The 57671-nt window shown below is 46.2% G+C and carries 50 protein-coding genes (1 of these 50 running past the window's edge); 31 read left to right on the forward strand and 19 right to left on the reverse strand.

Annotation, left to right across the window (positions count from 1 at the left end; translation table 11 throughout):
• Window positions 1–253 precede the first annotated feature (253 nt).
• The 6 genes from OB236_RS20215 (at window position 254) to OB236_RS20240 (ending at window position 7794) form a co-directional block, all read left to right on the forward strand.
• The gene (locus OB236_RS20215) at window positions 254–982 is read left to right on the forward strand and encodes a cache domain-containing protein (RefSeq protein WP_262685620.1); all 729 of its coding nucleotides are present in this window, start codon (window positions 254–256) and stop codon (window positions 980–982) included.
• A 240-nt stretch (window positions 983–1222) separates the two neighbouring features.
• Window positions 1223–2182: an ABC transporter permease gene (locus OB236_RS20220; protein ID WP_408638497.1), complete on the forward strand. Its 960-nt coding sequence runs from the start codon at window positions 1223–1225 to the stop codon at window positions 2180–2182.
• A gap of 192 nt (window positions 2183–2374) precedes the next feature.
• Entirely contained in the window at window positions 2375–3241 is an 867-nt protein-coding gene (locus OB236_RS20225; protein WP_262685621.1) for a carbohydrate ABC transporter permease, read from the forward strand.
• A 135-nt stretch (window positions 3242–3376) separates the two neighbouring features.
• Entirely contained in the window at window positions 3377–4936 is a 1560-nt protein-coding gene (locus tag OB236_RS20230; protein ID WP_076228939.1) for a type 2 periplasmic-binding domain-containing protein, read from the forward strand.
• 42 nt (window positions 4937–4978) lie between these two features.
• The gene (locus OB236_RS20235; RefSeq protein WP_262685622.1) at window positions 4979–5992 is read left to right on the forward strand and encodes a response regulator transcription factor; all 1014 of its coding nucleotides are present in this window, start codon (window positions 4979–4981) and stop codon (window positions 5990–5992) included.
• Window positions 5992–7794 (forward strand): cache domain-containing sensor histidine kinase, encoded by a 1803-nt coding sequence (locus tag OB236_RS20240; RefSeq protein WP_262685623.1) that lies wholly within the window; start codon window positions 5992–5994, stop codon window positions 7792–7794. Before OB236_RS20235 ends, OB236_RS20240 begins: the two co-directional genes overlap by 1 nt.
• 608 nt (window positions 7795–8402) lie before the next feature.
• On the opposite strand, the gene OB236_RS20245 is transcribed toward OB236_RS20240, so the two are convergent.
• The 3 genes from OB236_RS20245 to OB236_RS20255 form a co-directional block, all read right to left on the reverse strand.
• Window positions 8403–10646 carry a M56 family metallopeptidase gene (locus OB236_RS20245; RefSeq protein WP_262685624.1) on the reverse strand — a complete coding sequence of 748 codons (2244 nt, stop codon included), beginning with the start codon at window positions 10644–10646 and terminating at the stop codon, window positions 8403–8405.
• A 35-nt stretch (window positions 10647–10681) separates the two neighbouring features.
• On the reverse strand, window positions 10682–11080 hold the full coding sequence (locus tag OB236_RS20250) for a BlaI/MecI/CopY family transcriptional regulator (protein WP_076228944.1): 399 nt from the start codon (window positions 11078–11080) through the stop codon (window positions 10682–10684).
• A 162-nt stretch (window positions 11081–11242) separates the two neighbouring features.
• Complete coding sequence (locus OB236_RS20255) at window positions 11243–12346, reverse strand: NAD(P)H-binding protein (RefSeq protein WP_262685625.1); 1104 nt, start codon at window positions 12344–12346, stop codon at window positions 11243–11245.
• Window positions 12347–12500: 154 nt separating this feature from the next.
• On the opposite strand from OB236_RS20255, the gene OB236_RS20260 reads away from it, so the two are divergent.
• Entirely contained in the window at window positions 12501–16436 is a 3936-nt protein-coding gene (locus tag OB236_RS20260) for a chondroitinase-B domain-containing protein (protein WP_262685626.1), read from the forward strand.
• 42 nt (window positions 16437–16478) lie between these two features.
• Here OB236_RS20260 and OB236_RS20265 read toward each other — a convergent pair whose 3' ends face one another.
• The 8 genes from OB236_RS20265 to OB236_RS20300 all read right to left on the reverse strand — a co-directional run bounded on the left by OB236_RS20265 (window position 16479) and on the right by OB236_RS20300 (window position 23422).
• On the reverse strand, window positions 16479–17363 hold the full coding sequence (locus OB236_RS20265; protein WP_262685627.1) for an AraC family transcriptional regulator: 885 nt from the start codon (window positions 17361–17363) through the stop codon (window positions 16479–16481).
• Between the two features lie 381 nt (window positions 17364–17744).
• A complete protein-coding gene (locus OB236_RS20270) occupies window positions 17745–18641 on the reverse strand; it encodes a DMT family transporter (protein ID WP_262685628.1) in 897 nt (298 codons plus the stop codon).
• 4 nt (window positions 18642–18645) lie between these two features.
• Window positions 18646–20157: a monooxygenase gene (locus OB236_RS20275; RefSeq protein WP_262685629.1), complete on the reverse strand. Its 1512-nt coding sequence runs from the start codon at window positions 20155–20157 to the stop codon at window positions 18646–18648.
• Window positions 20158–20193: 36 nt separating this feature from the next.
• The gene (locus OB236_RS20280) at window positions 20194–20592 is read right to left on the reverse strand and encodes a RidA family protein (protein ID WP_262685630.1); all 399 of its coding nucleotides are present in this window, start codon (window positions 20590–20592) and stop codon (window positions 20194–20196) included.
• Window positions 20593–20768: 176 nt separating this feature from the next.
• On the reverse strand, window positions 20769–21131 hold the full coding sequence (locus OB236_RS20285; RefSeq protein ID WP_262685631.1) for a hypothetical protein: 363 nt from the start codon (window positions 21129–21131) through the stop codon (window positions 20769–20771).
• On the reverse strand, window positions 21118–21462 hold the full coding sequence (locus OB236_RS20290) for a hypothetical protein (RefSeq protein ID WP_262685632.1): 345 nt from the start codon (window positions 21460–21462) through the stop codon (window positions 21118–21120). The genes OB236_RS20285 and OB236_RS20290 overlap by 14 nt, the downstream gene beginning before the upstream one ends.
• 26 nt (window positions 21463–21488) lie before the next feature.
• The gene (locus OB236_RS20295) at window positions 21489–22478 is read right to left on the reverse strand and encodes a carbon-nitrogen hydrolase family protein (RefSeq protein WP_262685633.1); all 990 of its coding nucleotides are present in this window, start codon (window positions 22476–22478) and stop codon (window positions 21489–21491) included.
• 164 nt (window positions 22479–22642) lie between these two features.
• On the reverse strand, window positions 22643–23422 hold the full coding sequence (locus OB236_RS20300) for an IclR family transcriptional regulator (RefSeq protein WP_262685634.1): 780 nt from the start codon (window positions 23420–23422) through the stop codon (window positions 22643–22645).
• 295 nt (window positions 23423–23717) lie between these two features.
• On the opposite strand from OB236_RS20300, the gene OB236_RS20305 reads away from it, so the two are divergent.
• Window positions 23718–24449 (forward strand): alpha/beta hydrolase, encoded by a 732-nt coding sequence (locus tag OB236_RS20305; RefSeq protein WP_262685635.1) that lies wholly within the window; start codon window positions 23718–23720, stop codon window positions 24447–24449.
• Between the two features lie 486 nt (window positions 24450–24935).
• On the opposite strand, the gene OB236_RS20310 is transcribed toward OB236_RS20305, so the two are convergent.
• The 3 genes from OB236_RS20310 to OB236_RS20320 are packed head-to-tail and all read right to left on the reverse strand — an operon-like array spanning window position 24936 to window position 27844.
• Window positions 24936–25772, reverse strand: a complete 837-nt coding sequence (locus OB236_RS20310; protein ID WP_262685636.1) for a sulfurtransferase — start codon at window positions 25770–25772, stop codon at window positions 24936–24938.
• 5 nt (window positions 25773–25777) lie between these two features.
• Window positions 25778–27145 (reverse strand): LLM class flavin-dependent oxidoreductase, encoded by a 1368-nt coding sequence (locus OB236_RS20315; protein WP_262685637.1) that lies wholly within the window; start codon window positions 27143–27145, stop codon window positions 25778–25780.
• A 15-nt stretch (window positions 27146–27160) separates the two neighbouring features.
• On the reverse strand, window positions 27161–27844 hold the full coding sequence (locus tag OB236_RS20320) for a carboxymuconolactone decarboxylase family protein (RefSeq protein WP_262685638.1): 684 nt from the start codon (window positions 27842–27844) through the stop codon (window positions 27161–27163).
• A gap of 156 nt (window positions 27845–28000) precedes the next feature.
• Between OB236_RS20320 and OB236_RS20325 the strand changes: the two genes are divergently transcribed.
• Window positions 28001–28900, forward strand: coding sequence for a LysR family transcriptional regulator (locus OB236_RS20325; protein WP_262685639.1), 900 nt, complete (start codon window positions 28001–28003; stop codon window positions 28898–28900).
• On the opposite strand, the gene OB236_RS20330 is transcribed toward OB236_RS20325, so the two are convergent.
• The 3 genes from OB236_RS20330 to OB236_RS20340 all read right to left on the reverse strand — a co-directional run bounded on the left by OB236_RS20330 (window position 28897) and on the right by OB236_RS20340 (window position 32003).
• Entirely contained in the window at window positions 28897–30384 is a 1488-nt protein-coding gene (locus OB236_RS20330; RefSeq protein WP_262685640.1) for a tripartite tricarboxylate transporter permease, read from the reverse strand. The two genes, OB236_RS20325 and OB236_RS20330, sit on opposite strands and share 4 nt — an antisense overlap.
• 9 nt (window positions 30385–30393) lie before the next feature.
• Complete coding sequence (locus OB236_RS20335) at window positions 30394–30858, reverse strand: tripartite tricarboxylate transporter TctB family protein (RefSeq protein ID WP_262685641.1); 465 nt, start codon at window positions 30856–30858, stop codon at window positions 30394–30396.
• Between the two features lie 107 nt (window positions 30859–30965).
• On the reverse strand, window positions 30966–32003 hold the full coding sequence (locus tag OB236_RS20340; RefSeq protein ID WP_262685642.1) for a tripartite tricarboxylate transporter substrate binding protein: 1038 nt from the start codon (window positions 32001–32003) through the stop codon (window positions 30966–30968).
• Window positions 32004–32281: 278 nt separating this feature from the next.
• Between OB236_RS20340 and OB236_RS20345 the strand changes: the two genes are divergently transcribed.
• From OB236_RS20345 to OB236_RS20365, 5 genes are all read left to right on the forward strand, one after another.
• Window positions 32282–33205: an N-acetylneuraminate lyase gene (locus OB236_RS20345; protein WP_262685643.1), complete on the forward strand. Its 924-nt coding sequence runs from the start codon at window positions 32282–32284 to the stop codon at window positions 33203–33205.
• A gap of 111 nt (window positions 33206–33316) precedes the next feature.
• Window positions 33317–33703, forward strand: a complete 387-nt coding sequence (locus OB236_RS20350) for a VOC family protein (RefSeq protein ID WP_262685644.1) — start codon at window positions 33317–33319, stop codon at window positions 33701–33703.
• A 513-nt stretch (window positions 33704–34216) separates the two neighbouring features.
• Window positions 34217–35371: a mannitol-1-phosphate 5-dehydrogenase gene (locus tag OB236_RS20355; RefSeq protein WP_262685645.1), complete on the forward strand. Its 1155-nt coding sequence runs from the start codon at window positions 34217–34219 to the stop codon at window positions 35369–35371.
• Window positions 35372–35592: 221 nt separating this feature from the next.
• Window positions 35593–36549 carry a sugar-binding transcriptional regulator gene (locus tag OB236_RS20360; protein WP_262685921.1) on the forward strand — a complete coding sequence of 319 codons (957 nt, stop codon included), beginning with the start codon at window positions 35593–35595 and terminating at the stop codon, window positions 36547–36549.
• A gap of 33 nt (window positions 36550–36582) precedes the next feature.
• Window positions 36583–37311: a glycerophosphodiester phosphodiesterase gene (locus tag OB236_RS20365; RefSeq protein ID WP_262685646.1), complete on the forward strand. Its 729-nt coding sequence runs from the start codon at window positions 36583–36585 to the stop codon at window positions 37309–37311.
• Between the two features lie 104 nt (window positions 37312–37415).
• Here the strand turns inward: OB236_RS20365 and OB236_RS20370 are convergent, their stop codons facing one another.
• Window positions 37416–39434: a phage baseplate protein gene (locus OB236_RS20370; protein WP_262685647.1), complete on the reverse strand. Its 2019-nt coding sequence runs from the start codon at window positions 39432–39434 to the stop codon at window positions 37416–37418.
• 275 nt (window positions 39435–39709) lie between these two features.
• On the opposite strand from OB236_RS20370, the gene OB236_RS20375 reads away from it, so the two are divergent.
• The 11 genes from OB236_RS20375 (at window position 39710) to OB236_RS20425 (ending at window position 50351) form a co-directional block, all read left to right on the forward strand.
• Window positions 39710–40504, forward strand: a complete 795-nt coding sequence (locus tag OB236_RS20375) for a DeoR/GlpR family DNA-binding transcription regulator (protein ID WP_262685648.1) — start codon at window positions 39710–39712, stop codon at window positions 40502–40504.
• Between the two features lie 188 nt (window positions 40505–40692).
• Window positions 40693–41355 (forward strand): ribulose-phosphate 3-epimerase, encoded by a 663-nt coding sequence (gene rpe / locus OB236_RS20380; protein ID WP_076228957.1) that lies wholly within the window; start codon window positions 40693–40695, stop codon window positions 41353–41355.
• 32 nt (window positions 41356–41387) lie between these two features.
• Window positions 41388–42341, forward strand: coding sequence for a ribokinase (gene rbsK / locus OB236_RS20385; protein WP_262685649.1), 954 nt, complete (start codon window positions 41388–41390; stop codon window positions 42339–42341).
• A 4-nt stretch (window positions 42342–42345) separates the two neighbouring features.
• The gene (locus tag OB236_RS20390) at window positions 42346–43413 is read left to right on the forward strand and encodes an NAD(P)-dependent alcohol dehydrogenase (RefSeq protein ID WP_262685650.1); all 1068 of its coding nucleotides are present in this window, start codon (window positions 42346–42348) and stop codon (window positions 43411–43413) included.
• A gap of 39 nt (window positions 43414–43452) precedes the next feature.
• Window positions 43453–44493 carry an ABC transporter ATP-binding protein gene (locus OB236_RS20395; RefSeq protein WP_262685651.1) on the forward strand — a complete coding sequence of 347 codons (1041 nt, stop codon included), beginning with the start codon at window positions 43453–43455 and terminating at the stop codon, window positions 44491–44493.
• A 4-nt stretch (window positions 44494–44497) separates the two neighbouring features.
• Window positions 44498–45376 (forward strand): carbohydrate ABC transporter permease, encoded by an 879-nt coding sequence (locus OB236_RS20400; RefSeq protein ID WP_076228959.1) that lies wholly within the window; start codon window positions 44498–44500, stop codon window positions 45374–45376.
• Window positions 45377–45400: 24 nt separating this feature from the next.
• A complete protein-coding gene (locus tag OB236_RS20405) occupies window positions 45401–46231 on the forward strand; it encodes a carbohydrate ABC transporter permease (RefSeq protein ID WP_076228960.1) in 831 nt (276 codons plus the stop codon).
• Window positions 46232–46280: 49 nt separating this feature from the next.
• A complete protein-coding gene (locus OB236_RS20410) occupies window positions 46281–47585 on the forward strand; it encodes an ABC transporter substrate-binding protein (RefSeq protein ID WP_262685652.1) in 1305 nt (434 codons plus the stop codon).
• 128 nt (window positions 47586–47713) lie between these two features.
• Window positions 47714–48481 (forward strand): glycerophosphodiester phosphodiesterase family protein, encoded by a 768-nt coding sequence (locus OB236_RS20415; RefSeq protein WP_262685653.1) that lies wholly within the window; start codon window positions 47714–47716, stop codon window positions 48479–48481.
• A 23-nt stretch (window positions 48482–48504) separates the two neighbouring features.
• Window positions 48505–49548, forward strand: a complete 1044-nt coding sequence (locus OB236_RS20420) for a galactitol-1-phosphate 5-dehydrogenase (RefSeq protein WP_262685654.1) — start codon at window positions 48505–48507, stop codon at window positions 49546–49548.
• Window positions 49549–49646: 98 nt separating this feature from the next.
• On the forward strand, window positions 49647–50351 hold the full coding sequence (locus OB236_RS20425; RefSeq protein ID WP_262685922.1) for an MgtC/SapB family protein: 705 nt from the start codon (window positions 49647–49649) through the stop codon (window positions 50349–50351).
• Here OB236_RS20425 and OB236_RS20430 read toward each other — a convergent pair.
• Entirely contained in the window at window positions 50348–51160 is an 813-nt protein-coding gene (locus OB236_RS20430) for a helix-turn-helix domain-containing protein (RefSeq protein ID WP_262685655.1), read from the reverse strand. The two genes, OB236_RS20425 and OB236_RS20430, sit on opposite strands and share 4 nt — an antisense overlap.
• Before the next feature lie 220 nt (window positions 51161–51380).
• Here OB236_RS20430 and OB236_RS20435 point away from each other — a divergent pair, with 220 nt between their 5' ends.
• The 6 genes from OB236_RS20435 to OB236_RS20460 all read left to right on the forward strand — a co-directional run.
• Window positions 51381–52190, forward strand: a complete 810-nt coding sequence (locus OB236_RS20435) for a phytanoyl-CoA dioxygenase family protein (RefSeq protein ID WP_262685656.1) — start codon at window positions 51381–51383, stop codon at window positions 52188–52190.
• A gap of 135 nt (window positions 52191–52325) precedes the next feature.
• Window positions 52326–53021: an SDR family oxidoreductase gene (locus OB236_RS20440; RefSeq protein WP_262685657.1), complete on the forward strand. Its 696-nt coding sequence runs from the start codon at window positions 52326–52328 to the stop codon at window positions 53019–53021.
• Window positions 53022–53245: 224 nt separating this feature from the next.
• Window positions 53246–54208: a thioredoxin-disulfide reductase gene (gene trxB, locus OB236_RS20445; protein ID WP_262685658.1), complete on the forward strand. Its 963-nt coding sequence runs from the start codon at window positions 53246–53248 to the stop codon at window positions 54206–54208.
• Between the two features lie 173 nt (window positions 54209–54381).
• Window positions 54382–55182, forward strand: a complete 801-nt coding sequence (locus tag OB236_RS20450; protein WP_408638505.1) for a polysaccharide deacetylase family protein — start codon at window positions 54382–54384, stop codon at window positions 55180–55182.
• 51 nt (window positions 55183–55233) lie between these two features.
• Window positions 55234–56442, forward strand: coding sequence for a multidrug effflux MFS transporter (locus OB236_RS20455; protein WP_262685660.1), 1209 nt, complete (start codon window positions 55234–55236; stop codon window positions 56440–56442).
• A 358-nt stretch (window positions 56443–56800) separates the two neighbouring features.
• Window positions 56801–57671 carry the 5' portion of a peptidylprolyl isomerase gene (locus OB236_RS20460; RefSeq protein WP_262685661.1) on the forward strand. The gene runs 23 nt beyond the window's last position, so the window shows 871 of its 894 coding nt (coding positions 1–871); its start codon is at window positions 56801–56803; its stop codon lies beyond the right edge, outside the window.

The raw sequence follows: 57671 nt of genomic DNA on the forward strand, positions 1-57671 counted from the left end.
TAGAAATCGTCGTACTTCACATCCAATGATGACCAGCATCGTTTGATCGTACAAGAATCAAGCTTCGTTTTGATAACGCTTTCAAAAAAGGGGATCGTAAATAGATATGCGCATGGCCAGCATGTTGTCAAACAAACCAATATTGAAGCTGATGCTGTTAATAGGAGGATTAGGTCTAATATTACTTATCGTTAGTGGGGCGGTTCACTTCGTTTCCTCTCAGATGATGCAATATGAAAAAAAAGAGAAAACGATGAGAGTGCTAATGCAAGTGAAGCAGACCATGGACAATGAAATCAAGCAGATGAATCGAGTATACTTGCGAGTTGCTTCTGACCCGAATGTTCGGGATTATCTGTATGCTCAGGATCCTTCACCAGTCAGCCAGAAGCCCGCCGCCGAGCTTGTGATGAAAAGCTTGAACAGGTATAAAGCTGCCAACCCCTCCATACTGGATGTGTACATGTACGCCAAAAGCAATCATGCAATCGTGAGTACACAAGCTGTGGACACGCCTGAACAGTTCTTTTCCACCCGGTTGTACACCTCCATGAAGTATTCAACCTGGCATCAGCTTATCAAATCGTACCAGAACAAGAACTACCTTCATATCGGACAGACCTCCAAGGATAGCTTTAAGGGAACTGGGCTGGCTCTTTTTCAATCGCTGCCGTTGACGGACCCAACCGGACCGGATGCAACGATAGTTATTGTCTTCAAGGCGGCCCCTTTACAATCCATATTGGATACTGTCGATCCGGGGCTCCAGGGCACTGTCATGATTACGGATAAATACGATGAGGTTTTGCTATCCTCCCAAGCAAGAAAAGCCCCTGCTCCAGAAGTGCTGGATGGAATGACCAACGATAACGGCGTTCTATACATGGATGAGAATGGTACGAAGGTTGCTCTGTTTTATATGAAATCGTCTGATCCGGAGCTGACGTATATGGCTTTTATTCCCGAGGATTTGCTGAGTTGAAGTATGTTATTCGTTCGGGGGTACCCCTGTACAATTGGGCATTGAACGTCCAGTTTACCAGTGGAGATGCCCCTGAATTTCGTCTGCGATTCATTCACTCATTTTACCGTATGCAATCTCCCCCCCTAATTTCTTAACACCCATCTTAAAAAAAGATAAGTATGTTTAAATTACGGACTCCCTCTATTCAGACCCCTGCTGTAAGATTCACATATAACAACAACGATGGGATGTGTGAATGTGAGCTATACGGAGGCGGAGACCGAGTCCGTGAGGGAAACTCGAAAATTGAAGCAAAACGGTTTGTTAACCTACTACAATCGGTATAAAATTCTTTATCTGCTATCGCTTCCGGGAATTATTTATTTTGTGGTTTTTAAGTATATTCCACTGGCAGGCTCGATGATGGCGTTTCAGAACTACAGCATTTTTGAGGGTATTTGGAAAAGTGAATGGGTAGGCATGGCTAATTTCCAGCGTATGTTTGAGTTCGCAGACTTTTGGAGAATTTTGAAAAATACATTGGCTATCGGTTTTTACACGCTGGTCTTTGGGTTTCCGATTCCGATTATTTTAGCTTTAATGATGAATGAGCTGCGTAATCAGCTCTATAAGCGATTTGTCCAGACAGCAGTGTATTTGCCGCATTTTTTATCATGGGTCGTTGTTGGTGGGATTGTGATAGAAATCTTGTCACCGACCAGTGGTGTGGTGAACCACGTCCTTACCTGGTTTGGACAGGAGCCGATCTACTTTATGGGTGAGGACTCCCATATTCGTACCATTATCGTAAGCTCGGGAATCTGGCGTGATGCGGGCTGGAGCACGATCATTTATTTGGCCGCCATGAGCGGTATCAACCCCGATCTGTACGAGGCTGCGCAAATGGATGGAGCGACTCGGTGGAGACAGACGATCTCCATCACGATTCCTTCGATTATGACGACAATTACAATTTTGTTTTTGCTGCAGATCGGGAATTTTCTGGATCTCGGCTTTGAGCGGGTATTTGTGTTTTTGAATCCGCTGACGAATTCAAATGGGGATATTCTCGATACGTACATTTACAGGGTGGGACTCATTCAACGGGAGTACAGCTATACGACGGCGATTGGGTTGTTTAAATCGGTGATTGGGTTTGTTCTGATTGTTACGGCGAATACGTTTAGTAAGCGAGCAACGGGTGAGGGATTGTATTAAAGGTTCGATGTGGAGAGTGTGGTGAGGAGCGTATGGTGAGGGGGGCGCTGCGCGGCCGAGCCTATAAGGCAGAGTAGAGATTAGGAAAAAAGGAGATTGTCCAAGGTGTCCTTTGGACAATTAACTACAATATAAAACTCAGTGCATAAATATGAAGTCAGTTTGCTAAGCAAACTTTTGGGAGGCTAACCCGTGTCACCATCCAACAAAACAAGTCGATTGGCGCTGCTCAATCCATTGATTTTATTACTGATTAGTTTGACGATGCTGCTGCCGATTCTGAATATTATCGCGCAATCACTGAGTGGTTCGGTTGCGCTTAGCACAGGCAAAGTGATTTTATGGCCAGTGGAGTTTACCATGGCGAACTACGCAACCGTTTTGCATCAGGCTGCGATCTGGAGAGCTTTTGGGATCAGTGTAATTATTACCGTTTGTGGGACTTTGATCAATCTGATTATGACTGCGAGCTTGGCCTATCCTCTTTCAAGACATGAGTATAGGGAACGGAAATTTATTTTGCTGCTGGTTTTGATTACGATGATATTTCATGCGCCGTTAATTCCGAATTATTTGCTCGTTAGGTCTTTAGGCTTGCTGGACACCCTATGGGCATTGATGCTGCCCGGAGCGATCAGTGCATTCAATTTGTTCGTGATGCGCTCGTTTTTCCTTTCCATCCCAAATGAATTGATTGAATCGGCGAGAATCGACGGAGCAGGGGAGCTGCGTACCGTATGGAGCATTATTTTGCCTCTATCCAAGCCGGCGATGGCAACGATGAGCATTATTTATTCGGTTGCCTTGTGGAACAATTACTCCAATGCGATGTATTATATCAATAATCGGGCCTTGTTTCCTTTGCAGGTCAAGCTGAGAGAGTTCGTTATTACCGACTCATCGGATTTGGCGAATACGGCCAATGATGTCGCCAACCTGTCACCGGAAGGGCTGAAGATGGCGGTCATCGTAATCGCAACGATTCCGATCATGCTCGTATATCCTTTTCTGCAAAAGCATTTTATTAAAGGGATGCTGATCGGATCGATTAAATCTTAACCGTGCAGGATGGATGATTCCGTGCACTACTATAATAAAGATCAACAGAGCTTAAAAAAACCGATGTTCCAGTTACAGCATTCGCGTTAAGATCATGTCGAAGCCACTCATTAACTCGTAGGGGGAACATATACAATGAAACGTTGGAAAAAAGCAGGTATGCTCGCATCGCTGACATGTGTTACAATAGTAGGCTGCTCCAGCCCGGCTGCACCCAAAGCAGCAGACAACAAACCGCAGGGACCAGTCAAAATTTCGATTTCGATGAGCGATTCCTTAAACAAGTATGCACTCGCTAGTACGGACATCAACAAGGACAAATGGGTCAAGAAGCTGGGAGAGCTAACGAATACCGAATTGGATATCCGATTGGTTCCACATGCGGAGTTCAAGCCCAAGACAGCCCTGATGTTCGCCAGCAACGACATTCCGGACGTAATGAACACCATTCAAGGCATGTTTCCGGAAGGACCCGATATGAGCGGAGCGATTAAAGGCGGATTGTTTATGCCGCTGGATGATCTGCTGAAGGAGTATGGACAGGATTTATTGAAAGCGATTCCGAAGGAAGCCTGGAACGAGGTCAAGTACAACGGTAAAATCTATGCGATCCCGGAATACTTATCGTCTTCCACCCGACGTGCAACGTTTATCCGTAAGGATCTACTCGATCAGACGGGGCTGCCAGCGCCAAAAACTGTCGATGATCTTCTGAATGTACTGCGCGCAATGAAAAAGAACGGGGTTGCTGAACCATTTGCCTTCCGCAAAGATTTTGTATATTCCGATGTGATTTTCGGTGCCTATGATGTGATGCCTTACAGCACGATGTTTGAAAAAATCGGCGATCAGGTTGTTCCTAAGTTTTTCAAGGTCGAAGCCATGCAAAAGGCGTTGCAGGTGTACAAGACGATGTATGACGAAGGCTTAATGGCGAAGGATTTTGCCAGTCTGGACGGTAACAAATGGACAAATAATATCAATGCCGGTAAATCGGGAGTCTGGAATCATAATGCCAATCTGCTGTTGAACTGGATTAACACCACAAAGCCTGCGAATGCCAAATCCGAGGTCATCATCATACCTTCACCTGTAGGGGATGACGGCAAAGGCGGCATGATGAAATACAGCTACACGGGCGGACTTTCTTATATTAACAGCAAGGTCAGCAAAGAAAAGGCGGCAGCCATCGTTAAATTTCACAATTATATGATTACCGAAGCGGGCGACAGATTCTTCAACTTTGGTATTGAGGGCGACACGTATACGATGAAGGATGGCAAGGTAGCCTACAAGCAGCCGACGACACCGGAAGGTACCTTGGAGGAGCAATTCCGTTCCGTTATGCTGAGGTTGGTTGAAGATACGGCCTTGAATCGGACCTTGCTCAATACGACAGAGGATGGTAAAAAGCTGGTTCAGCAGTTCGATACCATTGTAACGAAGGAAGGTCGTAACGGAATTGCGTTCCAGCCTGAGCTCGCAGCCAGCGCCAAGTATACGGATGCCGGTATCAAGTTCTCGGATATGCCGCCGGTTATTCTGGATCATATGCTGAAAATGGTATACGGCAAGGAACCGATTTCCGATTGGCCGAAGGTGCTGGAGGAATGGAAATCCAAGGGCGGGAATGATATCATAAAAGAAGCAACTGACCGTTATAATCAGAAATCCGGCGTCATCATGGGAGACTAATACATCCATACGTTGATCCCTGCACAAAATGGAGGACGGCACATGAAGCATATTCTGGTTGTAGATGATGAGCCGCTTATACTCAAAGGTCTTGTTGTCATGCTGAAGCAGCATTCGCATACCTTTGATTCCATTCGAACAGCCAGTAACGGCTTGAAAGCGCTCCAAATGATTGAGGAATCGATGCCTCAGCTGCTGTTTACGGATATCCGGATGCCTAAGCTGGATGGTCTTGAGCTATGCAAGCAGGTTCATGAGAAATACCCTTTGATTCAAAAGGTGATCATATCCGGATACAGTGATTTTGAATATGCGCAAGCCTGCATCTCCTATGGGGTTAAGGAGTATGTGCTGAAGCCGTTTATCCCCTCCAAAATTCATAGCCTGCTGGATAAGCTTGTGTACGAAAGCCATCATGCTGTATTTTCCATATCTCGATATGAGGAATGGATCGACAAAATTGTCGAAGCGATCTGGGCCTTGCGGATTGAGGAGGTTGAGCTGCATTTGGAGCAGTTAAGGTCGTATTGCAGTACGGCCTCGACCTCCGATTCGGATTTCATTCAGCTGTTGAAGGACTGCCTGACGATGCTCAAGAAACGTTTATCCGTCAAAGGCTTTCACCCGCAGGGTGAGGAAATCTCGGACGCTGCCGATAAATTGCAATATTTTGCACAGCTTCAAATACAGATCCTGAAAATGATTGATGAGCTGACCCTACAGCGGGGTGGACAGGATTTGATGCAGAAGGCCAAGTACTATATGGATGCTCATATTACGAAAGACTTGTCGCTTGAGGATGTGGCCGAATATCTCGGGATTACGCCGCCTTATCTAAGCCTGCTGTTCAAAAAGGTGCACAAGGAAAACTTCGTTCAATACCGGATTATGAAACGAATCGAGCTGGCCAAAAAGCTGCTGGAAATTCCGCACTATCGGACTAACGATATTGCTTACGAGGTAGGCTATGAGAATTATCCGCATTTTTCACGCATGTTTAAGAAGGTCACCGGATTGTCGCCCTTGGAATACCGACATATGATGGGAATCAAATAATGAAGCCAACGCTCGCCAGAAGTATTTTTGCCTATATTGCATCTGTTGTCATCATCACCGCGGCTTCGATCGGATTTTTCTCCTATCATATTTCGTCCAAGAAGCTTAGTGAGCAGAATGAGCAGCATCTTAAGGAAATCGTCTCGAATGCGGTCAATCATACCGATTTGTATTTGAAATTGTATGAGCGGGCCCATCTATCTCTGTTCACCAATACGGACGTTAAAAAATTTCTCGATGCGCCTCCACAGGGAGATTACGAGTATTATGAGTTTACGAATAAGCTGAAGGTTAATGTGATTGATCCGCTGTTCATCAAATCTCCTGAGATCATGACGGTATATTTGATCGATTACAACCATAACTGGGTGTATTATGAGAATCCGGCGCTGAAGCCGATTGCCGATCCGCTGCCTGAGGTTACACTGGAGGAGCTGGATAAAGAAGCCGATGCGCAGGGGAATCTGACGATTATTAACAATAGCGTGTTTGCCGGGAGCAGCAATCAGTTTATTACGTTGGCACGAAAAATCCACGGTGAGGTGTTTAACGAATTCAAAGGGATATTGGCGATTGAGATCAAATCGAATGAATTTTCAACGCTATGGCGAGGGATCAACCTTGGACCCAACGGGTTCTTTTCCATTGTCGATAATGAGGGACGGATCGTTTATCATCCGGATAAGAAGCAGATCGGCAGCTTTGTTGACAAGCAGCTTTTGAGTAAGCTGGAGTCGAACCCATTGGAATCGTTCATCGATGCATCCGGTGGTGAGGAGCGAATGGTGGTCAGTCTGAAGTCTGCATACTCCGGCTGGAATTTGATGGTGTCGATGCCGACTGCAGATATTAATGAGCCGCTTTCGAGTATTCGGATGTCTTCCATCTGGGTGGGAGGCATTACACTGCTGATCGCTTTGCTGCTATCGTACCGATTTGGCCGCAACATTACCAAGCCGATTCAGATATTGAAAAAGGGCATGCGCCAAACCGAGCAGGGCAATTGGGTCAAAATCCCGCAGCTTCGAACTCGTAATGAGCTGGATGAGCTGATTGAACGATATAATTTGATGGTTGTGAGCTTATCCGAGCTGATGGATACGTTATACCGCACTGAATTAAGTAAAAAGGACGCCGAGCTGGAGCATCAAAAGGCGCAATTGCAATCCCTGCAGCTGCAAATCAATCCTCATTTTCTGTACAATACTTTTGAAAATATTATTTGCTACGCTGTAATCCAGCAATCCGAAGAAATCACCGAAATTGTTGATGCCATCGCCTCCATGTTTCGTTATTCCGTACAAACCGATATTGAAGAGACGGCTATCGTGAATGAGCTAAAGCATGTGCTCAATTATATGACGATCATGAAGCATCGCATCGGTCGGGAGTTTGAGCTGGATGTGCGGATACCTCCACAGTTCTTTTTGAAGAAAACAGTCAGGCTGACGCTGCAGCCTTTAATTGAAAATATTTTTCAACATGCCTTTGCGGATGGTTTGGAGGAGCATCATTTTATTCGGCTGGATGCCTGGATTGAGGACGATGATTTGGTGATGGTGGTTGAGGATAACGGAGTGGGCATAGCTCCTGATCGTCTTGCTGTTCTGCAGAGTCAGCTGGATACGAACCAACTGGCTGAATCCAATCTGTCTGGTGGCAAGGGGCATGGCGGGATTGGCATGATGAATGTGCACCGCAGAATTCAGCTGGTATTCGGAGAGAAATACGGCTTATGTATGGAGAGTGAGCAGGGTAAGGGTACCCGCTTGTTCATTCGTTTTCCTGATCTGGCAACGTGAAACGTCCAATGCTCTTGTGTAGAGCACTGGACGTTTTTGCTTAATTATACGAGCTCCTCATCTCGGGGATGGGAATCTAATAAACGAAGCGTGGTTAGAAATACTGTAAACCACGCCCCCATAACAAAAATAGCAAAGAACGAATTTAGGACTAGGTACTCGCATAATATGGAACGAAGTAATTATGAAACATTATGGAGGTCATGTTAATGAGTTTTCAATATCCAGCAACACATCATCAGGTTTTATATCAGGCAGACCCGGGTGTAGTACACACATTAAGAACAATTCGTAATCGTATACATCATATCTGCAGTTCTCATGTTAATCGTTCAGTTCGTATTCAGACAATAGACGGTCATGTTTACGAAGGTGTAATTGTAAATTGTGATTCAGCCCATATTTATTTAAGAGTTTCTAATCCCGGAGTACATCGCGCATTTTTTGGGCCTAGTGACGCTGCAATCCTTACTTTAGTTCTATTCGAGTTGCTTGTCATAGTTTTGTTGTCATAAAAGGTGCAACACACCTTCATTGGTAATCATAGAGATTCTCTTCTCTCCACGCTGCTTAGTTTTATATAGGCTACTCAATGAGGCCTTATATGTCTACTTCAAATTGTTAAGGTCTGCGGCCTTTGCGTTTATCAAGTAAGCTACAATCTCATTGTGTTGTGATTCATTTTCCTTAAACATCACTTGAAAGCACACATCATTTTCTATCCAGAAATAGCTTACCAAATCCGTCTCATACGCATTACTTAATGGACCGTCGATTTTGTACTTCTCTGTTTGGAGCACTTCCATTCCTGCTACCTCTATGGGGCTTACCTTGACTTCATGCTTCTGCCCGTCTATACGATAGAAGTCAACATATCCGTTGTTTTTGATATCTTGATACGTATGACCGTTTTTGATTTGCTTGAGATTAAAACTGTTTACATTACGATTGTTATTGTCAGTCTTTTGGTATCTAATACTGAGAAGTCTTGTATTCTTATCCTCATCGTCTATTGGAAAGCTGAAGTTGACCTTTTTGGTGACAAAAGCATTCATTGCTTGAAATTGTCCGAATAGCTGCAGCGGAAATTTAGGTGTAAATCCGATTAATTCCGGAGCCTGCTGTAAATCATCCGTATCATAGATTTGAATGTTCAACATATAGTCGCTTGTATAACGTTCATTCATCTGTTCATCAGGATATTTCATGGATTCTATCATCATAAGGAGCTCTTGATTTGAAACGCTCCCATGAAGTTGGTACTGGATATCCTGGTCCTGCCATATATAGTACAGCTTTTCTCGCTTTTCTGAACCTACTGTCACTTTTAAAGCGTCCATTTGATCAATGATCATGGGGTCTTTCTTTATTTCAAATTCAAATTCACTTATTTTAAGCTGTTGTTCGGATTGCTCAATTTTCGCATAAGCGGCTTCCAGTCCGTTTCCACCATACACCGCGTTTAATTCAAAATTTCCATAATGTTTGTTTCCTTTACGAGCTTCGTAATAAAATGATGCCTGGGTTAACTTGCTTTCTTCAGGTTGTTTCGCTTTCAAGTGTACGCTCTCAAATTTGTAGTCCTCAGGCACAAAGTCAGGGACTTTAAACTTAAAATCGGCAACTCGAGCAGCCTTGTCCAATCGATTATAATCACGGAATGGGGAATCAAACAGAATTCGATCTTTCATAGCCGTTTCGGCTGCTGCAAGTGTGTTATCCGTACTGATCGCCAGGAGCGGATTGTGAGAATTCGTTAACGTCACAGCAGCCAGGATCGCCATGACTATGATCGCAATCGCTGATATTTTATAAGAGCCTTTTTTAAAAGACTTGATCATTGTCATCCTCCTAACGATTTGGTTATGGTTGTTCGATTCATGAAAATACAGCAGGTTCGGCTGATTTCGTTTGGCAGAAAATCGCTTGAGAAATTCAATAATCGTCAACCCATACGGAACAGCCTCTGCTTCTCCCAGAACCTCCAATACGTAAGCATCACAAGCGAGTTCTCTGTCAGCTTTCATCATCCTGATACAAATCCAGACCAAAGGATTCATCCAGTGGATCGCAAGAATAAAGCTTCCGATTGTATTCCAAATCATATCTTTTCTTCGATAATGGGCTAATTCATGAGACAAGACATGCGAAATCTGCGAGGGGCTCAATTCCTTGCCGATTGCTTCCGGTAAATAGATCCAAGGATGAATCACCCCTGAGATATAGGGACTTATCGCATAATTGCCTGTGTATACTGGGATCGGTAACGAAATGCCGAATTTCGCTCTGCAATCATCCATAACCTGCATGATCGAAGAATCGGTTACCAATCGGAGGGTACGGAATTTTTGTCGCATCCTCATTATGCAATAGACCAGGTAGGTAAGGATGGTAACTACGCCTATAAGCCATACAGACGCAATGATTTTTAAACCGAGAGCATGTGATTGTACAGTAGCAGGTTCAGGATCTTTCATCCTTTGTGCAGATAGAGTTGGCTCCATGTTAGAGTAATCCTGACTTAACCTGCTGTTATCATTGGGAAGTAATTCATCTTGTTGGTTGGTTCTTGTTCCATTGTTAGATAGATCGATTTGCACAAAAGAAACGATACCGGCAGCAGCCTTACTCAATTCGGTTACGAACGGCACCATATTAAAAATACTGACGTCGCTGTTTGGAAAAACAGGCAGCAGCAATCGGATCAACACAATCAACCATAACGCATGTCGAATGCGGGCATTCATATAACGGTGAAATAACTTCTGAATCGATATCACCAACAAGGCAACAATACTTGCCGCAAAGGTCGCATACACAAACCAGACAAAAATGTTACATACAATATCCATAGGTTTACCTCTTTACATGTACTTGGGCAGCTTCATTATGCCTGTGGTTTGTTATCGGCTTTATCCTGCTTGTCCGTTAAAATCTTCTGCAGCTGCTCGATCTCCTTATCGGACAAATGCGCCTCCTCCAAAAAATTGGTAACCATACTGCCTGCGACACCACCAAAAACTCTTTTTATAAAAGACTGACTTTCCGCCTTAACGCATTCTTTTTCTGAAAATAGGGGGTGATATTTGTAACCTCTTCCTGATTTCTCAAAGCCGATTACTTTCTTTTTCAATAGCCTGTTCACAAAGGTACGAACAGTTTGCTCGCTCCATTGGATCTCATCGGGCAGCTGAAGCAGGATTTGCTCTGAGGTGATCGGGCTGCTTTTCCAAATGACTTTCATAATTTCCCACTCGGATTCCGATATTTTGGGAATCGTGCTCATAATGGAATCATCCTTTCTCATGATCATTCATTTACGAATGTAAATATAACCTGTTGAATTTGATATTACAAGTGTAAATGAAAAATGTCAACTGCTGAAATGTGAAAGAAATGTCTGGATACGACGAAAAAAGAGCCGCAGCAGATGCGACTCTTGGGAGTGTCAAAGGTTAGGTTGGCGGATGAGACGAAGCAGATTTTTCCTGAAGGCGTACATCACCCAGATATGTACCGTGGCCTGTGTGAATCTGTATAGGAACCAGGGCAAGGAGGGCATATAATCGTGAATCGCAACGATACATTCCTGTGTGCCTGGAATTTGCATAAACTCTAGCCTTCCGTGGTGCGACTCTTTGGTATTTGCGAACGTGCCGCCGGTAATCTGGTATACAGCACACGCCGACGTGCTTCTTGGTGAGGAATAAGTCAGCTCCAGCAGCGGCCTTCGGTCGAATACAATATAAACACGGCATACCCCGGAGTCATCGATTACGGTCCTCAGCAAGGGCTTGGCGAAACTCGACAGCCAGGACAAATAATAGGCGGCAGCCCAGGTGGCGTTCCTACCTTCCGGCACAAGGATACGCTGAACAGAACGTACATCGGATTTTATCGTCTGCTTCCGCTTTATGCGTTTCACCTCGGCTGTTTGCTTGAGCATTTCCTCATAGGTCGTGACATCGAGCCCTCCGATATCCATCGTTCTTCCGAACAGCTCTTCGTTGCCAATACTGTGCTTTAACGCGTTCAGCACTTCGGAGAGCGATGAGTTCTCAGGCTCATCAATCAGACTTGTACGAATCGTCGTCACTGGAATTCCAAAGGATTCAAGGATCTGCTGCACCTCAAGCCGACTACGCATGTGGCGGGAAAGTGCGCTCTTCTTCGTATCAGGTGGAACAAGGCCGCTCCAATACACGATCTGCTTCACGCCATTCTTTTGAGCCGCGCGTCCAAAATGCTCAGCAAGAATGACGTTTATATCCTCAAATTTGGCCTGTGTCAGCATGGCGGTGGACAGCATGGAAGGAGTCAAATATACGGCGTAATCCGCACCCTCAAGACCTTTCTCCGCGTCATCCATAGAGAAAAAGTCGCAGGACCGCCACTCCACGTGTTCCCTATCCTCTCGTTGGTCGGCATGTCTGGATAATGCGATAAATTTGGTTTGTCCTGACAATTGCTTGAGCAGGTTATATCCTATATATTCGTCCGCTCCCGTTAAAGCGATCGTTGGACGTTGATGATTCTCGTTATTTTTCTCCATGCATGATGCCCCCTTGTTGATGCTTAGTGTAACAGATCTAGGTCATGATGATGAAGCGATTAATAAATCACAAGTCAGTGTAAAATAGATCATTTGCGGATACAAGTCCTACAGCTATACTCACTATATTCTCGTAAAAGGATGGTGATTGTAGTTGAACAGTAGGCGATTGTTAAAAGGAGGGAAGCTGATATGCGTTTCACTTTGTTTGGCGCTGCTGCTTTCGGTATCGACACCTTGGATTCAACCCGATTTGGCAGAAGCGGCGCTGCCGTATCCCCTACAGGAAGGCTTTGAAGGCTACGGAACGACAGCTTCGGGGTACACATCTCCGATTGCACCGACTGCCAGCGCGAGCCAGCCGTGGGTAAACGCTGTTGGAGGCAGCACGAACTGGTCGGTGGGAGAGATTGCTTCCGGTACACCTGGCAATCATGTGTTCAATCAGACGGATACGACAACGACTTCAGCCTATGTGGTGACCAACAATTATTGGGGCAGCAATAACCCGGAGCTTACGACCGATAGCATGGAGCTGTCTGCCAAAGCAAAGATTACCGGTGCCAACAGCACGTATGCGGGGTTGGTAGCCAAATATTCCGTATCCGGAAGTACACCTAATTATTACCGATTTACGTGGAAGAAAAATTCGTCCAGCTATCAGTTTTATTTGGAAAAGGTTACGGGTACCTCCAAAATCAGCGTTCCGCAGACCTCCGGTACACCTAATGCCAGCGGGGTTTCGGTAACCAACACGCTTTTGAACCCGTCCTTTGACAGCTTCGGCTATTTGCCTCTCAAGCTCAAGGTCATTGAAAATACCGATTCCAGCTTAACGCTTGAAGGCTATTACGCATCTACGCTCGTGCTGTCCGGGACGGACACAACGCCTTATGCGACAGGCCAGGTCGGCTTGTACAGCAATGCGGGAACGATCGCCTTTGATGATGTGCAGGCAGCTACCATCAGCTCACCTACCTCTCCGGCCGTGATTGCAGCTCCCATTCATATTACGGCGACTTATCCGAGCACGGGAGCGGTTAAAGTATCGTGGGATACGGTTGATGGCGCAGCGGGTTACAATGTAAAGATGGCGACAAGCCCGACGGGTCCTTTTACGAAGCAGAATAGTACACCGGTTACGACAACCAATTACACGAAATCCGGTTTGACAACGGGGACGACTTATTATTTTGTTGTCAGCTCGGTTACGACGTCTGGAGAGGGAAGTGACAGTACACCTTCCGTATCAGGTGTTCCGAAAGCGGTTACATTACCAACGGTCACCACCACAACCCAGCTTACTGCTGCGCTCGCATCGGCAGCGCCGGGAGACATCATTTTACTTGAAAACGGCAATTATGCAGGTGCATCCTACACAGGCTTGAATGGAACTGCAGACAATCCAATCGTCATTGTGGCCCGTAACAAAGGGATGGCGAAGTTTACATCGACCGGACTTAAATTCACCACGAGCTCTTATATTACGCTGCAGGATTGTGAATTCACGATGACGGCTTCTACGTGGATTCGTTTGACAGGCTCCCATCATATCCGTGTGTCGAATAACTACTTTCATTCGCCTGCCACGAGCAGCGCGACCGGACCCAAAACCGATTGGGTCTATATTGATGGAGCCGGCAGCCATCATAATCTAATTGACCATAATTTAATGGAAAATAAGCTGGATACAGGAAAATTTATTTTGTTCGACGGCGTTTCAGCGGCAAGTGCTGTAACCAAGGAAATTACTCAATACGATACGGTGGAGTACAACATTTTCCGCAACACGCTTGGACGTCAGGAGAACGAATCGGAGAGCATTCGGATCGGGGTATCGACATTGGTGCATCTGGACGCCCATACGACGATTCAATACAACATCTTTGATCATTGCGATGGCGATCCCGAGATTGTTTCGGTCAAGAGCGGCGCGAATATCATACGGTACAATTATTTTATTGAATCGTTAGGCTCCTTGTCACTTCGGGCTGGCAACGGCTCCAGCGCTTACGGCAATATGTTCATCGGTAATGGTCGTACAGAGCTTAACCCCGACCCCTACGGTGAAAATCTGGGGACAGGCGGCATCCGCATTTATGGCGAGAACCATAAGGTGTACAACAACTATTTTCAAGGCTTGACAGGCAGCAGCTTTGATGCGGCCATTACGTTTACGACTGGCGACAAGGATGACTTGATGACGAATTATCCCACTTACCCGGCTCTGCATTACATAGCCAAAAATGTCGTTGTAGCCAATAACACGCTGGTCAACAATTATGCCAACATTGAACTGGGGCTTGTTCGTTATGGGCTGCCTCCCACAAATCTGACCTTTGCCAATAACATCGTAGTCGGCTCACAAAAAGAGCTGATCAAGATCATGACTCCCATCCCGGGTCTGACATGGTTGGGCAACATCATGTTCCCGCAAAAAAATGTGCCGCTCATAACCGGCAATTCGGCATCACTGACCTCATCCGAGGTTAATGTTGCTTACCCGCTGCTGAAGGATGAGGTGCTGCAGCATGATGCCAAGCAGTACGCCTGGCTGTGGACCTCATCCAGCTATACCAGGCTGAGAACGATTGCGTACAAAAAGCTCGGCTCGGCAAGCACGGCCATTAACGCATCCGCAGGCAGCTATGGCAGCGGAGGGACGTATTCTTATGTCAATGAGGATATGGATCGTGAGCCGAGGACCGGCATCCCTGATGTCGGAGCCGACGAATACTCGGCAGCGGGTCTGCCAGCGGATACAGCCAACCCGACATGGAGCGGCTCGACTCCGGTTTCAGTGACAAGCATCGCCCCTCGTCATGCAACTATCAGTTGGACAGCGGCGACAGATGATACGAGGATTACTGCCTACCATATTTATCAGAATAATCTGAAAATCGATACGACCTTTGGAGATGTAACGAACTATGAGGCTTTTGGCTTGCAGCCAGGAACCACCTACACGTTCAAGGTAGAGGCTGTGGACCAGGCGAATAAAACGGTCATGAGCGGTAATACGGTCAGCGCATCGACACCAGCGCTTACGGGGATTGTAGCTTCGGAGGTTCCTGTGCAGATTGCGCTGGGTGGCACTTCGAAGCAGCTTAAGGTTATCGCTACTTATGCCGATCTGTCTACGGAGGACGTAACTGCAGGGTCAACCTATACCAGCAGCAGTCCTGGGGTGCTGACCGTTTCCACGAGTGGATGGGTGACAGCAGCAGCCTTGGGCAGCTCGATTGTAACGGCTGCATATGATGGATCAACGTCGCCGCCCTTAACTCTCAAGGTCAACGCTTCAGCGCAAACCAATTTGCCGGTCACCGCTGATACGTATGTGGATAACATTACAGCTGCCAATGCCGACACGAATTACAGTACAGCAGCTACGATGGAAATTAAAGGAGACGGAACCAAACGGAGAGCCGGATATTATAAAGTTAATTTGCCAGCCCTGAGTGATCGTATCGACACGGTGCAGCTCAAGCTGTACGTCACCTCTGCCGGAGCGGGTGGGGATTTACAGCTGCATGGTCTACTCGATGATTCGTGGGTTCCGACTACGATTACCGCTAGTAATCAGCCCGAAAGGGCAAGAACGGACGCTGCTCTGGGAGTGTTTTCACCAATTACGGCGGGCAGCTTCGTGACCTTTGATATTACACCGTTCTATAAAAGCCAGTCGGACGGTGTGCTCAGCCTCCGGCTGACGAATAAAACGGGCGGAATCGCGGTCAAAGTCGCTGGTCTCGAAGGGACCACTGATACCCGGGACCCGGTAGTCATCTACACGACGATTAGCAATCCGACGGCTGTGCCAGCGACACCAGCCTCGTTGACGGCAGCAGCAGTCGGCGGGAAGGTAAACCTGTCGTGGAACGCCTCGGCAGCAGCGGACAGCTATAAGGTGCTGAGATCTACGAATGGTACGAGCTACAATGTGATCATTACCGGAGCGGGAACGACTACATCCAACGGGTACACCGATACGAGTGTGGTCAGCCGAACCACTTATTACTACAAGGTCGTCGCTTCCAATACTGTTGGTGACAGTACGGCTTCGAATGTTGTGACCATTGTTCCTTAAAAGAGGAGGGGTGGCGCGCGGCAGCATTAGAAACGGTCACTCTTACGGAAACAGCCGCTTCTGGTGCTGGCTGTCACGGTAATCTCTGGCGCCCATTCCTTTTACTTTATGGAAGATGCGGCAGAAGCTCGGATACGAGCCGAAGCCCGCTTCCACCCATACCTCTGCGATCGGCATATCTGAGGAAAGCAGCAGACTGCAGGCATGACGAACACGCAGCTCATGGAGGAAATCGACAAAGTGAATACCGTACTGTTTATGAAACAAGTCACTGAGGTAAGCTGGAGTGATGTGAAAATGCCGGGCTACCTGTGCGAGTGACAACGGCTCCATGTACTGCTGGTACATGTATTGAACGATGGATGTCACGAGCTTGGCTTTTGCAGATACGCCGGTGGGAGGGACAGCTGGATCATCTGCTGACGGTAATGAGCGGTAACGAAGGAACAGTGCCAGCGCTTCAAGCAGCTTTCCTTTCAGAACCAGATGCTTGTAGGGGATATCCGCTTCAAATTCACTCAGCGCCACGTCAAGTAAATGGCATATGCGGGTCCTGTCGCTTCCAGGAACCATTACAAACGAGCGAGAACTATCTTCCTGAACGGTTAGCAGATGTGCCAGACCAAGCTCTGCTTCCTTTCCTTCCGTCAGCAGATCGATAGGAAAATTGCAGGTATATAGGGTCAGCGATTCACCAGGAGTGGATCGAAAGCTGTGTATGTGAAAAGGCAGTAGTAGGACAAAGGTTCCCGGAATCATCGGATGCTCGCTTCCATTAATGATTTCGAGACCGCTGCCTGCGGAAACGTAAGAAAGCTCAATAAAGTCGTGTCGATGCGGAGCCACCGCTTGATACGATTTTTTTTTCATGTAAAAGGGAAACAGGGTCTGACGGTTCGGATATTCAAACAGGTAGTCGGGATACATGGAGCGGCCTCCTTTACTCGTAATCTCATTATAAAACAAATCCTCAGTTAAAAATATGAGAGGTTTATTAGTAAAGCCAGAAGCTCTTATTTGCTTGAGCCGTTCCATATAATAGACGATGCGAAGACAAAGTTAGCACAAAAAGGGACTAAAGCCAGTTACGGAATCGTAACCAGCTTTAGTCCTCCTGCTGCGTTTTCGCAGGAAAATGCTTTCAAAGCCTCGCCGTGAAGCGACCGGAGCAGAGTGATAAAAGGAATATACCGGAATAAAGAGGTTTGCCTAATTGGAAGAGTACCTAGAATGAGCGTTCGAATCTTAACCACCAAGCTACCTAAAAAGAGACGATATATTATGAAGCTAAATATGCCGCGGCAACAATCAAGTAGTTGAATTAGTTCTTGTTTCTTGAGTCCCTATTGTTAGAACGATTCCTGTTACGACAGATAAAACGCCAACTATTTGAAATAATTGTATTTTATCTCCTGAAAATGCTGAAATTGTCAAAGTTGAAATTGGAACAATATTAAAAAACATTGAAGTTCGGTTTACTCCAATAGCGGCAATTCCTTCATTCCACCACAAATATGCTAAGACCGTGCAGAATAAAGACATGAAGAGAACTGACATCCACGCGCTTACTGGGCTGACTGATCCTACTGTGTTGACTTGAAATGCGATGAAAGGTAAGTAACATATCGATCCAACCAGCATTGTAGTAGCTGTTGTGGCGAGTGGAGAACTACTCCGGATATATTTACGCCCGAGTATCCCATAAATAGCCCAAAGAAAGGCAGCTAACAGGACATAAAGTGCTCCATACGACACTGATTCCAACTCGAGAAGCGACCCATTAGTCAAAACAAGCCAGACTCCGATAAGAGATACTACAAATCCGGCCATTTGCCGAGGAATTAAACGTTCACGCAGTACCAATACAGACAATAACAACGTCAAAAACGGACTAGTGCTCGAAATTAATGATGTATAGAGTGCGTTCGTATCTTGTAATCCTTCAAATAAGAGAATATTCATTACAAAAATTCCGGAAACACCCATCAACACATGAATCAGTAGATCTGCCTTGACAGTTGACCAAGATGGCCGTTCTTTAATCAAATAAATTGTAAACATACATACGCCTGCAATCAGGAAACGCCAGGCCGCGACTTGAATGGGAGACATAACCTGAATAGCAATCTGTCCAGCATTGAAGTTCGCCCCCCAAAATACGGCTGACAATGTTAGTAAAACGTATGTGATTCGTTTGTTTCTCATTGTCTCATACCGTCAGAAGGCCCTTGTACTCACCGCACCAGCGGTGAATTCCCTGCTTTATAATATCCTTTGATTGCGTTTCCGTATGTGATATGGCCCATGCCACATAGCCGTCTGGACGAATTAGCGCCGTGTGAACGTCCTTCCATTCGGAATAATTCTCTTTAATAGACGCGCGTATAATTTGAACATGTGGCAAATTCAATCCTCTAATCGCTTGCTCAAAACCTTCATCAGCAACAAAATTGAGAAGAACAAAGCCTCCGGCACGGAACAAATCATATGCTGAGCAAGTACCGCCGTCCAAGTGTAAATTCAATGCAGGAAAACGTACTCCATTTAGTGGATGCTCCGGTGCCTGATTGTCCGTCTCATACCGAATATTGAATGCGGAAATTTGGGCGGCTAATTGTGCATTGGCCTCTGGTACCTGTAACAGATCGGATAACATAGCGCGCAATTCTATCATCCGGGGAGAGAACTCTCCTCCCATAAGAAAGGTTTGAACAATTGTATTTTTTAAAAGCGCCGTGTTTATGGGGAAACGTTCATTATGATAGCTGTCTAAAAGCCATTTTGGAGCCCATCCTCGCAGTGCAGCAGCCAACTTCCAACCGAGGTTCACGGCTTCTTGGATGCCAACATTCATTCCTTGGCCACCAGCTGGAAAATGAATATGAGCTGCATCACCCACAAGGAATATACGGCCTTCACGGTATCGATCTGCCTGCAATGTCGCGTTGCCGTAACGAGACAGCCAACTCGGGCTACGCATGCCAAGATCGTTACCGATCATACGTTCTACACTTGAACGCAGTTCTTCGAAGGTAACCGGTTCTTCCTTTGGAACGCTTTTTCTCTCCGCATCAATGAGGACAATTCTGTACATTCCTTTTGCCATGGGTACGACCATGAGCTGACCATACTCATTGTAGCTGGAAAGTACACCAAATTCGGGCGGATTATCAAGCTCCACATCTCCAAGCATGCCCGTTAAAGTCTCGCTTGTCCCTGTAAATGGTATTCCGGCTTGCTTGCGGACCAAACTCCTGGCGCCGTCTGCTCCTACCAAATAATTAGCCGTAAGCTTAAATTCCCCTTGCGTTCCTGAAGCAACGATTGCAACTCCTTCTTCATCCTGCCCTACCGATATGACTTCCACTTCTCGACGGATATCTGCTCCTAGGCTAATAGCCCATTCTTCCAGCACCTTCTCCGTATCGTGTTGAGGGATGTAAAGAGTATAGTTTGATGAGGATTTTAAAACAGAGAAATCTAAGCGCGTATCCAGAGCTGCAAAGTGTCCTGTGGGCAGGGGCTTTCCATTAAGCTTGTCTTTTAAACCACGTAGATCAAGTTGCTCTAGAGTGCGAGGGTGAGCAGTCAAAGCTCTAGACTGTGATATCGTCGACTTTAACCGCTCGAGAACGCAGTTTTTTACTCCTGCTAAAGCAAGTTCTCCAGCAAGCGTCATACCAACCGGTCCACCACCTACGATAATAACTTCATAATTCATATGGTCCAACCCCTATCTCATTATTTATGCGATTTATCAGAGTGCAACAATTGCATCGACTTCTATCAGCCATTCCGGGAAGGCAAGCGACTGAACGCCAAGGAAGGTGCTTGCCGTCAACGGCCAGGTGTTCCTGAACACTTCGAAGCCTGCTTTGAATATGACATCCACCAGCCCCGGTTGATGATTCGCTACATGAATCTTCATCTGGGTGATGTTCTCCGGTCCCGCATTGATCGCCTCAAGTGCAAGCTTTAGATTCTCAAACACCTGGCGTGCCTGCAAGCCATAATCACCCGAACCGATCAGCTCCCCCTTCTTGTTGAGTGCAACCTGTCCGGAGATAAAGGCCAGTTTGGAAGGCGTTGTCACCACAATATGTGAAATTAGGCTTGTGACGGAGTCCGTCAGTGTAATTGGATTGATTCGTTCCATTCATCTAACCTCCTATTTAACGTTACTTCAAATAAGTGAAAGCATGCGAGCAATAGTCTCTATTCGGATGCAACCGAAAAATCGATCCTGTCCGGGATGGGAAGCAGCAAATTCTATTCTTTCAATTGGGTCATTTTTGTAGAAGTTGCTGTCTCATATAGATAATAAGCCGTCCGTTACAATCCGTTCGCACGCTGATCTAGCACATTTGACCGCATATCCCGAAGCACCCAGGTTAAAGAGTCATCCGGGATCAGATATCCACCTACCCCATCCGTAAACAAGATGTCGTAGATACGACGGCAAGCAGCATTTAGAGCTTCGTCGCTCGTATCCTCTTTGATTGGCGAAGGAAGGAGAATCACGATCGTATCCGGTTCCTGCGGGATGATTTCAATTCGAAAATCCCCCTCAGGCACCGTTCCCAAACCAAAATGCTCATCCAATCCAGCTTTAGGGTTAGAGATTAAACGCTGACGGGCAGCTTGGTCTCGTCGTAGCAAACGGTAATGACTTGTAAAAATATCATGTTGATCCATTAGAATTATTCCTCCTGTAGCTTTGCCTCATCGCCAAGAGCTGTACTTTCAGCTTTTGAGGCATGATCCAGACAAACAACTCGGCACTCTGCCACAGATCCATTTGATTGATAACGGATTCGGATTTATCAGCATCTCCAGAGTGAGGCGGAATTACGTAATAAAGGGTATCTCGTCGTTGTCGACGAACGTCAAGTTTGACGCCTTCGGGTACTTCCACTCCGATTTGTGCAAGAGCTCGATACGGGTCCGTTTCAATCAATGCAGAAAACGTCGAGTCCCGCCAAGCGAGCTCGGTAATTTTTCGTTCAAGACTGCTATTCATAGTCATTACCTAGTCCTCTCTAACTATAGTTCTTAACTATTCTGAATGGCTTCGTAACCGATAACCTTTGGCTTCGTATCGCCGATCACTTTAATGGATTCGTGTACAGTTTTGTCGAAAGTTAAGCTCAAAAATCCGGGAGTGGAGTAGTGCCCCGCATGATCGATTAGAAATTTTCCGGGAATGATTTGCTTCAAATCGATGTCGGCATACACGATTCCTTCCTCGTCATGCTTTAATGTATTGCTAATCACGTGACCATTCGGTGCAATTATTTTGGCGAATCCGTATCCTATTTTCATATAATTTTTTTGGTACTCGGTTTCGCCGAGCATATCTCTCATTTCACCCGTCCAAATCTGGGAAGCCAACAGGCAGAATGTTTGATTCGATATCGCGTAATACTTCGTTGCAATTTCACACACTTCGATGCTGAACAAATGGCCGTCATACGGCAAACCTGTTGGCCAGGAAGCAACGTGGACCTGTTCGTTCATGGAAGCCATTGCCGAAATATTGAGAGGAATGAGGTGCTCCCAGCATTGCAATCCTCCGAGATTGCCGTACTCCGTCTCGAATACTGGCATCATGCTTCCATCCCCGTCGCCCCAGATCACCTTTTCCGCATTCGTTGCCTTTAATTTCCGGTGTTTTCCAATCAAGTCTCCATTTGGATTAAACCATAATTGCGTCAGATATAAGGAACCACGGTCTTTTTCGGTAACAGAGACGCAGAAATATACTTTATTTCGTTTGGCAGCTTCGGATAATTTCTGAATGGATTTGCTCGGAATTTCTACTGAGTTTTCATACAGCCTAATGTAGTGTTTCATTCCATAGTCTGCATTACCAAGCCATATCCACCATGGATATCCCGGCACAAACGCTTCTGGAAAAGCGATGACCTTTGCGCCATTAGCAGCTGCCTCGTCCACTATTCTGCATGTTTTGTCGATCGTAGCGTCGAGATCCAAATAGACCGCAGCAGCTTGAACGGCAGCAGCTTTAAAGGTTTGACTCACATTGAACAACTCCTTTTAGTTTGATTAAATTTAAATTCATTCACTAATAGTGAACGTCATACACCATTAGTTGAACTCAGTATAAATTAACTTTGTTTTTCATGCAAGAAAAAGTTGAAAAAAAAAGAACATTGCTAGTCGATTTGACCGCAATGTTCTTTAACTTAAGTTAACAAATTTGTGATTTGATCCGCTTTCTCTATTAGCCTGATTACTTCTGCCGAGGATTGACTAAAGTCGATCTCACCAGCAAAGCCGATAAGGCAAAGAGCTGCTACCATGTTACCCGTGTAGTCAAAAATCGGACTTGCTACCGACATGCTGCCCGGTATCCCCGCAAAGGGGGTATTTCGGAAGGATACGCGTGCCCCACGAATTTTCTTCAATTCCTCGTCTACCATGTGGTTGTCAAGACCATATTTCCTGATTTCCTGTTGTAGTAACGGCTGGACTTGCGCGGGCGGAAGAAATGCAGCAAAGCACTTACCAAGGGCTGTCATCAGCAACGGCAAGCGATAACCAGCTTGAATTTCGACCTGGATCGGCTTGTCGCTTCTTTCATATTCGGCGATCATCGGCCCATCATCACTCCAGATTGCAAGGGCTACCGAGTGATTTAACTGTTTGCCGAATTCACGAATGTAAGGCTTTGCGATCTTGACGACATCGAATTGTTGGAGTGCAACCAAGCCTAGTTCGATCAATGTCGCTCCCAATGCATATGTAGAGTCTTTTTTATTCTGAATGAGAGCGCCGACTCTCGTAAAGCTGACGAGATATTTGTGAAGTTTATTTTTTGGCATACCCATTCTTTTCGAGAGTTCCGATACGGACATGGGAGCTTTTGCCTCTTTAAAACAGTTCAAAATTGAAAAAGCCGTCTCTAGAGATTGAATTCCCTGAGAAGAGGAGGTTAAACGAACTTGAGCTTCCATCTCTTCCATGTATTCACCCTACCTAAGTTTAGTTTAGTGATCTCACCCATTCATTGGATGCTGTCTAAATATTAATGGATTTGAAACGTCTTCGCAAGGAAAGTGACAAGAAACATTTTAAAGACTAAATATCTCCTTTGCTCCGATGCTCGTCCATTTTATTGATTTTGTAAGTTTAGTTAACATCGTTGTTGAAATTAGTTGCAAATTTAAAAATCCACTTTATAATGATGTTAGAAACATTCACATTTAGTGAATATATTCACTATTAGTGAACGATATTGTGATGGAGGGAGAACCTACTATGGTAATCGATGTTGCAGGATCAGAGAAGAATCCAACTATTGTACTTATTCACGGTTCTTGGTTAGGGGGATGGAGTTGGAGAGACGTCTCTAAGCAATTGACTGTTCAGGGGTATCATGTTCTGGCTCCAACTTTAACCGGACTAGGCGAGCGTAAACATCTTTTGACTGGAAATATTAATTTATCTGTGCATATCGAAGATATTGTAAACCTTGTCTTATTTAAAAACATTACGAACGTTGTGCTGGTTGGTCACAGTTATGGAGCTGTGGTTGCTGCTGGAGCCGCAGATCGATTGTTTGGACGAGTAGATTGTGAACTTGTTATTGTCGACGGGTTTATCACTAAGTCCGGCGAGTCTATCATGGATCGTTATCCGGATGTACATTTACTAATGCAGCGTTTTTTGTCATCGGATCCAACCTTGGTTGAACCACCACCTGTCGAGAGTTTTGGTTTAACTGATACCCAAATAGCTGGAGCTATTTCCCGCTTTCTTACCAAGATGCCTTTGGCCACTCATACGGAGCAGATTCACTACTCCATGGAACGCCAAGCTCAAATTTCCCGTTCTTATATTTATTGCACTGAGTTTCCCCTTTTCCATCAAACTGCTTCTTTGGCTGCTGAACAGGGGTGGCGCTGTTTTAATATAAGTGCTGGTCATATGGCCCCTATCACTCATCCAAAACAAATTTCCGACTTAATTATTGCGACAATGTCAAGCTGAGTTATACCTCGCTCGGACCACGAGCTTGTTCCAAACAAGTTACCAGATTGACCAGAGCTAGTCCTAGAGCAAATGTGACAAGTAAACCTTAAAATACAAGCCGCTACTTAGTTGCTCTTATGAGCAATTATCATTTTGGAAAGAGCGGCTTCCAGGAACTCCGAATACCGTACTCAAAACGTTCATCAAAACGGTCGTTGGTTATGACGGAAACGACAATGCAGCAAGTTCCGGCTTTGGCCCTTCGGGCCATGTACCCATTAGCTTCCAGCCTTTTCTAGAATGACCTATTGGATTGAGCGCGGCGCTTTGCAATCAGCTTTTGCCTTTGTCCTCGCAAGTAATGGCGATGTGAACACGATCATATGAATGGGGCACTCACCAGCGCAATCTTTTTTCTCAGAGCCTTTCAGAAGCATACAAAAAAGGCGTACAGACTCCAGTGGTCTGTACGCCAAACGCCCGTTGGACGCGGTCTTTCGGTTCTTACTCTTCCCCAGTAGCCACCGGATTGTCCATGTAGCTGATCCAGTCACTCCAACTCCCGGCATAAAGCTTCACATTCTTGAAGCCAGCCTCGCTAAGCCCCAGAATATTCGGCGTAGCGGTTACACCGGAACCGCAATACACGATGATTTCCTTGTCACGCGGAAGGCTGGCATAGTTCTCGGTTATTGCAGACTCGTCCTTGAATCGGCCTTGCTCGTCCAGGACATCCTTCCAGAACTTGTTGATCGCGCCCGGAATATGACCCGCGGCTTTATCGATAGGCTCCACTTCTCCCAGGTAGCGGGGAGCTTCGCGGGAATCGAGCAGCAAGGTTCCCGGCTGTCCAAGCTTGGCTTGAACCTCTGTCACATCGGCAATAATATCGGTCCGAATATGGGCAGTGAACACGGTTGGAACCGCTTCTTTCAGCAAGGAGCTAACCGGCTGTCCTGCTTTTTTCCAGACAGAAAAGCCTTCGTCCAGCACATAAACCTTCTCATGACCCAGATAATGCAGCAGCCACCATAAACGGGAAGCCATCGCTCCGCCTTGGTCATCATAAACGACGACAGTGGAGTTGACGTTTATCCCTGCCAGCCCAAGCTTCGTGGCCAGCGTATCGATATCTGGCACAGGGTGCCGTCCTCCATGCTCCCCAACAGGAGCAGACAGATCCTGCTCCAAATCAAAATATACAGCATTCGGAATATGGGCTTCCTCATACGCCTGACGTCCCGCATCCGGTTGACCCAGCTGGAACCGGCAATCGGCGACGACGAGGTTGGTGTCCTCCAGATGACTTAGCAACCATGCTATAGATACAATATGCTTCAAGCTGTTCACTTCCTCCCGGTTGTTTGGCTGACCTCGGCTGTGCTCTGTCTGTGCTTCTCGTAACGGTTAACAGGCACTGCCAGGCCAAGATGGCCTCTAAGCGTAGTGTGCTCGTACTCCGTGCGGAACAGGCCACGCTCCTGCAGAATCGGAACGACATGATCGACAAAGTCGTTGATCCCTTCTGGCAGCACATGTCCGAGTAAAATAAATCCGTCCACAGCCTCGGCGCGGAAGAAGCGTTCCAGCTCGTCGGCAATCTGTACAGGGGTTCCGACCAGTGGACCTCTGGGTGTTGCATTGCCTATCGCCACCTGACGAAGCGTAAGATTGCCTTCCTTGGCTATTCTTTTAATACGATCGGTTACACTCTTATAGTTCTCACTGCCGGTATCCCCCAGCTCAGGAAAGGGTTCATCCAGCGGATACTGGGTAAAATCGTGATGGTTAAACCAGCGACCCATATAACGCAAGGCCGTCTCAATGCTGATCAATCCGGCAATACGCTCATACTTGGCCTGTGCCTCCTCTTCAGTTGCACCCACGACCGGTGCGATACCGGGCAATATGAGCAGCTCATCAGGAGTCCTGCCATATTTGGCGAGGCGGCCCTTGACATCATCATAGAAGTGCTTGGATTCGGCAACCGTTGTAACGCCTCCGATTCCTGTGAATACGGCGTCCGCTCCTTTGGCGGCAAGCTCTTTACCCGCCTCCGAGGAGCCCGCCTGAAAAATGACCGGATAACCTTGGGGAGATCTGCCAATATTGACAGGCCCCTGAACCGAAAAGTGTTTGCCTTTATGATCAAGCCGGTGCATCTTCTCAGGATCGAAGAAAACGCCGCTTTCCTTGTCGCGGCTGAAAGCATCGTCTTCCCAGGAATCCCATAATCCCTTGACCACGCTCAAATGCTCGTCTGCCAGCTCATAGCGGTCTGCATGCGATGGATGCTGATTGCGGCTGTAGTTAAGTGCAGCCCCGTCGAGGGCTGAGGTAACGAGATTCCAGCCGGCGCGGCCGCCGCTCAACAGATCAAGCGAGGCGAATTGGCGTGCGACTGTGAATGGTTCGCTGTAGGTAGCGGAAACCGTACCGACAAGACCGATATGTGAGCTGTGTGCGGAAAGCACGGAGATTGCGGTTACAGGCTCAAACCGGTTCAAATATTGGGGCATCGTGACTTCATTGATAAACAAGCCATCGGCGATAAAGGCAAAATCGAGCTTACCGGCTTCCGACTTCTGAACCATCTGCTTGTAATGCTCCAGATTGATAGCCCCATCAGCTGGTGTTCCCGGGTATAACCAGGATGCCATTTGCTCTCCTGTTGCGAGGAGCGCTGCGCCGAGCTTCATTTGTTTGTTGGACATATCGTCTCACCCGCCTTATGAATTATTTTCATCCTCCCGTATGAAAGCACTGTACGCATTGACCCGATGAGCCAGCGCTGAGCCTGCTTTCAGTGCAGTAGCAACCAGAATGGTTTCGGCAATTTCTTCAATTGCTGCGCCTTCCTGCTGCGCCAGCACGGTAAAATCCTCAATGCTGTAAGCACAGCCTGTTATATGAGCAATTGCAACTGCGATCAGCGCCTTTTCTAGGCTGCTGACGACTTGCCCTGCCAGGACATTCCGGCGAAATTCCAGCACAGATGTGTACAGCTGCTCGTTAATAGGTTCAAACTGCTCAATGCCAGTAAGGTTGGATCTGCTGTACAGCTCGTCGTCGCGGTCATCCCGAAGCGCATTCAGCGCATTAACGCCATGGTAAAAAGCGGAATAACCTTTAACGAGAGCGCTGACCGCAATCGCTTCGAAAATTTCCTCTTTTGTCAGTTGAAGCTTGTGTCCGGTTGTCACGTGAATATCGATGCAATAAGGGCAGCCCGTTGCATGCGCCACGGCAATCGCGATCAGCTCCTTGAACTTGCCTGACAGTGCGCCGTCCTGCAGGGCAAGCTTATTGAATTCGGAGAAAGCCTTAAACGTTTCCGGTGCAAACGGAACGAATTTCGCTGCATATTTGGCATAATTAGACCTAAGGTATAGGCTTTCGTTGGATATCGACATGATAATCTCCCTTAATATAAATTTATATCCGAGTAAAATAGTGTGTTTAGTAATACATTAGTGCTATAATAGCATCGTTAGATGATTTTGTATAATTGAAATACGGAATGCGTTCATTTCCTTTTTTCGAATTAACCTCAGAAAGGACACCCCATCATGGACATTCGAAACATCGCTACCTTCCAGATTATTGTCAAAACAGGCAGCTTTCAAAAAGCGGCAGAAGAGCTGAAATATGCACAATCCACGGTCACCAAGCAAATACAAAACCTCGAGAGCGATCTTGGTGTGAAGCTGCTGGAAAGGGGAAAGAAAATTCGCCTGACGCATGCCGGAGAAATATTTATCGAAAAAGCCGACCAGCTTATACGCAACTATCATGACCTTCAGCAAACGATGACCGATTTGAACGATGGCGAGAAGGGCACGGTCAGTATCGGAATTATGGAGCCAACTGCGAGCTACCGGATTCCGGGTCTGCTCAAGAAATTTACGAGCATATATCCGCATGTTGAGGTTAACATCAAAATTCATAACAGCCATATGTTCAACCAGATGGTCAGCGACGGAACCGTCGATTTTGCCGTATGCGCAACACCGGAAAGCGGTCTTGGGACAACCTTTGAGCCTCTATTTAACGAAGAGATAGTACTGCTGCTGCCGCAGTCGCATCCCCTAGTGAAGAAAAAACACATCACACTGGGAGACCTGAAGAACGAGCAGGTTTTATTGACGAATTCTACCTGCCCTTTTCGACGTAAGCTGGAAATATCGCTGCACGAGAATGGGGGAACGCCCTATCGGAAAATCGAAATCGGTAATATGGCTTCCTTAAAATATTATGTTCAGGTGCAGTATGGCGTTGCGGCCGTACCGAAGATCACCGTGACTCCGCCTCTGGAGGGAACGGTTGTGAGAAAGCTGGAAAATCTGGACGCGGGACTCATAACCGGGCTGTTGATTAAGAAGGACACGAAGCTGCTCAGCGCGGCTGCCCGTAAGCTTGCATCCTTTATCCGACAGGAGCTTAAGCTGCTCGACCGTGCTGAGGCTTAAGCCTTGCGTTTTTTCCACATCATTTGAATGCATGTATACAGCAATAAACAAAAGGCGATAGAGAGCAGCCCTCCGGAGAGCGGTCGTGTGATGAAGATCGCAAAATCGCCATTGGACATCAGCATGGACTGCCGGAAGGAGCTTTCCAATATTTTGCCGAGCACGAAGGCAAGCACCATGGGAGCCGGATCAAAGCCTGCTTTTCTCATGATGTAGCCCAGCACTCCAAAAAACAGCACAACCCACATATTAAAGCTGTCGTTGCTCAAGCTGTATACGCCGATCATCGTCAGTACGACCGCAAATGCCATCAGTATGCTGCTTCGTACCCGCAATAGCTGAATGAACAGTCCGACAAACGGAAGGTTCAGAATTAACAGCATCGCATTGCCGATATACATTGAGGATACGACTCCCCAGAACAAATCCGAATGCTGGGCTATCAGCTGAGGACCTGGTGTAATGCCGTTGAGCAGCAGTGTTCCGAAGATCAGTGCCATTACGGCATCCGATGGAATACCAAGCGTCAACAGCGGAATAAAAGCGGCCCCCGCTGCGGCGTTATTGGCCGACTCAGGTCCTGCAACCCCTTCAATCGCCCCTTTACCGAATCTCTCCGGTGTTTTGGATAGCCGCTTCTCAGCACCATAGGACGCCACAGTTGCAATAATCGAGCCGCCTCCGGGCAGCAGCCCAATCATGAAGCCGATCACTGTTCCGCGTACGATAGCCCATTTGGCCTGCGAAAAATCTTTTAGCGTCGGCCAAACTCTGCCTACCTTAGTCGTAATCACCGTACCCTTGGAGAGCTTTTCAAGATTATGGAGAATTTCACCGACGCCGAATACACCCATCGCCATAGCGGCAAAATCGATTCCGCCCAATAAATTGTTTGTGCCAAAATTTAGCCGGATCGATCCGGTTATCGGGTCCTGACCTATCGTTGCGATCAATAAGCCGAGTGCCGCGCAGATGACGCTTTTCACAAACGATTTGGTCCCCAAATAGGCGACCAATAGGATACCGAGCGAGGTTAGCACCGTATACTCGGGGGCTCCGAAGCGTACTGCAAAGTTTGCGAGACCTGGTGCAAGAAAGCTTAATCCAATGACGGCAAACGTGCCCGCGATAAATGAACCAATGGCTGCAATGCCAAGCGCAATTCCAGCTCTACCCTGTTTGGTCATCTGGTAGCCATCGAAGGTCGTGACTACCGATGCCGCCTCACCCGGGAGATCGAGCAGTGTGGAAGTAATCGAGCCACCATACATTGCGCCGTAATAAATACCAGCCATCATAATGATCGAGCTTTCCGGCGGCAGTGTAAAAGCAAAGGGCAGCAGCAGCGAAATGGTGGCCGTAGGGCCGAGCCCAGGCAGTACTCCGATGATATTGCCAAGCAGCACGCCAATGAGGCAGTAAATTAAATTGTGTCCCGACAAAGCAAGTTGAAAGCCGGACATCATTGCGTCTATAGTACCCATGTTGACCCCCTACTTAAATAACAGGAACAGTTGATCCTCGGGAAAAGGAATATGCAGTCCCCAAGCAAATATCATATAAATTGCAGCGGTTAATCCCAGTGACACCAGGATGGAAGTGATCCACCGTTCCATACCGAGGAATCGTGTCCAGAACAGAAACACGGCAATTGAGGGTAGTGAAAGCCCGATCTGTTCAAACAGCACAATGAACAGTGCCAGACTCAGCACTCCATACAGGGAATAACGCGAATCCGTGGTGAAGGATTCATCATCCTTGCGGTCCCCATTCCTGTCCGTAAAAAACAGCATGACCGATACGACCATAATGAGCACACTCAAACAAGTTGGCCACAGGCCTGGGCCCGGATTGTTCCACGTTCCAAATGACATTCGGCTGGAATAAATGAAAAAAAAGAGTCCCAGAATGAATGGAACCACTTTAATGGCAGCGGAGTAGTAACGTTGAACTTTCAACAAAAGCACCCTTTCTGAAAGGCAATCGGGGAGAGGGCATGAAGCTTGACATACTTCTTGTCCTCCCCCATTGCTCTTGTTTTCTTTCCTGTCTTTTCGTAGTAGGCTTACTGTTTTTTCAGAGTTTGTCCGTAGAACGCATTCGTATCGTCATAGGCCTTGCGGAAATCTACTGCTGAGGAGAAAATCGGTTCGATAAAAATGTTATCAAAGCTTTTTTTGACGTCAGCATCTTGTGTAGCCTGCTTCAATGCGTTTTCCAGCTTGGAAACGACAGCAGCTGGTGTTCCCTTAGGAACGATCAAGCCTCCCGGAGGCGGTGCGAACGTAAGACCTTTCAAATTCTGCTCGTCGGAAGTTTGCACATCAGGCAATATCGCCGAGCGCTTTTTGGTTACAATGGCGAGCGCCTTGAATTTCTTGTCTTTGATATAAGACAGAACCTCTGAATCTACATTTACAATGGCTTCCAGATTATTGCCGAGCAAGGCGTTAACAGCATCAACGCCCCCGTTAAAAGGTATTAATTGGAACTTCAATCCCTGGGTATTGGCGAATTGCTGGAGACCAATGAATGATGGGGAGGAGGGTCCGGTGGTGCCGATTCTGACCTTATTCGGATTAGCCTTGATATCGTCAACGAGATCCTGAAGCTTGGCATATTTGCTATCTGCGGATACAGCCAATGCATAAGGGTTGTCCATATAACCGCCAACAGCATCGAAATCTTTGGTTGTATAGCCGACTTCCGTAGTCAGAGGCGTAATGATTCCTGGTCCGACAGAGGTGAAGCCAACGGTGTATCCGTCTGGTTTGGCTTTGATAACTTCATTCATCGAGAGCGCGCCAGCCCCGCCCGGCTTGTCAATCACTTCAACCTTTTGGCCAAGCACCTTCTCAAGCTTCGGAGCAAGCGCGCGAACGGATAAGTCTGTAGCTCCACCTGCGGAGAAGGGGACCAGAATCTGAATCGGTTTTGTCGGATAATCGCTTCCTGCGGCAGGCTGGGCACCAGCGCTCGTTGCAGGGGGTGGACTGCTTGGCGATGGACTTGTGGTGGACACGGGGCTAGTACCGCAGGCACTCAATACCGTCATCAATACAATGGATAAACTTACGGATACAAGATTAAATTTTCTTTTCAATTTCTTTTCCTCCCTTTTTCCGGACATTATCATTTATTAATCGAATGCAACGAGGCTGAGTAGTCCTACTGCATTCTGAAAATAAATTCACTGTATATTACTCGGATTACTCAGATTATATTGGCCGTGAACGAATAAGTAAAGATGAAAAAATGAATACATACTATCGAAAAAATCGAATTCTTAAAAATATGAGAGGTTTATTAGAAAATATGAACACCTTGGAGGTCCCACGTCCTGTACGCTAATACCTAAGATAAGGAGAGGAGCAATAACAAATGGCGAACAGCAAACGGTTTCACGGGATTTTCACAGCGTTGGTTACCCCTATGCACGAGGACGGAGGTATCGACCACCCATCATTGGTACGATTGGTGCAGCATCAAATCGAGCACGGCATTCATGGGTTTTATGTTGGAGGCAGCACGGGAGAAGGTTTCCTGTTGACGCGGGAAGAGCGCAAGCAGGTATTGGAAACGGTCATTCAGGCGACTGGCGGCAAGGCGCGTGTTGTTGCACACATCGGCAGTATGAGTACGATGGAGTCTGTTGAGCTTGCCCAACATGCGGAAGCAGCGGGAGCAGAAGCGGTCTCTGCGGTTGTGCCTTTTTACTATAAAGTAGGAGCCAGAGAAATTCAGAAGCATTATGAAACGATTATGGCTGCCACCAAGCTGCCAATGATTATTTATCATTTCCCCGGTGCCACAGGCGTCCAGCTTTCACTTGGATTTTATGAAGAGATGGCGAAGCATCCACAATGTATCGGAGTGAAGTTCACCTCGCTGAACCTGTTCGAAATGGAACAGATTCGTTCCAGGTGTGGGGACGATTTCCTGATCTGGAACGGTCATGACGAGGTTTTCGCAGGGGGTGCCTTAATCGCAGCGGATGGTGCTGTGGGCAGTACGATGAACATGATGCCTAGTCTGTATACGGACATGTATACGTCCATACAGGGTGGAAATTGGGATGAAGTGCGCGCCCTGCAAAGTAAAGCTAACGCTATTATTTCGCATCTGGTGAATTTTGACGTGATACCTTACGAAAAATATGTATTATACAAGCAGGGGATTATCAGCACACCTACAGCCAGACAGCCATTAAGACAATTTACATCGGAGGAAAACGAGCAAATCCATCGCTTTTTGCAGAGCAATGAAATATTGAGCCGTCACAGTAAAGTGAACAACCCTTCCTGATGAACTTAAGTCCAAGTCCGAATCACCGCAATCGATAAGAAATCCTCCTTCTTCAGTTATGCTATAATGGCAATGAACATACCCAATAACTGGTTGGAAGGATGATGGAGGATGGCAACACTTATACCTTTCCTATTTTCGGAGGATTCCAGAGCGCAAGCGGAGTTCTATGTTGGAGCGCTTGGTGGGGAGATCCAGTCCGTTATGACGCATGGTCAGGCACCAGAGCCGAATGATGCGATCAAAGACAAAGTCATGCACTTGTGTCTGCTTGCCGGAGGAATCAACTTTTTCATGGCTGATTCCATCGGTCCGCTTACGCAGGGGAACGGCATCAGCCTGAATTTGAACTTCGAACCTGGAGTCGAAGGCCGGGAAGCGTTCGATAACCTCGCGGCAGGCGGCACAGTGATACATCCGCTCGAGCCGGTATTCTGGGGTGGCATGTACGGGCAAGTAGAAGATAAATATGGTGTTAATTGGATGATCAGCTGCTAAGCTGAAGAAGGCTAATCCTGACCGGAGCGAGGCTTCCGATAAAGTATACATTCCAATAATAGGGCTGATGCAGCCCTATTTTTTTGTTTTCAGCAAAAAGTGCAATAACTGTAAAATTGTACGATTACAAATCAATGAAGATCCTTTTACACTAGAAAAGAATCAAACTAAAGGATTTACTTCAGAGGGGGAGAAGAAGGCCGTAGTCTTTTATCATATCAACCAAGGAGGCTTTACAATGAGAGGTTTTGGAAAGCAAGGACAGCGGTTAATCGCTAAACAACGGTCTCCAGCAGCTTCCATTTCGGTATTGCGGCAATTCGTTTGTGTGTGATACAATGATTTCAACTTGGTCAAATGCTATATTTTGGACATTTGCTCAAAATATGAATCGTGTTGGGAAGTGGTTATACACCCATACATCGCAATTGAACTTTAAGATTCATTTCATTCGTCAAAAAACTGGGAAGTAACAAGCTCTCCGGGGTTACATGTTTCAAGAGGAGTGTGATCATGAGAGCCGTACATTTTGGTGCAGGCAATATTGGCAGAGGCTTTATCGGACTGCTGCTTTCCCGTTCAGGTTATACGATCTGTTTTGTTGACGTGAATGATAAGGTAGTATCACTGCTTCGTCAAAGAGGGAGCTATACGGTTTCATTGGCAACCGAGTCTCACGAGAGCGTGGAGGTCAACGGAGTATCTGCGATTAACGGTAATGAGGTTGCACAGGTTATCCAGCAAATCGCCAGCGCCGATCTGATAACTACAGCGGTAGGGGTGAATTTGCTTGGATCGATTGCCGATGTCATTGCGCGAGGCATAGAACACAGGATTAAGAACAGCTTGTCCGGTCCACTACAGGTCATAGCCTGTGAGAATGCAATCCATGCAAGCTCTTTATTGAAGAAGCAGGTGTACGAACGGTTAAGCCGTGAAGCATGCAGCAAGGCGGATGAAGCTGTATTTTTTACTAATACGGCTGTGGATCGGATCGTGCCCATTCAAAGCCATGATGATCCGTTGGAGGTAACCGTCGAACCCTTTTATGAGTGGCTGATCGATCGTAGAGGCATGCCGCCGGGAGCTGCCCAGATACAGGGGGCGGGTTATGTTGATCAGTTGGAGAGCTACATCGAGCGCAAGCTTTTTACCGTCAATACCGGACATTGCTGTGCCGCTTATTTGGGCTATCTGAACGGTTATGCAACGATCCATGAAACGATGGCTGATCCGGCTATCTCTATTCAGGTCAGGCAGGTACTGGAGGAAACGGGCTCCTTGCTTGTTAAGAAGCATGGTCTGAATCTGCAAGAGCATACACAATATATCCAAAAAATTATGAGCCGTTTTCGCAATGCTTATTTATCTGATGGGGTTGTCCGTGTGGGTCGCTCACCGATCCGTAAGCTTTCCCCGAATGACCGATTGGTTCGCCCCGCGCTTCAAGCTTTTCAATTGGGGATAGAGCCTTATCATTTATCAAGGGTAATAGCGACGGCACTGCTGTTTGATTACAGTTCGGACGAGGAAGCTGTACAAATCCAAGCGAAAATCAAGGCTGTAGGGATTCATCAAGCTGCTGCCCATTTTACCGGAATACCGATTGGACATCCTGTTCACGACCTGATTATACATCACTATGAAACATTGACACAGCCGATATAAAATGCGAAATCATATACCTTCTATGTGGTTAACACAATGTTGTAATCGTTGTGCTGACATGATAAAATGATCGTATATTTGAGCATTTGTGCAATCATGGACGTATGATTAGGAGATCATGGATATTCGAAAGGCATTCTGGGAATGGGAGGCGGTGCAATCGGACAGCAATTATCCTATAGTTGGATATTTTGTTGAAGGATTGCGCCTATTTGAATCATATGAGCGGAAATAGTAAAAATGAGCATTTGTCTAAAGAGAGCTTTCTGGAGAGGGTAGCACGGATGTACTACGTCCTTGGCATGAGCCAGCAGGAAATCTCTGTGCAGCTTAATATCGGAAGATCTTCGGTTTCCAGATTTTTAAATGAGGCGAGAGAAAGAGGAATCGTACAAATCCAGATTCGTTCCGACCTGGACAGCTGTCGGCATGAGCCCTTGGAACGCAAACTTACCAAGCTGTATGGCTTGAAGGACTGTGTAGTGTTTCGGGGTGATCAAAGCGCGAACCCTTTTGAGGCAATGGCGACTCAGTATCTGGATTCGGTGCTGCCCTCACACGGGGCCATTGGGCTGGGGTGGGGGAAGACGCTGAACGCAATCGGCACCCAGCTGCATCTGTGCGATTCGCGTCCGGGACTGAAGGTTTATCAGCTGATAGGCGGTTTTGGTGCCAAAGAAGATCAGATTCCTGCCTCCTCGATCATTCAGATGTGGGCTCAAGCGCTTCGGGGCAAAGCTCATTTGTTTCCAGCACCTGCGATTGCCGGTAGTGCTGAAAGCAAGGAAAGCTTTATGCAGGATCCGAGCATACAGGAGATCATGTTGGAAATCCGCAAAATGGAAACGATTGTGTTCAGTATAGGCCACGCTGGTGAGGATTCCACCTTATTGGCGTTAAATCTGGTATCCGGTTTAACCTATGAGGAGTTAAGTGGAGCCTCTGTAGGAGAGATTCTGTTTCATTGCTATGACAAGCAGGGCAAGTTCTCCCTTCCACGCATCAGCGAAAGGGTCGTAGGCACGTCGACGGAAGATTTGATGAATATCGAGCTGCGTATTTGTGTGGCTCAAGGCGCGCACAAGGTGCAAGCTATAAGTGGTGCTTTGCAAGGAAAGCTGCTGAATGTGCTGATTACAACGGAAGAAACGGCATTGCAGGTACTTGAGCTCAAATAAATCCAATAAATTGATGTTTAAGGAGATATTATTGTGAAAATTAAAGGTGTTGCTCACCGGGGTTATCCGGTCAAGTATCCGGAAAATACACTATCCTCCTTTCAAGCTGCAGTTGATTTGTCTTTTACGCATCTGGAGCTTGACGTTCATTTAAGTAAAGACGGTATTCCAGTCCTTATGCATGATTATTCGATTGAGCGGATGACGGATGGTAAAGGCTTCATCCGTGATTACACTCTGGATGAACTCAAATATTTCCGCGTTAAGGAAGTAGAAACAATCCCGACCCTGGAAGAAGCATTGAACCTGCTTAAGGGTCAAATATCGATATTGGTAGAAGTGAAGCAATGTGGCGAATTTTATTCCGGAGTGGAAGAAAAGACACTGGAGGTTATACGCAAAACGGACACATTGGACCAGTGCAGAATCATTGGTTTCGACCATTTTTCAATTGCCAAGACAAGACAGCTGGATAAAGATATTAGATTGGGCATTATCGCTAGTGGCAGTATGCCTTACGTGTTTCCGTTTATGGAAGAAATCGATTGTGACTTTTTGGGTGTGCAGCTTCGCTTCATGACACCGCAATATGCAGCCATGATGCAGGAGCGGGGCATCATTTCCGGACCTTGGCCTGTAGATACGTTAGCGGATATGGAGCTTATCGCCGCCAAATATCCAACGGATCTGATCACGACGAATGAGCTGGAGCGTTGGGCTGAATTTTATCGCAACCATCCCGAGCTGCATGTAGGTGTATAGCACTTTCTTCAACTTTATGTTCATATATATGTTCATATAATAGAAAAAACGGAACAACAAGCTTTTGCTTGCGGTTCCGTTTTTATGTGTAAGTCAGGTATGAATCAGGTTCCTGTTACAAGAGCATCTTTGTAAAAGATGTTGGCGTGCTTTTTTGTATCCGTCGACGATCGATACGAACCAAATCCGAAGCATAACCGAACGGTTGTGCCGACAACCTGGATGGACATGCCCTCCGGTTCTCTGAATAGCAAGGAGCTTCCTGCATTCGTCAATTGTCGATCCACCTGTAAACCTGTATTTAAGTTCACTGTCGTAATATAGGTGTTGCCGGTAGGGTTCGTGGCTGTATCGTAGGCAGTTCCATCCAGTAAATAAAGATAGCTTCCATAAGAGACAAACCCCTGAAAAGTGCCTAATCCTGTCGGTTGATCCACGGTTGCGAGCGGTGTAAAGGTACCTCCTTTAAGCTGGGCCAGATTAAACGTACTATAATGGAAAGCACGGCTTCCCACAACACCTGTTCGGTAGCGCATCGTCAGCAGACCGTTCGTCATATCGATATTGACAGTTGTCCGGTCTGCTCCCACTATCGGGGCGTACTTGGTAATAGATGAGTCCGTATTGACCAGAACCTGATTATTCACAAAAGGGAATCTGGCTAATTGAGTGCCATAACCATTTCCATCTGATCCATCGTTAACAGCATCCACCTCCGTCCACAAATAGGCGGTTGTACCGACAGGCTCCACACCAATGGAAACCCCGTGTCCAAAACCTATCAAATACATTTTTCCGAGTATGGTACCGGTTGAGCTGAGCTTCGTAACGGTTAAATCTCCTTTGAGCGCTCTCTCCGCACTGCTGTAGGTCCGGGTTTCCGTCCCTAATTGTTGACCTGCATTTGTAACCTGTACCATGTAAATATGGTCATTCGTATTATCTATTGCAAAGCCTTGCTGCAGCGTAGGGTCTGCCAGCGCTTTACCTGTAAGCAGGGGCTCCGCTGGATCGGATAAATCGAACATTTTCGATACGAAAGCATCCTTGTAAAAAATATTCGCATTCTTGCCGGTATCCGTCGATGACTTATAGGATGCAAAACCGAAGGATAATCGGACAGCTGAACCTACAGTCTGAATCGACATGCCATGCGGCTCTCTGAATAGAAGTGAGCTGCCTGCATTCGTCAATGACCGATCCACCTGAGCGCCTGAATTAAAATCCACCGTCGTTATATACGTGTTACCGGTAGGATTGGTGGACGAATTGTAGGCATTCCCATCCAGTACATATAGATTGCTGCCGTAAGATACAAAGCCTTTAAAGGAACCTAAAGTCGACGGTTGATCTACTGTAGCGAGCGGTGTAAAGGTACCCGTCTTGAATTTGGCCAGGTCATAAACGCTGTAATGGAACGAGCGGCTTCCGACAACGCCTGTGCGGTAACGCACGGTCAACAGGCCGTTAGCCATATCGACATTGACTGTCGTCCGATCAGCACCCGCCACTGGCGAGTATTTAGTAATCGATGAATCGGTATGGACCAATACCTGATTATTCACAAATGCGAATCTGGCTAACTGAGTGCCATAGCTATTTGCATCGGTTGAATCATCCTGGAAAGCATCGACATCGGTCCACAAATAGGTAGTCGTACCAACTGGCTCCGCCCCGATCGAAAGCCCGTGTCCAAACCCCATCAAATACATTTTCCCCAATACGGTTCCAGTCGTACTGAGCTTCGTAACCGTTAAATCCCCATTAAGGGCTCTCTCTGCAGCCGTGTAGGTTCGGGTTTCCGTTCCTAATTGTTGTCCTCCAGCTGTAACCTGCACCACGTAAATACAATTATTCGTATTATCGAACGCAAAGGATTGCTGTACCGTGTTGTCCGTCAGTGCCTTGCTTGTAAACAAGGGTTCTGCGGCGTCTGATAAATCGAACTTATCTGGAACTGAAGCTTGTGCAATACCTTCTCCGATTGGTAATAGAGGAAACGACAACATCATTACTGCAAGAAAAATCGTAAGCACCTGCGATAGCCTTTTACCAATAAAACGCTGCTTCTTTGACATTTCATTTACCTTCGATCGTTTTGTTCGTACACATGAAATATCCATTTTGGCCTCCTAACAAATTTGGTTTTCAATTCCTAACTTGTAAGCATTTTCATTCTACTTCAAACCACAAAAGATGTCCAATCAATTGTTTGCATGTGGACATATGTCCAAATTTACTAAACATTAATTTATTTCAATTGCTGCGGCATTGCCCTTCATTCAAAGATGAAGTAAAATGATTAACAATGGAGTCTGTAAAACGGACATGAAAACTAACAAAGTAAAGATTATTTGATGAGATATGACAATAATAAGCATAGGGTAAGGTGGTAAATGTGGAAAACAATACATCCAGGAGAGTGGAGACCTTAGCGGGTAATGATCGAAAAAAAGAAATTGTGAATCTGCTGGAAGAATTGGGTGTAGTCCGCGTATCTGATATGAGCAAAAGATTCGGAGTTACGGAGGAAACGATACGCCGGGATCTGGAACGGCTTGAGAATGAAGGATCACTGCTTCGAACACATGGCGGCGCTGTGCTTAACCGTAAAGAAGGCCCGGAGCTCCCTGTACTGCAGCGGGAATTGGTGCAAGCGGAAGAAAAAAGATCCATAGGCGAGTACGCGGCATCCTTGGTTAAGGACGGGGAAGTGATAGCCCTTGATGCCAGTACGACCTGCCTGCAAATGGCCAAATACTTTCCAAACAAAGAGATTACTGTCATCACCTACTCGATTCCCATAGCTTACGAGCTGATCAAAAAAACAAATATCCAAATATTTTTGATTGGTGGTTATCTGGATAGGCATTCGTTAGGCAATACCGGTACTCCAGCCGAAAAAATGCTGGAAGGATACCATGTGGACAAGTTCTTTTTCTCTTGTCAGGGCTTTGATTTGCAAAGAGGGATCAGCGAGCCCTATGAAGCACATGTACAATTAAAAAAAAGCATCGCCTCCATTTCGGACCAGCTGATTTTATTAGCGGACAGCAGTAAGTTTCAAAGAAAATCCTTAGTCCGATTAATAGGACTGGAGGAAGTAAGCATGCTTGTAACCGACAATCATATGCCAGTAGAAGCCTTGCAAGAAATGGATTCAAGTGACATCAATGTCGTAGTAGTCAGCTGAACATCGCCTCCTTCCTATAATTCTGTATAAAAAAGAAACCAATCTGTGATTGGTTTCTTTTTTGGTAAAATATATGTTGAAAACAAATAATATATAGTATATAATCTTCCTATTGAGTTGATTTCGAAGAATAATTTGTTGGAATGAATAGTTATGTGCTTTGAAACAGACAAAATGGGGTGTGGGCGATGGCGATGATAGGACCCTCATTAATGTGTGCAGATTTGGGTCGTTTAATAGAATCTGTGCAAATCTTGAATCAGGGGAATGTTGATTTTTTTCATTTTGATATTATGGATGGAAGCTTTGTTCCTAATTTTAGCATGGGACCCGATATGCTGAAGACACTGCGTCCGCATACAAGCAAACCGTTTGATGTGCATCTGATGGTTGAGGAACCGGAACGATTTATAGACATGTTTGCAGATGCGGGGGCCAATATGATCTCAGTTCATGCAGAGTCCAAAATCCATTTGCAAAGAGTGCTTCAATCCATTCGGGATCGAAATCTCCAAGCGGGCATAGCCCTTAACCCGTCAACTCCCCTCTGTATTTTGGATTATGTGATGGATACTGTAGATTATGTTTGTTTAATGACCGTTAATCCGGGATTTGCAGGCCAGAAATTTATTCCAAGTACGCTTGGGAAAATCGCCGATTTGAGACAAAAAATTAATGCCTCCAATATGGATATATCGATTCAGGTTGATGGAAATATCAGCTTAGCTGCGATTCCGCAGGTTATGGAAAAGGGTGCTGACATGCTCGTGTGCGGAACATCAAGTTTATTCATGCGGGGTGTGAGATTGGAGCAAGCGGTCGCGGATTTGAGGGAGTATTGCCATAAATAGCCGTTCAGATCTATAGGGAAAGGAAGTGTGAGGTGACGATTACTGTAGTGGGAAGCATCAATATGGATATTGTAGCTCTAACCGATCATTATCCTGATCACGGAGACACGATATTCGGGAATGAAATCCGGTTTTCTCCTGGTGGAAAAGGAGCCAATCAAGCAACGGCCTGTGCCAAATTGGGGAAAGAGGCCGTAATCGTAGGGTGCGTTGGAAAAGACCCGTTCGGTGACCGCTTGATTGAAACTATGCACGGAAACCATGTGAATGTAAGCTTTATTAAAAGGTCTGTATCCAGGCGTACCGGGACAGTGCTCGTAACCGTTGATGAGTCCGCAGAGAATACAATGCTTGTTGTCAGAGGCGCCAATGGAGAATTAGATGCTGGAGACGTAGAGAGCTGCAGTGAACTGATTAAAAAGAGCAAGGTGCTGCTTGTACAATTGGAAATTCCTGAAGAAACTGCGATTTCTGCAATGGCTAAAGCCCGCGAGTACGGGGTGACCGTTATTTTGGATCCTGCACCTGCAGAGGGTATTCATTTGAATCTTTTGAAATTTGCAGATATCATCATTCCAAATCGACAGGAAGCCAAATATATAACGGGTATTGACGTGATAGACATCCAATCCGCACTTGCAGCGGCAAGGTTTTTGGAACAAAGGGCAGGCGTGACAAGATCCATTATCAAAATGGCTGAGATGGGATCTCTTGTATATACAAAAGGGCTGTGGGAGTATGTGGAGGCCATTAAGGTTCATCCTGTTGATACCGTGGCAGCGGGAGATGCATTTGCAGGTGCGTTGGCTTGTGCGATTGCTGACGGTGAAGCCTTGGGCAGCGCTGCGAGGTTTGCAACGATTGTAAGCGCTTTAAAGGTGACAAAATTAGACGCTCAGGACGGTATACCAACGATGGACGAAGTCAATGAATTTTGCGCTTCAAGAAATCTGCGACATTACCTGAGTCATTCGAAAAAGGAGTAGGAACATGAGTAATGGTATGATGAGAGCCGCAGTTTTGGAAAAACCGTTGTCCATAGCGCTTAAAACAGTACAAAGACCTGTTCCAGGTCCGAATGATGCATTAATAAAGGTTCATTGTATTGGTGTTTGTGGCTCAGATATTCATTATTATGAGCATGGAAAGATTGGAAGATATGTCGTGGAAAGCCCGATTATTTTAGGTCATGAGCTTGCAGGTGAAGTTATTCAGGTCGGTGATCAGGTGACCAATGTCACTGTAGGTGATCGGGTAGCTGTTGAACCGGGCGTTACGTGCGGCCGCTGCAATTTTTGCAAGTCAGGGCGGTACAATCTATGTCCAGAGGTTGTTTTCATGGCTACACCTCCTGTGGACGGGGCTTGGTCTGAATACGTTGCCATTCGAAGTGATTTTTTGTTCAAGCTGCCAGAGGACATGAGTTATGAAGAAGGAGCTCTTTTGGAACCGCTATCTGTTGGCTTTCATGCGATGAGAAGGGGGAAGGTGGGGCCATCCGATCGTATGCTGATACTCGGATTAGGTCCAATTGGCTTACTGGCCATTCAAGCAGCGAAACTGTTCGGTGTTACCGAGATCATTGCTTCCGACGTTGTGCCGTTCCGACGCGAAATGGCACTTAAGCTTGGTGCAGCAGCTGTAATCAATCCATTGCAGGACAACATCTCTGAGCAGCTTTCCCTACTCACTGGGGGTGATGGCATCGATGTCATCATCGAATCGTCAGGCAATAGTCAAGCGATCTCCGATACGATCCGATTGGTTAATCGCGGGGGGCGCATTGTATATATTGGCTTGCCGACAGTGGATCAAATTCCTATGGATATGAACCTGTTAATTGATTCAGAATTAGATGTGTATGGTGTGTTCCGGTATGCCAACACGTACCCGGCAGCTATACAAGCGCTCAAGAATAGTGATATTGACCTGCGTCAGTCCATTACCCACAAGTTTGCTCTTCATGATGTTCAGGAGGCTATAGATGTAGCAAGAACCCGCAAGGATACAAGTATTAAGGTTATGATTTATCCTGACAATGATCACGTAGAAAAGTAATGACGTTTAAAGATTTTACTCATATAAGGAGGGGTCCAATTGGCATCTATAGAGTTTGTGAAGGTTACGAAATCATTTGATAAGCACGATGTTATTAAAGACCTGGACTTGAAAATTGAAGATGGCAAATTTACCGTTCTGGTAGGTCCGTCTGGCTGCGGGAAAACGACACTTCTAAGAATGATTGCCGGAATTGACCCCCAGACATCCGGATCGGTGCTTATTAATGGCAAGGATGTAACAAAGATTGCACCTGGTCAAAGAGGAGTTGCCATGGTGTTCCAAAACTATGCGATCTACCCTACGATGTCGGTGAGGGAGAACATTGAATTCGGCTTGAAAAATAATAAGGTGCCCAAAGAAGAGCGGACTCGTTTGGTGGAATCGATCAGCGCTACGGTAGGGTTGTCCGAATATCTGGATCGCAAGCCGTCAACATTATCTGGCGGTCAACGTCAGCGTGTCGCGCTGGCCCGGGCCATGGTCAAGCAGCCATCGGTGTTCCTGATGGATGAGCCGTTGTCCAATCTGGACGCCAAACTCAGGGTGCAGATGCGCATTGAACTCATTGAGCTGCATAAGAAGCTTGGCACTACTTTTGTGTATGTGACTCATGATCAGGTAGAAGCAATGTCTATGGCCGATACGATCGTATTGATGAATAAAGGGCTTATTCAACAGGAAGCACCACCGGATATTATGTACCGCAAGCCGAGCAACAGGTTTGCTGCGGAGTTCATCGGAGTTCCGCCCATGAATATTGACGACTTGGGTGTAGAGGACATCAGGTTCGGCTTTCGCCCGGAAAGTGCTGTTTTATCTAAAGAACCTGGGGGACAGCACTTTTCCATCCGTGGAGTCATTGCCACCAGGGAAATGCTCGGATCTGAAACGGTCTATCAAGTAAAATACAAAAACAGCTCTTACATGATTAAATGCATTGAGGATCATTTCACCGTGGACCAAGAGGTATATTTGGAAGTCGCAGCCAACAAAATATTCTTCTTTGGGGCAGATGGAAACCGTATTGGCGAGGAAGATGGACGCTTCCATGAATACATAGAAGCATTGAGAGGTTGATGGTATGGATAAAAAATTATTATGGAAGTGGATCCGTTCTTATCTCATGGTGTTACCCGCCATGATAGGCATTTTTACCTTCGTCATTTACCCGATGCTTTATTTGATTTATTTAAGTCTTTTTAAATATAACCTAATGAATAAAGCCAAAAGCACATTCATTGGATTAGACAATTACAAAGAGGTTTTTATGCGTGAAGATTTTTACAAATCGCTGGGGAATACGGTTGTTTACACCGTTGGCGCTGTTGTGTTGACGATGGTTATATCTCTGCTTATTGCATTGTGGCTTAGCAAAAGCAGCAAGTTCAATAGTATTGTGCAGGCTGGCTTATTCACGCCGCATATCATCTCCATTGTGTCTATTGCACTCGTGTGGCTGTGGCTTATGGAGCCTAACCTGGGTTTTCTCAACTTTGTTTTAAAGGCTCTGGGTCTACCGCCCTCTCAATGGCTGCAGAGCTCTAAAACGGCATTGATATCCGTAATTATTGTATCTGTTTGGCACAGCGTAGGTTATTATACCTTGATTATAGTAGCTGCTCTCCAAAGCATACCGCCAAGCATCTATGAAGCAGCCGAATTGGATAATGCGAAAAAGTTTAAGGTGTTTTACAAAATAACGTTACCCTTAATTTCACCGCAGCTGTTTTTCATCTTAATCATTATGACGATTGGTTCCTTTAAGGTGTTTGATACGGTCCGAATCATGACAGGTGGAGGCCCTAACAACGCAACCAGTACATTGGTTTATTACATTTATGGCTTTAGAACGACGAATATTGGCTTCTCCTCGGCAACGGGTGTTGTTTTGATGGCTATTATTGGAATTCTTACGTTTATCTACTTCAGTTTGCTTTCTAAAAAGGTTCATTATCAATAAAAGAGAAAGGGAGTTCGACCCTTCATGCCATTTGAACTCAAGCACCTATGGACGACATTAAGTACCGTACTTAAAATAGCAGTTCTTATGATTTTTGTTTTTCCATTTTTGTGGATGATCTCCACGTCGCTGCAGACCTTTCAGGAAACCTTGACGATACCTCCTACCATGATTCCGGCAGTACCTCAGTGGAATAATTTTGTGACTGCCATGAGCTCGGGTCCTTTCATGACCTATGCCAAAAACTCGATCGTTGTGACGCTTTCCGTCATTGTGTTGCAATTTGCTGTGATGATCCCGGCTGCTTATGCTTTTGCCAAATATTCTTTTCCAGGAAAACAATTTTTGTTTGCTATGGTACTCCTGGCCTTCATGATTCCTGGTCAAGTCACCTTCATCCCGGTCTATCTGATGCTGGCTGATTGGGGAATGATCAAAACCTTATTGCCGCAAATTATTCCTTTCATGTCCAACGCATTTGGCATTTTCCTTTTACGCCAATATTTTATGCAAATTCCAGAAGAAATTATTGAATCGGCCAAATTGGACAATGCCAGCGAACTCAAGATTATTTGGAAAATCATGACACCGATGTCCATGCCAGCATTGGCAACAATTGCACTATTCAGCTTTGTGAGTCATTGGAATGATTATTTCTGGCCGCTCGTGATGACGGATTCGTCCCCGGTTCGTCCGTTGACGCTCGGAATCGCCATGCTTCGAGAAACGGAAGGGATCAGTAACTGGCATATTATTATGGCGGGTAACGTTGTCCTGGTGGTCCCTATTCTGCTCGTTTACCTGATTTGTTCCAAACAGATTGTCAAGGCATTTGTTTATTCAGGGATTAAGTAATCGTATAATCCCTTCCGAATAATAGTTAAAAAAAGGGAGGAAGAAAAAAATGAAAAAAAATATGTCAATGATTATGGCATCAACTATGCTGCTTGGTGCACTTGCAGGCTGCAGCTCATCACCTCAAGCAACGGAAACGGGTGGAGCTACTGGAACCGCTGCAGCACCGGCAAAGACGGGCAAGACCACGATTCAATATTGGCATTCCATGGGAGGGAAAAACGGTGAATATACAGATGCACTCATTAAACGTTTTAACGAATCCCATCCCGATATCGAGGTTGTTGGGACTTTCCAGGGAGGTTATGAAGAAGTAGTTACCAAGCTTCAGCAGGCAGCTGCAGCGAATACGGCACCTGATGTAAGCATGCTGGAGCGTTCTTTTGTACAGTTGTTTGCAGATGCAGACGTTTTGGAAGACCTTACACCGTATTTAAAGAAATCCGGATTAAGCGTTGATGATTTTGTTCCCGGTCTTATGGGCCATTCTACCTTCAATAAAAAGTTGGTAACACTGCCATTAAACCGTTCCACTCCGATCATGCATGTTAACAAGACGATGCTGGATGAGAAAGGGCTCAAGGTGCCGACAACCTGGGACGAAATGAAAACGGTAGCCAATGCGCTAGTCATTAAAGAAAATGGCGCTTACAAACGTCAAGGTCTATCCATGCCGTTTGATGATTGGTATCTCATTGCGATGATGACCCAGTCCAAAGGAAGATTTTTTAATGAACAGGGTACCTCGATCGGGTTTTATGATAACGGAGTAGGGCTTAAAGTGTTCAGTTACCTGAAGGACCTTCAGAATACGGGAGCCTTGTTTTATCCGCCGACTCAGGATTCCGGTAATATCGCCAACCAGATGTTTATGGAAGGTAAAGTCGGATTGCTGCTGCAGTCAACAGGAAGTATTGGAGGGTTTGCGCAAAATGTGAAATTCGATTATGTGACCGCCTTCCTGCCTAAAAATGATGTGTTTGCCACACCAACCGGGGGAGCAAACGTTACCATGCTGGCCTCATCCAAAAGCAAAGCGGCTGCTTGGGAATTTATAAACTGGTTGATGACGGATCCTAAGGGTGGACAGCAGTTTGTAATCGATACCGGTTACCTGCCTTTCACGAAGAAAATGGTAGAGTCCAAAGAAATTAAAGAGCTGTATGCAAAAGAACCGAACCGAAAGGTCGCTTACGATCAGCTTCAATATGCAACGGACACGAATAAGCATTTGGCTTGGACACCGGTGGTACAGGAGTTCCGCTCGGCTATGCAGGCGATCATGTATGACAACAAGGATATTCAAACCACATTGACCACATTCAAAAATTCAGCCGAAAAACTGATGAAATAGTAAGCCCAGTTTTTTAGAACCCACAAGGCCTTTCAGGAAAGCAGACAGACCGATGTTGGAATCCACATTCGGTTTTCTGCTTTCTTTGATTCATGAGGATGATTATTCAAGAGAGGGATGCAGCCTATATGTTAGAACGTCTGGAAAATAATTCGTCAATTCAAATTGTTGGACATCGAGGATACAAATCCTCCTATCCAGAGAACACACTTCTTGCTTTCCAGAAGTCACTGGAGATGGGGGTAGATGTGCTTGAGTTTGATCTGCGTTTCTCCAAGGATAAGGTCATCATGGTTATCCACGATGAAACACTGGATCGCACAACCAATGGCTCGGGCAAAGTGAGTGACTATACGATGGCGGAGCTTCAACAACTGGATGCGGGAGGATGGTTCGGTAAACCATTTGAAGGGCTCAAGATACCAACCTTTGAAGAGCTGTGCCAGCTGTTGGCCTCATATCCCGATACTCTGCTAAATGTAGAAATTAAACCAAGCAGTCATGCCAAGGAAATTGCCAATCTAGCTATCGGTATGTTGGAAAAATACGGATATTTATCTCGTAGCATATTTACTTGTTTTGATGCAGAGATCATTACTTATATCTACGATACGTATAGCTTAAAGACACAAGGCTTTCCTGAAGAGCTTATGTCAAACTTCGTTACAGGCAAAGATGGTACCTACTCTAAAATGTGGTCAATAGGTATCAGTTTAAAATTGTTAACTCCTGCATTAGTTAAAGAGTTTCAGGAAATGGGTCTTCTTGTTGGGTGCTGGAGTACGGATAATGAGCAACAGGTTTATTATGCGCTGGGATGCGGTGTTACTTTGCTAACCTGCAACGATCCACAAGCAGCTATGCATGTTCGCCAGCAAATGGGTGGCATTCGGTAGTTAGTCAGAAAGGAAAGATGAAGATGAAAGCTTGGCCTTTGTACGCTATCGGAGACATTCGGTTAGAAAATAGAACGAAACCGCATGCGGGTTCAGGGGAGGTTCTTCTGAAGGTGCGTGCGTGCGGCATTTGCGGCTCCGATATTCCCCGAGTCTACTCGAAGGGAACTTACTCGTTTCCGACGATACCTGGACATGAATTTTCCGGTGAGATCGTAGAAGTAGGCGAAGGTGGGGATGAGTCGCTAGTCGGCCGCGGTGCCGCGGTGTTTCCATTAATGCCCTGCCGGAGCTGCAGCGCATGCGAGATTGGCCAGTTTGCGTTATGCGACAATTACAATTATATGGGCTCGCGATGCGATGGGGCTTTTGCTGAATATATCACAGTACCCTTATGGAACCTGCTGTTAATGCCCGAAGGTGTGTCCTATGAAGAAGCGGCAATGGTAGAGCCAGCAGCTGTAGCCTTGCATGCGCTCCGACAAGCCAGTGTGGACATTGGTGATACGGTGCTCATTTATGGAGCGGGCCCGATTGGTATGATGCTCGCCCTATGGGCTCAGATTTGGGGGGCAGGCCGTATACTGCTCGTCGATATCGATGAAGCGAGGCTGGCATTCGCGCAAGGGCTTGGCATTACGAATACGTGTAACGCTGCCGTCACTGACACAGTAGCCTGGGTACATGAACAAACGGACGGGCGTGGTGCAGACGTAACGATCGAGGGCGCAGGCAGCACGATTTCCTTTGAGAATGCGATGCATACGACACGTCCCTTCGGCAAAGTTATACTTATGGGCAATCCAGCTGGTGATATGAAGCTGACGCAAAAGGGCTATTGGGAGATTCTTCGTAATAATCTTACGGTTATCGGTACCTGGAATTCGTATTATGCGAATTTGCCGGTTAACGAGTGGCAGCTGGTGCTGAACTTTATTGCCTCGGGAAAGCTTCGACTGGATCCTTTAATAACGCATCGTGTGCCCATAGAAGGAATTGGTGATGCCTTGCAGATGATACGGGATCGCAGCGAGTTTTCCGTTAAAGTGATGTATATTCATCAATAACGATTTATTAATAAATTCCGGTCATATAAAAGGAAGTGCAATTCGTGAACAACATTTCACAAATATGGTATATCTCACACGGGGAGCTGCTTCTCCGAATGGTCCTTGCCGCTGTTTTGGGAGGGCTGGTTGGCATGGAGCGGGAATGGAATAACCATGCTGCGGGCTTCCGTACCCACATCTTGGTTTGTCTAGGTGCGGCTACGATTATGCTGCTGTCGATCTATGGATTCAGCCAATTTGTGAACGAAGCCAATGTAAGAATGGATCCTGCCCGTCTTGCTGCTCAGGTCATTAGTGGAGTCGGCTTTTTGGGGGCAGGTGCCATTCTTCGTAATGGCCCAGTCATTAGCGGTCTGACAACGGCTGCTTCCGTTTGGGTAGTTGCTGCAATCGGATTGTGTGTGGGAGCTGGCTTCCTGTACGCAGCTTTTTATGCCACGTTAATGGTATTGGTTAGCCTCTTCCTGTTAAACAAGTGGGAGAAGCATCTGCTTAGAAATCGAAGAAGCAGTGAAGTGTCCATCAGGGCGTTGGATTGCCCTGGGGTTCTTGGTCACATAGCGTCTAAATTCGGAGAGCACGGTATTCAAATTATCAATGTCAAAATGATCTCGGATAAGGAGACCAGCGATTCGGAGGGGAGACCTACCATTCAATTTATTTTCAACCTGAAGGTGCAGGAACAGACCAAGCTGCTCTTGGCCGTTGATCAAATTAATTCCTATGATTTTATTCTCTATTTGGAATCTGGCCGCAGCTTAATGAATCCGCTTGGACAAGCAGCAGAACATGCAAATTAGTTGTCCCCAAGCAGTGAAGGTGCCGATCGTTTGTGCTTCATATATGAACTCGGATTGACGCCATACCATTTGCGAAATTGATTTGTAAAATGGTTGTAGTTCTGAAACCCGACGTCGAAGCAAATCTGGGATGCGCTGCGCTCGGTATGCTCAAACAATAGCGCAGCCTGCTGAACACGCATTCTGTTCAATGTATCGACAATGCTTTGTCCTGTAATTGTTTTGAAGAGGTGGGACAATCGTGAAGCTGATAACCCTACCGCATGGGCCAAGTCGTCTATTCGAATGTGCTCCCTCATCCGCTGAGAAAGCAGAGAGAGCGTTTCTTCGATCCGGGCATCCATAACGTGGCTTTTCTTTTGAGCCAGCAGCATAATAATCTCACGAAGTGCATTGCAGCACAATTCATTCCAATATTCCCCACGCTCTCTGGAATCCGAAATCACTCTGGTGAAGGCATGGCGGATGCGTTGTCGGGCTGACTCATTTTCTATGGACTGCATAATCAAATTATCGTTGGGCAGCAGGCTCGTTTCAATAAGACTGGAGGGAAAGTGGGCCCATACAAATTGCCATGTATATCCGCGTCGTGTGCCGTATTGATGAGGGATACCCGGCTTGAGCAAGGTCACATCTCCGAATTGGCAGTTTAACTCATGTCCCGGCACTTTAAAATAGCCTTCACCCTCCAGCGTGAATGTGATTAACCAATCATTCCTGCCATTCGGCCTGTTGATGAAGTAGGTTTCGGTTTCCTGAAAATGTCCGGCGATAACCGTATCGTAGGTATAGCTTTTATATTTGCTCATTGGTCCAGATTCCATGGATACCCTGCTTTCGATTGAGATATAGAAACAGTTTGGCTTATGATAGAGGATTAATTTCTGATTAACAGCATATAACAAATCCATTCATTTCGCTACTTATATAGCAGGATTATATGAATATATAGCATCATTGTTACTGTTCGCTGGAGTGTAATTCGCTTACGATAAGCTTATACAAATACAGCTTATAGGAGGAAAGGCAATGGATCGACAATTGCACAGATTAACACAGGAGCAGAAGCATCATTTTGAAACGGAAGGGTATCTCGTCGTAAAAGGATTATTTGGACCGAACCAGCTGGCAGAGATCGACAGCACCTTTGAAGAGATCAGCTATCAAACGATTTCCGGTTTTTTTGAACCCGATCTGAATGAGGGTTCAACAGATCCGCTGAAACGATATCCACGGGTTATGCACCCCCACCGATTTAACGAGACAGCTAAAAGATATATGCTGCATCAGCCGGTACTGGAGGTTCTGACCGACTTATATGAGGAGGAGCCGCTCGCCGCTCAGAGCATGTTTTATTATAAGCCGCCTGGATCGCGTGGGCAGGCTTTGCATCAGGATAACTTTTATTTAAAAGTCGATCCCGGAAACTGTATTGCGGCCTGGACCGCCATTGATGCAGCGGATGAGGATAATGGTGGCCTGCTGATTGTACCGAAGACGAACCAGCACGAGATTGTATGTCCGGATCTGGCCGACGAGAACGAATCGTTCACAACTCATTATGTGAAGCCGCCCAAGGATCAGAAAGCCATTCCAGTGCTTATGGACAGAGGCGATGTACTGTTTTTTAATGGAAATCTGATTCATGGTTCATACCGGAACAAAACGAAGGATCGCTTCCGCAGAGCTTTTATATGCCATTATGCGAATCAGTCGGCAACCAGCATTAGCAGCCACTACCACCCTTTGTTCCGGCAGGACGGAACGATGGTGGAGCTGGAGGCTAATCCCGATGGGGGACCGTGCGGAATCGAGCACCAAAATGTGTATCCCCATTAATGTTGTGCCGATGCCCAAATAGTGGCCTTCTCATTTGGTTTGCCTTCTATATGAAGCGCGATCTATTTTTGTTATATTTGAATGTACAGAGATAGCGCAATTACGCTCATATGAGGAATAGAAGGAGAGGCCAGCATGAATCTTGAAAATCAACGTGTAGTGATTATAGGTGGAAGCACTGGTATTGGATTAGCCACAGCTCAGGAGGCGGTTCTACAAGGAGCTCGTGTAATCATCGCTGGGCGCTCCTTGGACAAACTGAAGAAAGCTAAAGCAACCATAAATAGTGAATTACTGGAGATCCGGCAAATGGATAATCAGAGTGAAGATTCGATCAAGGCATTTTTTCAGGAGATTGGTCAGTTTGAGCATCTGTTTACGCCTGGGGCATCTTACGTGCTCGGTCCAATAACAGCAACTACGGATGTAGCCGAAAGCTGCTTCAAAGCTAAGTTCTGGCCGCAATATTTTGCTGCCAAATATGCAGTTCCCCATATTTCACAGAATGGATCTATCGTGCTGATGTCGGGAGCGGCGAGCCAAAGACCTATACCTGGCGCAGCTTCTTATGCCGCTTGTAATGGAGCCATCGAGAGTCTGGGTAAAGCGTTGGCTGTTGAACTGGCTCCTGTTCGGGTCAACGTGGTTTCTCCAGGTACGATCCGAACTGAGAAAGAACGGACAGAAGCGTACGAGGCTTATCAAGGCATGTGCCTGCTGAAGCGGGTAGGGAGTGTTGAAGAAGTCGCACATGCTGTTATTTACTTGATGACGAACCGATATACGACAGGAAGCACGCTGTTCCCTGATGGCGGCTACGTATTAAGCTAATTTTATCCAATATTTCACAAGCATCCGTTAACTCCTTTAATAAGGGAAAGCGGGTGCTTTTTTCGATATTTTAAAAAGGCCATCTTCATCTTTCCCCTTATTTCATCGGATCTTCATGCGAATTTCACGATACCTTCATGAGGCAGGATTTGGATTCTGGTAATATAGACATATCGAAGAACAACCCAATCCAAACATAATCGTAAAATAAAGGGGAGCTTACCATGAGTACATCCGTATATAAATCAGTCATTATAGGAACAGGTCCAGCAGGACTAACAGCAGCTATTTATTTGGCCAGAGCTAATCTGGAGCCATTGATTATTGAAGGTCCAGAGCCGGGTGGTCAACTAACCACGACAACAGAGGTCGAGAATTTCCCCGGGTTTCCCGATGGGATTATGGGACCCGAGTTGATGGACAATATGCGTAAGCAAGCGGAACGATTCGGTGCTGAGTTTCAGACAGGCTGGGTTAACAAAATTGATTTTTCCAACCGCCCATTTCGCATTTCCATTGAAGGCCGGGAAGATATTGTGGCGGAGACGATCATCGTCTCCACAGGCGCTTCAGCCAAATATTTGGGCATTGAGGGTGAAAGAGAAAATGTTGGCCGCGGTGTAAGCACCTGCGCAACTTGTGACGGATTCTTTTTCCGCAACAAAAAGATTATCGTAGTCGGCGGCGGTGATTCAGCTATGGAAGAAGCCAACTTTTTAACTCGCTTTGCATCCGAGGTAGTTGTGGTCAATCGCCGCAGTGAGCTTCGCGCATCCAAAATTATGCAGGACCGAGCACGCCAAAATCCGAAAATCAGCTGGGGCTTGAACAAAACCCCGCTTGAGGTACTTACTAATGATCGAGGTGTTACCGGCTTAAAAGTTAAGAACAATAGCACGAATGAGGAAGAGGTTATTGAAACAGATGGCATCTTTATCGCTATCGGTCATACGCCTAACACCAAATTTCTAGATAATCAGCTGCAAACCGATGAGCAAGGTTACCTGCTGGTTAATCCAGGTACAACTGAAACGAATATCCCTGGCGTATTCGCCTGCGGAGACGTTCAGGATCATCGTTATCGCCAAGCGATCAGCGCGGCAGGAACCGGCTGCATGGCGGCACTGGATTGCGAACGTTTCCTGGAAGCTGCCGAGAGTGAGCATTTGCAAACAGCTGTTCGTTAATCAATCATAAGAGGAGGGGCATAAGCCTCTCTTTTTTTACTGGGAAATTTCGTTGGGTCCCTTCCACGTTTACATATAAACCATTCGTCTCATATTGTCATCCCTGAATTGATAAGGTAGGATAGACATGATCATTCAGCTATTCGATACCACAAGTGAAGAGGGATGTTATGATGAAAGTTCGTTTCGACCGCTTTCCAGGCGGCACAATGAAGGCGGTCACGTTAAGCTATGATGATGGGCGAATCCATGATCGCAGGCTGGTGGACATTATGAACCGCCATGGCCTCAAAGGAACGTTTCATTTGAATTCGGGCAAGCTCGGTCAGGACTCGTATATTACAGCGGAAGAAACGGCAGCGCTGTTTGCAGGGCATGAAGTATCGGCTCATACCGTGAATCATCCGCATCTGGAACTGATTCCACCGGAGCGAATCGTAATGGAGCTTGTAGAAGACCGTCAGGCGCTCGAAGAGCTGGTAGGTTATCCGGTTCGGGGCATGTCATACCCGTTTGGCACCTGGAGTGATCAGGTTGTTACTATGCTTCCTTCATTAGGCATTGAATATGCGCGTACGGTTCAGAGTCATGGCGAATTTATGATGCCGGATAATTGGCTGCTCTGGTCGCCGACCTGCCATCACAAGTCGATGCTGGAGTATGGTGAGAAGTTTCTCGCGCATCAGCCCAAATATTCTAGGCAGTCACTACTGTATGTGTGGGGTCACAGCTATGAATTCGAGAATGATAATAACTGGGAAAGGATGGAGCAGTTCGGTCAGCTCATCGGAAATCAGCCGGACATCTGGAATGCAACGAATGCGGAGATTGTGGCTTACATGACAGCGTCAAGGCAGCTCCGCTTTTCGGTATCGGGCACGATTGTACATAACCCAACGGCATTATCCATATGGGTTGGTGTAGATGGTGAGTCGGTAGAGATTGCAGCCGGAGCGACTGTGAAGCTGGCGTAACCAATAGCAATCTGCAATAAACTTAGGGTGGATAACAAGGAGAATCATACGATGAATATAGAGAAAAAGAAACGAAATCAACTGCGTTTTGCATTACTATTGGGTACATTTTCAGCTCTGGGGCCTTTTACCATAGATATGTATTTACCTTCATTTCCTGAAATCGTAGCACAATTCGGTACAACAGCTTCACTGGTGCAGCTTAGCTTAACGGCATGTCTGTTAGGACTCGGTCTGGGACAATTGGTGATGGGAACTTTAAGCGATGTACATGGAAGACGCAAGCCGCTGCTGATTTGTATGATCTTATATTTGGCAGCTTCGTTCACCTGTGCCCTCGCACCGAACATTGAATTTTTTATCGTCGTCCGGTTTCTTCAAGGCTTTGCTGCATCTGCAGGTATCGTTATTTCGAGAGCCATTGTTCGCGACGTCTATAACGGCCATGAGTTAACAAAGTTTTTTTCCTTGCTCATGCTGGTAAGCAATTTGGCTCCGCTCGTTGCACCTGTGGTAGGAAGTGGCATCATTTCCTTTACAACATGGGTTGGCGTATTTGTTGTATTGGGCTTAATCGGCATTTTCTTGAGCATCATGACTACCTGGAAGCTGGATGAAACCTTACCTGTGGAGCAGCGTGTTCCCAGTAACTTTATGCAAGTATTAAGAAATTTTAAATCGCTGTTAAAAGACCCTCAGTTCGCCGGCTACGCGCTCGCACAAGGTATTATGATAGCCGGAGTATTTGCTTATGTCTCAGGGACGCCATTTATTTACCAAAATATTTATGGGGCGTCACCGCAGCTGTTTGCGATTTTATTCGGCTCGAATGGCATCAGTTTAATCATCGGCTCTCAAATCGTGGGCAGGCTGACCCACAGGGTCTCAGAACGCAGCTTCCTGCTGACAGGACTGCTGTTAGCGGGATGCTCCAGCGCGGCCGTATTACTTGCAGCCCTTGTTCATGGTCCGTTATGGGCACTTGTTATCCCACTTTTTTTCTTTGTAGCTTCGATCGGGATGACGGCAACAGCATCATTTTCATTGGCCATGGAGCATCAAAGCCATGTCGCGGGCAGCGCGGCGGCACTGCTTGGGTTAATTCCCTTTATCTTGGGTGCGGTGGTTTCCCCTCTTGTCGGAATCGCAGGTGAGCATACGGCCGTTCCCTTGGGCGTAATTATCCTCTCTACGAGTGTAATTGCTTTACTTGCTTATCTCGGTCTCGTAAGAAGGCCAAGGAAAGAGCGCGCTGCGTAAAGAGACTTCAGTTGTTGGTTATAACTTAAGGAATCATCGTCGGCCGCGGCAGACGTATAAAGCATCGTTAAAGGAGAACTATTATCCTTTGCGGTGCTTTTTGTTATGTCTCCAGTTTGGAAGATTGGTTTATTCTGTATTCAGGAATCATTCAGTTAACGGTCAGCTCCTATTCAGGTGGACGATTTATAATTCATAGCGTAACGGAGATAAGCATCCATCAAGGAGGTGTATTCATGTTAAGAGCCTATAGTTCCCAATACTCGCTACCACTGCGTTCTCTCATAATGATCACCTTATTGATCGTCATATATAACCTCATCTAAGAAGAAACTCAACCAGAGAAAGGAAGTTCACTATGATAACCAAAAAAACGAACTATAAATGGATCACCTCAACTTTATTATTGTTAATCGTCCTTGTCACCTATATGCTTCTATATCCTCCGGTAAGTAAAGGGCAAGAATCGGTTGCAAAAGTAAATGGAGTTTCCATAGCCAAGGAACAGCTGTATAATGCAGTGTTGGCTTCGAGTGGCGAAAAAACGCTGCAAAATTTAATCGATCAGGAATTGATTCAGCAGGAAGCTCAAAAGGCAGGTGTTCAGGTGCAGCAGACGGATATCGACAGCGCACTTGAATCAACCAAAGGACAATTTGCTTCTGAAGACGAATTTAATCAGGCGTTGGTCACTTACGGAATGACATCCGATCAGCTAAAGCAAAGTATACAAACAGAGCTGCTGATTGAAAAGATTTTGGAGCCAGAAATAACAGTTACCGATGATGAAATTAATCAATACTACACAGCCAATCTGGAAACATTAAAAACACCGGAGCAAGTGAAAGCTTCGCATATCCTGGTTGCCACTAAAGAAGAGGCCGATGCCATTGAGCAGCAATTGAAGAATGGTGAGGACTTTGGCACCATCGCTCAGGATAAATCACTGGACACAGCGACCAAAAGCAAAGGCGGAGATTTGAATTACTTTGCTAAAGGCGAGATGGAGGAACCATTTGAAGCAGCAGCTTTCAAGCTTGAGACCGGAGCCATCAGTGACGTTGTTCAGACAACAAACGGCTATCACATTATTAAAGTGACCGATCATAAACAGGCAACTACACCAACCTTGGATGAGAAGAAGGAAGAAATTCATACGACGTTGTTGAAGCAAAAGGTTTCAGATAAAGCTTCGAGCTGGCTTGAGGAAAAGAAAGCGGGAGCTTCAA

Source organism: Paenibacillus baimaensis (assembly GCF_025567575.1).

What these genes read in the sequence shown, in the direction of transcription:
- OB236_RS20215 (WP_262685620.1), top strand. Translation starts at nt 254, where the DNA reads ATGAGAGTGCTAATGCAAGTGAAGCAGACCATGGACAATGAAATCAAG.
- OB236_RS20230 (WP_076228939.1), top strand. Translation starts at nt 3,377, where the DNA reads ATGAAACGTTGGAAAAAAGCAGGTATGCTCGCATCGCTGACATGTGTT.
- OB236_RS20235 (WP_262685622.1), top strand. Translation starts at nt 4,979, where the DNA reads ATGAAGCATATTCTGGTTGTAGATGATGAGCCGCTTATACTCAAAGGT.
- OB236_RS20240 (WP_262685623.1), top strand. Translation starts at nt 5,992, where the DNA reads ATGAAGCCAACGCTCGCCAGAAGTATTTTTGCCTATATTGCATCTGTT.
- OB236_RS20245 (WP_262685624.1), bottom strand. Translation starts at nt 10,646, where the DNA reads ATGGATATTGTATGTAACATTTTTGTCTGGTTTGTGTATGCGACCTTT.
- OB236_RS20250 (WP_076228944.1), bottom strand. Translation starts at nt 11,080, where the DNA reads ATGAGCACGATTCCCAAAATATCGGAATCCGAGTGGGAAATTATGAAA.
- OB236_RS20255 (WP_262685625.1), bottom strand. Translation starts at nt 12,346, where the DNA reads ATGGAGAAAAATAACGAGAATCATCAACGTCCAACGATCGCTTTAACG.
- OB236_RS20265 (WP_262685627.1), bottom strand. Translation starts at nt 17,363, where the DNA reads ATGTATCCCGACTACCTGTTTGAATATCCGAACCGTCAGACCCTGTTT.
- OB236_RS20270 (WP_262685628.1), bottom strand. Translation starts at nt 18,641, where the DNA reads ATGAGAAACAAACGAATCACATACGTTTTACTAACATTGTCAGCCGTA.
- OB236_RS20275 (WP_262685629.1), bottom strand. Translation starts at nt 20,157, where the DNA reads ATGAATTATGAAGTTATTATCGTAGGTGGTGGACCGGTTGGTATGACG.
- OB236_RS20280 (WP_262685630.1), bottom strand. Translation starts at nt 20,592, where the DNA reads ATGGAACGAATCAATCCAATTACACTGACGGACTCCGTCACAAGCCTA.
- OB236_RS20285 (WP_262685631.1), bottom strand. Translation starts at nt 21,131, where the DNA reads ATGGATCAACATGATATTTTTACAAGTCATTACCGTTTGCTACGACGA.
- OB236_RS20290 (WP_262685632.1), bottom strand. Translation starts at nt 21,462, where the DNA reads ATGACTATGAATAGCAGTCTTGAACGAAAAATTACCGAGCTCGCTTGG.
- OB236_RS20300 (WP_262685634.1), bottom strand. Translation starts at nt 23,422, where the DNA reads ATGGAAGAGATGGAAGCTCAAGTTCGTTTAACCTCCTCTTCTCAGGGA.
- OB236_RS20305 (WP_262685635.1), top strand. Translation starts at nt 23,718, where the DNA reads ATGGTAATCGATGTTGCAGGATCAGAGAAGAATCCAACTATTGTACTT.
- OB236_RS20315 (WP_262685637.1), bottom strand. Translation starts at nt 27,145, where the DNA reads ATGTCCAACAAACAAATGAAGCTCGGCGCAGCGCTCCTCGCAACAGGA.
- OB236_RS20320 (WP_262685638.1), bottom strand. Translation starts at nt 27,844, where the DNA reads ATGTCGATATCCAACGAAAGCCTATACCTTAGGTCTAATTATGCCAAA.
- OB236_RS20325 (WP_262685639.1), top strand. Translation starts at nt 28,001, where the DNA reads ATGGACATTCGAAACATCGCTACCTTCCAGATTATTGTCAAAACAGGC.
- OB236_RS20330 (WP_262685640.1), bottom strand. Translation starts at nt 30,384, where the DNA reads ATGGGTACTATAGACGCAATGATGTCCGGCTTTCAACTTGCTTTGTCG.
- OB236_RS20345 (WP_262685643.1), top strand. Translation starts at nt 32,282, where the DNA reads ATGGCGAACAGCAAACGGTTTCACGGGATTTTCACAGCGTTGGTTACC.
- OB236_RS20350 (WP_262685644.1), top strand. Translation starts at nt 33,317, where the DNA reads ATGGCAACACTTATACCTTTCCTATTTTCGGAGGATTCCAGAGCGCAA.
- OB236_RS20355 (WP_262685645.1), top strand. Translation starts at nt 34,217, where the DNA reads ATGAGAGCCGTACATTTTGGTGCAGGCAATATTGGCAGAGGCTTTATC.
- OB236_RS20360 (WP_262685921.1), top strand. Translation starts at nt 35,593, where the DNA reads ATGAGCGGAAATAGTAAAAATGAGCATTTGTCTAAAGAGAGCTTTCTG.
- OB236_RS20370 (WP_262685647.1), bottom strand. Translation starts at nt 39,434, where the DNA reads ATGGATATTTCATGTGTACGAACAAAACGATCGAAGGTAAATGAAATG.
- rpe (WP_076228957.1), top strand. Translation starts at nt 40,693, where the DNA reads ATGGCGATGATAGGACCCTCATTAATGTGTGCAGATTTGGGTCGTTTA.
- OB236_RS20390 (WP_262685650.1), top strand. Translation starts at nt 42,346, where the DNA reads ATGAGTAATGGTATGATGAGAGCCGCAGTTTTGGAAAAACCGTTGTCC.
- OB236_RS20400 (WP_076228959.1), top strand. Translation starts at nt 44,498, where the DNA reads ATGGATAAAAAATTATTATGGAAGTGGATCCGTTCTTATCTCATGGTG.
- OB236_RS20405 (WP_076228960.1), top strand. Translation starts at nt 45,401, where the DNA reads ATGCCATTTGAACTCAAGCACCTATGGACGACATTAAGTACCGTACTT.
- OB236_RS20410 (WP_262685652.1), top strand. Translation starts at nt 46,281, where the DNA reads ATGAAAAAAAATATGTCAATGATTATGGCATCAACTATGCTGCTTGGT.
- OB236_RS20415 (WP_262685653.1), top strand. Translation starts at nt 47,714, where the DNA reads ATGTTAGAACGTCTGGAAAATAATTCGTCAATTCAAATTGTTGGACAT.
- OB236_RS20420 (WP_262685654.1), top strand. Translation starts at nt 48,505, where the DNA reads ATGAAAGCTTGGCCTTTGTACGCTATCGGAGACATTCGGTTAGAAAAT.
- OB236_RS20425 (WP_262685922.1), top strand. Translation starts at nt 49,647, where the DNA reads ATGGTCCTTGCCGCTGTTTTGGGAGGGCTGGTTGGCATGGAGCGGGAA.
- OB236_RS20430 (WP_262685655.1), bottom strand. Translation starts at nt 51,160, where the DNA reads ATGAGCAAATATAAAAGCTATACCTACGATACGGTTATCGCCGGACAT.
- OB236_RS20435 (WP_262685656.1), top strand. Translation starts at nt 51,381, where the DNA reads ATGGATCGACAATTGCACAGATTAACACAGGAGCAGAAGCATCATTTT.
- OB236_RS20440 (WP_262685657.1), top strand. Translation starts at nt 52,326, where the DNA reads ATGAATCTTGAAAATCAACGTGTAGTGATTATAGGTGGAAGCACTGGT.
- trxB (WP_262685658.1), top strand. Translation starts at nt 53,246, where the DNA reads ATGAGTACATCCGTATATAAATCAGTCATTATAGGAACAGGTCCAGCA.
- OB236_RS20450 (WP_408638505.1), top strand. Translation starts at nt 54,382, where the DNA reads ATGAAAGTTCGTTTCGACCGCTTTCCAGGCGGCACAATGAAGGCGGTC.
- OB236_RS20455 (WP_262685660.1), top strand. Translation starts at nt 55,234, where the DNA reads ATGAATATAGAGAAAAAGAAACGAAATCAACTGCGTTTTGCATTACTA.